The following is a 46,106-nucleotide window of genomic DNA, read 5'->3' as shown; positions in this document are numbered from 1 at the left end:
CGGGCCAGCCCGAGAGCCTCCATCGACCGACAATCCCCAGTGGGAGCGGGCTTGCTCGCGTAGGCGTCGGATCGGTCGTGACCAGTCTTTGGTCGGCAACGCCTTCATCCGGCCAACATCGCGTCTACGCTGATCCATTCTTTCTATTTGTCCGTGTATTGCCCATCAAAGAGGTAAACCCATGAAAATCGACTTGAGTGGAAAACTGGCCATCGTCAGCGGCAGCACGGGTGGCATTGGTCTGGGCATCAGTCAGTCACTGGCCGAGGCTGGAGCCACGGTGGTGGTGATCGGGCGTGAAACGGCCAAGGTCGAGCAAGCGCTGGCGAGCATTCGCCAGCAGGTGCCGGGTGCGCAACTGCGCGGTCTGACGGCCGACCTGGGCACTGCCGAAGGTGCGGAAAAACTGTTCGCCGCTGAACCGCGCGCAGACATTCTGGTGAACAACCTCGGCATTTTCGACGCCGTGGATTTCTTTGACACCCCGGACAGCGAGTGGACACGTTTCTACGAGGTCAACGTGATTTCCGGCGTGCGCCTGTCGCGGTATTACGTGCCGGCGATGGTCGAGCAGGGCTGGGGGCGGGTGATTTTCCTGTCTTCGGAATCCGGTGTGGCGACCCCGGCCGACATGCTTAATTACGGCGTGACCAAAAGCGCCAACCTTGCGGTGTCCCATGGCCTGGCCAAGCGTCTGGCGGGCACCGGTGTGACGGTCAATGCGATCCTGCCGGGGCCGACCTTTACCGGTGGCGTGGAACACATGCTCAAGGATGCTGCGGCCGAGTCCGGCCGTAATCTGCGTGAAGAGGCTGATGCGTTTGTGCGCAGAGCGCGGCCGACGTCGATCATCCAGCGGGTGGCCGACGTTGCGGAGGTGGCGCATCTGGTCACGTACATCGCTTCGCCGTTTTCCTCCGCCACCACTGGCGCGGCCTTGCGCGTGGATGGCGGTGTAGTCGACAGTATGGCGATCTGAACCGCGAAGACTCTGGAGAAGCGTTTATTTATGGCAACTGCATCAGCAACCATCGACATCCCGGCTTCGGCCGATCAGGTCTGGCAATTGATCGGCGGCTTCAACACGCTGCCGGACTGGCTGCCGTTGATTCCCAAGAGTGAGCTGAGCGAAGGCGGACGCGTGCGCACCCTGCAAACCGCCGACGGCGCGGTGGTGATCGAGCGTCTGCAAGCGTTCGACAACGCTGCCAGGACCTACAGCTACTCGATCGAACAGGCACCGTTCCCGGCGACTGACTATCTGGCGACGATCAAGGTTGAAGCTCAGGGGCAGGGCGCTCGAGTGACGTGGTCGGGACGCTTCAACGCCAAGGGCGTGAGCGATGAGGAAGTGGTGGCGCTGTTCAACGGCATCTATCAGGGTGGCCTTGAGGCGCTGCGGGCCAATTACCCGACCTGACAGGCAAAACGCAAAAACTGTGGGAGCGAGCTTGCTCGCGAAGGCGTCGGATCAGTCAACATCTTCATTGACTGTCACACCGCATTCGCGAGCAAGCTCGCTCCCACAGGGGGATCCATGTCATATCAGGAGTTGGCGATCAAACTCTGCCGACAATCCAGCACCAGCTGCGCACCGCCCAGCTCACTGCTGCCCACCTCAAGATTGAAGCCATGCAGGCTGACAATCGCAGCGACAATCGATAGACCCAGGCCAAAGCCACTCTGCGGTTGCCCGCCCTCGGCCCGATAGAAACGCTGAAACACCGCCTCACGCTCGGCTTCGGGAATCCCCGGTCCGGAGTCGTGGACTTCAATCCGCGTATGCCCACCGTCATTCACACCACGCAAAATCACCGTGCCGCCTGCCGGAGTGAACTTGATCGAGTTGCTCAACAGATTGGCCAGCGCCTCGAACAACAAAGCCCGGTCGCCATTGAGCGGTGGCAGGGTTTCCGGCATGTTCAGCACGAACAGCAGTTCGCCTTCCTCGGCCAGTGGCAGATAAAACTCATGCAGTTCTTCCAGCAGTCGCACCGGATCGAGCTCGACAAAACCTGAGCGGCGCTGGCGATCTTCCAATTCGGAAATCCGCAGCAACCCGCGAAACCGCGCCATCAGCGTGTCCGCCTCGGCCAGCACCAGGTCCAGTTGCGCCGCCTCCTGTGAGCCTTCACCAGCCTGCTGTTGCATGCGATACAACTGCGCGCGCAAACGCGTCAGCGGCGTGCGCAAATCGTGGGCGATGTTGTCGCACACGCCTTTGACTTCATGCATCAGCCGTTCGATGCGATCGAGCATGGCGTTGACGATGGCGGCGAGCATGTCCAGTTCGTCGCGGCGGTTGGACAGCGGCAAACGGTGGGTCAGGTCGCCAGCGACAATCGCCTGGGCGCTGTCCTGAATCGCGCGGATGCGGCGCATTGGTCGGCGGCGCAGCAAATGCCAACCGGCAATCCCCGGCAGAATCGTCAGTGATACCCCCCAGAACAATGCATGCAGAATGATCCGCGTCACGGCGAACAACGAACCGTTATCGCGCAACAACACCAGCCAGCGACCGTCGCGGGTCTGGGTTGCCACCGCGTCGCAGCTGTCAGCGGGCAGGGTCGGGTCATCGGAATCGGCGCAGTCATCCAGGGTGTGGATCTTGCCATCCAGCGGCAGGCCTTCGGGCAGTTGCTGCAACGCACCGCCGAGGTACACGCCCTGGGCGTCGAACAGGCCGTAGGCGTCGATGCCGCGGATGTCAAAGGTCATGCTGGCGGCGAGCGCTTCTTCCAGTTGTTCACCGCGAAAGTGCGAAAACAGATGCTGACGTTGCATCAGCGAATGCTTGGCGAGGTTATCGAGATAGCTGGAGACCTCGAAATACATGACCCCCATGAGGATCGCGCTCCAGGCCACGAACAGCGAACTGTACAGCGCCAGCAGTCGACTGCTGGAGGAACGCCAGCCGTCAGACGGGTTCGGCAATGACATAACCCGAGCCCCGTACCGTGCGAATCAGCGGAACATTGCCCGCCGCGTCGATCTTCTTGCGCAGACGACCGATGTGTACGTCGATCAGGTTGGTGCCCGGGTCGAAGTGATAACCCCAGACCTCTTCGAAAATCATCATCCGCGACAGGATCTGCCCGCTGTTGCGCATGAGGAATTCCAGCAGCTTGTATTCGGTGGGCAGCAGCGTCAGCACCTGCCCGGCGCGGCGTGCTTCGTGGCTGATCAAGTCCAGTTCGAGGTCGGCAACCTGCAACGTGGTGGCCTGGGTGGCAACGCTGTTCTGGCGGCGCAGCAGCACTTCCACACGTGCGGCCATCTCGTCGGTGGCGAACGGTTTGGTCAGGTAATCATCGCCGCCGGCGCGCAAGCCGCGCACGCGCTCATCGACATCGGAGAGGGCGCTGATCATCAGAATCGGCGTGGCCACGCCCATGGTGCGCAGGGTGGTGACTATCGCCAGGCCATCGAGTTCCGGCAGCATGCGGTCGAGGGTGATCAGGTCGTAGTTGCCGCTGACGGCGCGGTCGAGGCCTTCGCGGCCATTGTCGACCCAATCTACTTGCAGGCCGTGGCTGCTGAGTTCGGCAACGATTTCACGAGCAGTCACGGCGTCGTCTTCGATGGTCAAAATACGCGTCATAGGGCAGGCCTTGATCGGTTCAAACGGAATGGCAGCATTTTGCCAAGTATTTCGCGTCGCGCTTTAAATTAACTTTCATGTATAGCCTGTCACAAACGTCAATCCGGGGCGCTTTGCGGCGTTGGCGTCAATGCATAAAACCCGCTGCTTTCCGTCCATTGTTGCAAATTGCAATGAATGTAGAAGTTCAGTCTTTTTAAATCATTGAAATTAAAGGATTTATTTCGGGCTCTCGACTGGCACGGTCGCTGCAATTCATCTCGTGACGAGTTGTAACACCATTTTTCATGCCTGGAGCACTACAACAATGAATAGATCCTCTGATGGGTTTTATCCTGCCTTCGAAGGAGAGTCGAGCAACGTGTCAGGCGTGTCCTGGGGCGCGATTTTCGCGGGCGCAGCGGCGGCCGCAGCACTGTCGATGATTTTAGTGCTGCTTGGCTTCGGTTTGGGATTCTCTGCCGTTTCACCTTGGGCCGGGGAGGGCATCAGCGCCAAGGGTCTGGGGATTTCGACGATTGTCTGGCTGGCGGCGACGCAAATCATCGCCTCCGGTCTGGGTGGCTACATCGCCGGTCGGCTGCGGGTGAAGTGGGCCAACATGCACGGGGATGAAGTGTATTTTCGTGATACTGCCCATGGCTTCCTTGCCTGGTGTGTGGCCACGCTGGTCACCGCAGTATTGGTAGTCGGCTCGGTCAGCAGTGTGATCAGTGGCGGTGTGCAGGCCGGTGCCAGTGTCGCCGGTGGCGCAGCGGCAGCCGCGACTCAGGCTGCCGGTAGCGCAGCGGCCAACACCGACAGCAATCAGTACGGTTACTACATCGACAATCTGTTCCGCGATGACCGTCCAGCGTCGGTCAGTGATGATGCCGCCCATGGCGCCGTAGCGCGGATCTTCGCCCAGAGCCTGGCCAACGGCCAACTCAGTCCGGAAGACCGTACCTACCTCGCGCAACTGGTCGCACAACGAACCAATCTGAGTCAGGCCGACGCCGAGAAGCGTGTCGATGAAGTGTATGCCCGCACTCAGAAGGCCATCGCCGACGCCAAAGTCAAAGCCCAACAGGCTGCCGACACCGCTGCGAAAGTTGCTGCCTGGACCTCGCTGTGGATGTTCATCGCGTTGCTGGCCGGTGCGTTCTTCGCCAGTCTCGCAGCCACCTTCGGCGGTCGTCGCCGGGATGCGGTCGAGTACGTTGAAGTCGAGACCTACGCCACCACGACCACTCTGCCTCCAGTCCGTTAACAAGGAGAATCACCATGCGCTCTCTATTACTGTTTTTCCTCGGTGTGCCAATCCCGATCATCATCCTGATCGCCCTGTTCGTACACTGATTCCAATGCTCCATTGAGGCCCATGCATCGGCCGCTTTCACTTCACGGTGAAAGCGGCTTTTTGCTTTCTGGCGTGCACCATTCGTCTTCTTCAACCGAATCGTTGAACAATCCGACCGCTTTCACTGGCCTGGATCAATATTCGCGTTTGTAACTTCCCCTAACGTAAATGTTCCAGGCCTTCGCTGAGGTTTGAACTACAGTGCTTCACGCGCACTTTGCTGCGCTGACGAAGTACCCGCGAGCCCGCCTGTAATCGAACAATTAAACGGGCCGCACGGTGTAGAGCAGCAAGGAGCTGACGCAATACCTTCCCCCTGAACCTTTTCACGGATGAACTTCGTAATGCACTGCCTAGAACGCACTTTCGATATCCAGCCCCTGACCCAGGCGGATATGACCGTCCACATCAATGGTCAACCGGTGACGGCGGCCATTGGCGAAACCGTCCTGAGCGTTATCCAGTCCCTTGGCGTGCGCCAGGTCGCACGCAACGACCATGGCCAGATCAGCGGCGCCTACTGCGGCATGGGTGTGTGCCAGTGCTGCCTGGTGAAGATCAACGGCCGCCACAAGCGCCGTGCCTGTCAGACCGTGGTGCGCGATGGCATGCAGATCGAAACCCAGGTCAACCGCATCAACGAGCAGGAGGTCGTATGAGCCTGCAACCGGTGATCGTCGGCGGTGGTCCGGCGGGGATGGCGGCGGCCATCGAGCTGGCGCGTCATGGGGTGCGCTGCACCTTGCTCGAAGAGGCCTCGCGTCTTGGTGGCGTGGTCTATCGCGGGCCGCTGCGCGACGGCGTGCAACTGGATTATCTGGGGCCGCGCTATTCCGAAGCCCTGAGCAAACTGCACGGTGATTTCCAGGAACAGTCCGGGTTGATCGACGTGCGCCTCAATCATCGCGTGGTCGGCGCCGAAGGCACCCGCGCGCTGGTGGTGCTCGACGGCGACGAGCAACTGCACGAGATCGAATATCCGCAATTGCTGCTGGCCGCCGGCTGCCACGAACGCAGCGTGCCGTTTCCCGGCTGGACCCTGCCGGGGGTGATCATGCTCGGCGGCCTGCAACTGCAAATCAAAAGTGGCGTGGTCAAGCCGCAGGGGCCGGTGGTCATCGCCGGTACCGGGCCGTTGCTGCCATTGGTGGCAACGCAGCTGCACGCGTCCGGCGTCAAGGTCGCGGGCGTGTACGAAGCATGCGCCTTCGGCAAGATCGCCCGCGAAAGCCTGGCGTTGCTGAACAAGCCACAGCTGTTCCTCGACGGTTTGAGCATGCTTGCTTACCTTAAACTGCACGGCATCCCGATGAACTACGGCTGGGGCGTGGTCGAAGCCCACGGCGACGGCGAGCTGAAAAGTGTCACCGTGGCACCTTACTCGGCCACCTGGGAGCCGGACCTGACGCGCATCGAGCGCTTCGAAGCGCAGACCCTGGCGGTCGGTTACGGCTTCATTCCGCGCACCCAGCTCAGTCAGCAGATGGGCCTCGATCACGGTTTCAGCGACGACGGTTACCTGCGCGCCAATTCGAACAACTGGCAGCAAAGCAACGAGCCGCACGTGCATCTGGCCGGTGACATGGGCGGGATTCGCGGTGGTGAAGCGGCGATGCTCGCCGGCAAGATCGCCGCCACCTCGATCCTCCTGCAACGCGGGGTGATCGAAGAAGAGCTGGCGCGGGTTCGCCGCGATCGTTATCTGGGCAAACTCAAATCCATCGTGCGCTTCCGCGCGGCTGTTGATCGCTACACCGAACGCGGTGTCGGCCAGACCGCTTTGCCGGCCGCCGACACCGTGATCTGCCGCTGCGAACACGCCACCCGCGCGGACATCGATCTGGCACTGGAGCAGGGTGTGCAAGACATCGCCAGCCTGAAAATGCGCACCCGCGTCAGCATGGGCGATTGTCAGGGGCGGATGTGTGTCGGCTACTGCAGCGACCGTCTGCGTCAGGCCACCGGGCGCAAGGACGTCGGCTGGCTGCGTCCGCGCTTCCCGATTGATCCGATCCCTTTTTCCGCGTTCCAGTCCGTCGGCACGGAGGCCGCATCCCATGAGTAAGTTCTATGACGTGATCATTGCCGGTGGCGGCGTGATCGGGGCGTCCTGCGCCTATCAATTGTCCAAGCGCCAGGGCCTCAAGGTGGCGGTGATCGACGCCAAGCGCCCGGGCAACGCGACCCGCGCTTCGGCCGGAGGCTTGTGGGCCATCGGCGAGTCGGTGGGGCTGGGCTGCGGGGTGATTTTCTTCCGCATGATGTCGGCCAACCGCAAGCGCGAAACCCAGGGCGCGGCGGTCGCGGTGGACGCCAGCACGCCGCACATCCTGCCGGAGTCCTTCTTCGATTTCGCCTTGCAGTCCAACGCGCTGTACCCGGCGTTGCACCGCGAGCTTAAAGACAAGCACGGCATGGATTTCAAGTTAGAAAAGACCGGGCTGAAGTTCGTCATCTATGACGACGAAGACCGCCTCTACGCCGAGCACATCGTCAGTTGCATTCCGCATCTGGCCGATCAGGTACGCTGGCTCGATCAGGCGGCGCTGCGTGAAGCGGAACCGAGCGTCAGCCATGAGGCCCGTGGCGCGCTGGAGTTTCTTTGCGATCACCAGGTCAGCCCGTTCCGTCTGGCCGATGCCTACATGGAAGGCGCGCGGCAGAATGGCGTCGACATCTTCGTCAACACCAACGTCACCGGTGTGTTGCACCACGGCAGCCGCGTGACTGGCGTGCAGACGGCCGAGGAGGGCGTGTTCCACTGCAAGACCCTGATCAACGCCGCTGGTGCCTGGGCGGCGGACTTGAGTGAGTGGGCGACGGGGATTCGTATCCCGGTGAAACCGGTCAAGGGCCAGATTCTGCTGACCGAACGCATGCCGAAGATCCTCAACGGCTGCCTGACCACCAGCGACTGCTATGTGGCACAGAAGGACAACGGCGAGATCCTGATCGGCAGCACCACCGAAGACAAAGGCTTCGACGTCACCACCACCTACCCGGAAATCGCCGGACTGGTGCAGGGCGCGGTGCGGTGCCTGCCGGAACTCAAGGACGTCAATCTAAAGCGCACCTGGGCCGGATTGCGTCCGGGCTCGCCGGATGAGCTGCCGATCCTCGGGCCGATGCGTGGGGTGGAGGGTTACCTGAATGCCTGCGGACACTTCCGCACCGGTATTCTGACCTCAGCGATCACCGGCGTGCTGCTGGACAAACTGGTCAATCAGGAGGCGCTGCCGCTGGATATCACACCGTTCCTGGCGGATCGGTTTGAGACTGTACCGGTCAAGCAAGAGCGTGAATTGGAAATGGCCTGAGCCCATCCACAATCCCTGTAGGAGTGAGCCTGCTCGCGATGGCGGTGTGTCAGTAACAGAGATGGCTACTGATAGATTGCAATCGCGAGCAGGCTCACTCCTACAATTGGAATTGTGGTGAATTCAGGCCTTGCGCGCTTCTTCTTCCAGTTGATCCGACTCGAACAACCGCGCCAGTTCCGCTCGGGCTTCCTGGGCGGTTTGCAGGACTTTGGCCGCGTCGTCGTAGACCGCGTGCTGGGCTTCCAGCACCTGTTCGTCATGGTGTTTGAAACGCTTGATCCGCGCATCGGCCTGGGCCTGGGTCAGACCGAGGCCGACCAGGGTGCGGCGGCTCATTTCCAGGCTGGAGTAATAGGTCTCGCGAATCGCTTCGGCGCCGACATCGACCAAGCGGTGCACGTGCTGACGGTTACGTGCGCGAGCGATGATCTTCATGTGCGGATACAGCTTGCGCACGATCTCGGCGGTCTTGATGTTGGTCTCCGGATCATCCGTGGCAATCACGAAATACTCCGCCTCGCCAACCTTCGCCGCATTGAGGATTTCCGGGCGCATCGGGTCGCCGTAGAACACCGGCACACCGCCAAAACTGCGCGACAGTTCGATGGTTTCCACCGACGTGTCCAGCGCCACGAACTTGATGTTCTGCGCCCGTAGAATCCGCGCCACGATCTGGCCCATCCGGCCCATGCCGGCAATCACCACGCGCGGTGCCTCGGTGTCGATTTCGCGGAATTTCTCCGGCACCTCCACTGGCTGCACTTTCGGGCTGACCAATCGTGCACAGATCAACAGCAGCAACGGCGTCAAGGCCATCGACAGAGTGATGGTCAGTACCAACAGGTCATACAGGCGCGGTTCGAACAGGCCCTGATCGCGCCCGATCTTGAACACCACAAAGGCAAATTCACCGCCGGCGGCGAGCACGATACCCAAGCGAATCGCACTGACTTTGGTCAGCCCACCGGCCAGACGCCCGACCACAAACAGCAGCGGCAACTTCAAGCCGATCAGCAGCAGCGTCAGGCCCAGCACGGTGATCGGCGCACTCAGCAGCAGACTCAGGTTGGCGCCCATGCCGACGCTGATGAAAAACAGCCCGAGCAGCAGGCCTTTGAACGGCTCGATCTGCGCTTCCAGTTCATGGCGATACTCCGAGTCCGCCAGCAGCAGGCCGGCGAGGAAAGCCCCGAGCGCCATCGACACGCCGACCAGATCCATCAGCCACGCCGTACCGATCACCACCAGCAATGCGGTGGCGGTGGAGACCTCCGGCAGACCGGTTTTCGCCACTACGCGAAATACCGGGCGTAGCAGATAACGTCCACCGACTACCACCACGGCGATCCCGCCGAGCACTTGCAAACCGTGGTTCAGGCTTTCCGCGTTGCTGCTGGCGTGGGCGCTGCCGGCGAGCATCGGCACCAGCGCGATCAACGGGATCGCGGCGATGTCCTGAAACAGCAGAATCGCAAACGCCAGTCGCCCGTGGGGGCTGGTCAGCTCCTTGCGCTCGGCCAGGCTTTGCAGGCCGAATGCGGTGGACGACAGCGCCAGGCCAAGACCGAGCACAATCGCACTGTTCAGCGGCTGACCGAACACGTACAACGCCAGCACGCCGATCACCGCCGCCGTCAGCAGTACCTGTGCCAGACCTACGCCAAACACCGACTTGCGCATCACCCACAAGCGACGGGGTGACAGCTCAAGGCCGATGATGAACAACAGCAATACCACGCCCAGTTCGGAAATATGCGCAACGCTTTGCGGATTGCCAATCAGGCCGAGCACCGACGGGCCGATGATCACCCCCGCCAACAGATAACCGAGCACCGCGCCCAGTTGCAGACGCTTGGCCAGTGGCACGGTGAGCACGGCTGCGAAGAGAAACACGACAGCGGCTTGTAACAGGTTGCCTTCATGGGGCATGGGTTGACTCCTGACAGCGGTACGGCGGGGGGTGACAAGGATAAGGGCTGCGCCGCTCGTCAATCCACCACAAAACCCTGTGGGAGCGGGCTTGCTCGCGAAAGCGCTGGTTCAGTCGATGTTGATGGCGACTGTGACACCGCATTCGCGAGCAAGCCCGCTCCCACAAGGGCGATATCATCAAATCTGTAATAAATTGCATCATTTGGTTACATTGATAGCCTTCACGAATCAATCTTTTCGAGTCCGCCATGGCCATCAACTTCGACCTCAACGACCTGCAAGCCTTTCGCGCCGTGGTCGAGCAGGGCAGTTTCCGCAAGGCCGCCGACACCGTGCGCCTGTCGCAACCGGCCCTGAGCCGACGCATCGAGAAGCTTGAAGACGCCCTCGGCGTAAAGCTGTTCGAGCGCACCACGCGCAAGGTCAGCCTGACCCAGGCCGGGCGTGGCTTCATGCCCAGCGTCGAGCGTTTGCTCGATGATCTGGACGTGGCGCTGCTGGGCATCAGTGAAGTCGCATCGACCCGACTCGGTCATGTCACCGTGGCTTGCGTACCCTCGGCGGCGTACTACTTCATGCCGCGGGTGGTCGCTCGCTATCACCAGCAGTTTCCGCGGATCAAGGTCAAAGTCCTCGACTCCAGCGCCCACGACGTGTTGAGCGCAGTGGTCAACGGCGAGGCGGATTTCGGGTTAAGTTTTCTGGGCACGCAGGATGCCAAAGTCGATTTCGAACCGCTTGTGCAGGAGTGCTATGTCGTCGCTTGCCGGCGCGATCACCCGTTGGCCGGACGCAGCAGCGTGACCTGGGACGAGTTCTATCAGCAGGATTACATCTCGCTGGACAAGACGTCCGGCAACCGTTTCCTGCTCGATCAGGCCTTGAGCAGCGTGGTGCCGCAGCGCCCGAGCATCTGCGAGACGCGGCATGTGACGACCATGATTGGTCTGGTGGAGGCGGGGCTGGGGGTGGCGGCGGTGCCGCTGATGGCGATGCCCGGGCCGGATCATCCGATCCTGACGCGGGTGCCGCTGACCGATCCGCAAGTGATGCGCAGTGTCGGCATCCTCAAGCGCCGGGGTCGGACGTTGACCCCGGCGGCATTGGAACTGGAGCGGCTGGTAGTGGAAATGAAAGTCCAGCCGCCAACGCTTAGCGCTTGACCGAATCCAGCCCGGTGGCTTGCACGTCAGCCTGGGCGGCAGGCGCGGCAAGATAGTCGAGCAGGGCCTTGGCCTCTTTTGGATGCTGTGCGCCGACCGGGATGCCGGCGGCGAAGCGCGTCACCGACTGCACCGACTCCGGAATCTTGCCGACAAACGTCACCCCCGGCACCGGCAGCAATTCGCTGACCTGCTGGAAGCCCAGTTGGTAATCGCCGGTGGCAACCACCGAGCCGACCGGGACTTTCGGGACCATTTTCGCTTTCGGTTTCAGTTGATCCTCGACACCGAGTTTGTTGAACAACTCCTTCTCGATGTACACGCCGCTGGCGCTGTCGGAGTAGGCCACCGATTTTGCGTCGAGCAGGGTTTTCTTCAGGCTTTCGACGCTGCTGATGTCCGGCTTCGGCGCGCCTTCACGCACCACCAGACCGATCCGCGAATCCGCCAGTTCGACCCGCGAGGCCGGGTCGACCTTGCCCTGTTTGATCAGGTCATCGAGGGCGTAGCCGACCATGATCACCACGTCGGCGTGCTCACCGCGAGCGAGGCGATTAGGGATGGCTTCCGGCGCCTTGCCCATCGACGGGCCGAGTTGGGTGTCGAGGGTGTTGCCGGTGGCGGCCGCGAATTTCGGGCCGAGGATTTTGTAGGCGGCGGTGAAGCCGCCCGACGTCATCACATTCAGCTGTTCAGCATGGGCCAGGGCGCTGAAAGCGAAGAGGGCGATGGCGCTGAGATTGATCAGTTTTTTCAAGGTGATTGCTCCTTATGCGGCAACCGGTTGCAAACGGCCGCCTGCGCGGCGATAGAGGTACAACGTGGCGCACAACGCGCACAGTGCGCCGACGCTCATCCAGTAACCCGGCGCCGCTTTGTCGCCGGTGTACTGGATCAGGAAGGTCGACATCGCCGGGGTGAAACCGCCAAAAATCGCGGTCGCCAGGCTGTAGGCGAGGGAGAAACCGGCCACCCTCACTTCCACCGGCATGATCTCGGTCAGCGCCGGAATCATCGCGCCGTTGTACATGCCGTAGATGAACGACAGCCACAGCAGCGACAGCAACATGTGACTGAAGCTCGGCGCCTGCACCAGGTACGACAGGGCCGGATAGGTGGTGGCCAGTGCCAGCAGCGCCATGGCGATCAGCACCGGGCGCCGGCCGACACGGTCGGACAACATGCCGCCAATCGGCAGCCAGAAGAAGTTCGACACGCCCACCAGCAAGGTCACCAGCAACGCATCGGAAGTGCTCAGGTGCAGCACGGTCTTGCCGAAGGTCGGCGCGTACACGGTGATCAGGTAGAACGCAGTGGTGGTCAGCGCGACCATCAACATGCCGCCCAGCACCACGCCCCAGTTCTGACCAAGCGTGCGAAACACTTCCTTCATGCTCGGGCGGTGTTTGCGTGCGGCAAACTCTTCGGTTTCTGCCAGGTTACGGCGCAGGAAAAAGATGAAGGGCACGATCATGCAACCGACGAAAAACGGAATGCGCCAGCCCCAATCGGCAATCACGTCTGGCGCCATCCACGCGTTCAACGCATAGCCCAAGGCTGCCGCGACGATGATCGCCACTTGCTGACTGGCCGACTGCCAGGCAGTGAAAAAGCCCTTGCGGCCAGGGGTGGCGATTTCCGACAAGTACACCGAAACACCGCCCAGTTCCGCACCGGCGGAGAAGCCTTGCAATAGCCGTCCGACCAGCACCAGCGCTGGCGCAAACAGACCAATGGTCTCGTATCCGGGCACCAGCACAATCAGGATCGTGCCGCTGGCCATGATCGACAGGGTGACGATCAACCCTTTGCGCCGACCGACGTCATCGATGTACGCACCCAGCACGATGGCGCCCAGCGGACGCATCAGAAAGCCTGCGCCGAATACGGCAAAGGTCATCATCAGGGAAGCGAACTCACTGCTCGCCGGGAAGAACACCGCCGCGATCTGCGTGGCGTAGAAGCCGAACAGAAAGAAGTCGAACTGTTCGAGGAAGTTGCCCGAGGTGACCCGGAAAATGGCGCCGGCCCGCGAGCCGCCGTGTGGGATTGAGGCTGTCATAGAAAAATCTCCACCGCTTTTATGACGTGCGCGGCGTGGAAGCGGCGCACGGTTGTTATTGCGGCGGATGGTCGCGCAGCTGTAACAGGATGTTAATTGCATTGTTGGCATGGATTGATGCGCAAAGCGGATCAATCCTGAAAACACCGTCTAACCTGTGGGAGCGGGCTTGCTCGCGAAAGCGGTGGTTCAGGCGGAAAAGTGTTGAATGTGCCGGCCTCTTCGCGAGCAAGCTCGCTCCCACAGTTTTGCGGGGCGATCACACATCCTGTTTCATCAGCGGACCCTGTGGGAGCTGAATTGCCAGCGATGACGATCTGCCTGCCAACGACAATTCCCCAGCCAGCTCAGGCAAAAAAACAAGGAATGATTCCAGTCCTCCGCAGTCGGAGTTCAGGTATCACACATCTGAAGGAGGTTCACCGATGAACAGCAAAACCCTAATCGCCAGCCTGGCCCTGGTCGCCGGCATTGCCGGGATCAGCCCACTTGTTCAAGCGGCGCAAACCTCAAGCGAACCCACGGTCCAGTCGCCGACCAGCGACCGCGAATTGAAGGTCAACGACCGGGCTCCAGACATTTATCAGCGCAGCGACAAAGCGTTGAAAAACTGGAAACAGAAAGGCTTGAAAGCGCCGGTCGATCAGGCGCAGTGGGTGCAGATCAATGACAAGTACGTGATGGTCATGATCACCAACGGCACCATTGTCGAGATGCAACCTGTCGAACGTTAATCCCCGGACTCAAACGCCCTGCGCATGCACTCGTGCAGGGCTTCCCACCTCGAAATCCTGCTGTGTCTGACCTCCTGCATCGCCAGGTCCACAATCCGCGGAGTAATAGCGTTGCTCTGCGCAATCGGCTTGCCAATCACTGGCAATTCTGGGAAAACGGCCGCCAGTTAAGCGATTGAGTGAATGTCATGAATGATGAACTGCAGGTAATCGATCTCCAGGTGGGCGAGGGCAAGGTTGCCGTCAAAGGCGCGCTGATCACCACCCATTACACTGGCTGGCTGGAAGACGGCAGCGAGTTCGATTCTTCCCACAGCCGTGGCAAACCTTTCCAGTGCGTGATTGGCACGGGCCGGGTGATCAAGGGCTGGGATCAGGGGCTGATGGGCATGCAAGTGGGCGGCAAGCGCAAACTGCTGGTGCCGGCGCATTTGGGCTATGGCGAGCGGACGATGGGCAAGATTCCGCCGCATTCGAATCTGGTGTTCGAGATTGAATTGCTGGAGGTTTTGACGCGGGAGGATTGAAGGTGGCGATTGTCGAAGCTGTTCGGATGAGGGCCGGGGACCCTCATCCCAATGTCATTAGCTTGAGCGTTCGTTCGGCGGGTCAGGTGAATGTGTCGATATCGTCAAGCGTGTCCTCAATGATGCCCTTCAGAGCAGGGAACTTCCTCTGAACGGTTTCGAGCGCGGGCAGGACGGTTTCAGTATTCATTTCGCCATGACGGCGAGCGATATGGCCAAGAGCGGTGACCGCAGACGCCACAATCGCTTCAGTTTTGTTGGTGAGATATTTCAGGCAGGTGTCTTGAGCCCAGGCTCTGTCGGTATCATTCAGACCGATAGACAACAGAGCGGAAACGACATTTTCATCTAGGTCGCTGGCGAGACGTCTTATGGCTTCATCATGGCTGAGCGATGGGTCTTGATAAATGAGGCTCATTTTTTTGCTCCGAGGATATTGCCTTTGTTATCTACTTTTTTGGCTTTGATCAGTGCATTTTTCATATCTTGATGAAGTTTATCCCATGCCCGTACGTGGCCGTGGTAGACATCTCCGCCCGTGCGGTCAAATACAACTAGCTCATTTGTGTCCGGATCGACACCAATGCGGCGTGGCGATGTGGGTTTTACCTGAACAGAGTTTTCCAGCGTTTCCTGGCCATTAGTGGGCCCCTTACTTTTGACGGGTGTATCTTTTTTTCCGTGGTAACTGGCCGCGTCGAATTCAAGCGCCAGGACAATATAGAGCGGTTTGATGCCTGAATTGGCTGGGAACACCAGAATGAAGTCCTGATATTCCGGTGGATAAACCGGATTAACGATGATTTTGTCCGCCTGTTCTGTCGGCGGATAAATCCATATCTGTGGCGCTTGCGGCGCGCTTTCCAGTGGCGGGATCCCCGTGGTACTGGAAGGGTCAACAACGGGAGTCCAGATCAGTGCTGCCCCATTACCGAAGTCCGCAACTTGTTGGGTTCCTTGCTCGACGAACTTTACGACAGGAATCATCTCCCAATCACTGCGCGTTTGGGTATTGTATCCGTACCCTTTCAGAGTGCCGTCTGGCTGTTGTGCTACGTGTAGTCGTACACGAGTTCGGCCTTTGTCGAGTGATTTGAGTTGTTCTTCTGTGTACAGAGAACTGTCGCCCAAACTCGATGGCCAAAGCAGTGCGACTATTCCGAGTAGTACTCCAGCGCCAACACCTCCCGTCGCCACGGCTGCACCGCTCACTGCGCTACCACTTGTGCTTGCTACGGCAGTCAGACCAAGAGCAAGAGTTCCTGCTGAGTTGGGCAAGTGGCTGCCGTAGATTTTTTTCAGCGGTATGTTTCCGACGGCATCTCGTTCGCGGCCGCCTAGCAGGGAAAACTCTCCAAAGTCGGCCAGCCTCTCTACCGGTATAAACCCGGCGGTGCTTGTGTGATTAATGACACCATCCGGAAGTTTGCAGCTTTTGGTAAACACACAACCTTTAACATCGCGCTGATACTTTAGCGGTTGTTCGATCAATCGATTCTCATACGCCTGCTGCCTAGCCAGCATATCGTCATAAGCAGTCTGTCTTGCCTCCCTCTCCGCCAGTTCGCTGGTTGTCATGTAGCGGCTGGTAATGTGGTGACCGTCACCGGCCGGTGGGTTTTGAACCCGGGGTATATCCTTTTTACTGGCCATCAGCGTCCTTGTTACATCGATTCTGAAAACGATGCGGACGCTATATCAAGGGGCTTTTGATAGCTGTAGGACGGGTCTGAAACTTTAGCGATTGTTACAAGTGTAAAAAAATCAGGCTAGGGACATCGCTAGGTTGGCTAATTCACCCAGAGTGGAATTATCGATCTTGCCGTTAAGTAAATTGTTGAGGCGTGGCTGAGTAATTCCCAAGCGCTTGGCGGCATCCTTCTGGGGAAGCTCCCAGGCACGGATTGTCTCGCAAAGCCTGCGCATTAGTTTGGCCCGCAGGCGCATGTTGGCCGCGTCCCGCGGCGTGTCTTCCAGTGCGTCCCAGACGCTTGTAAAGCGCCCGGATTCGGGTGGGTGATGTTTCATGATTAGTTTCTCTTCCTTGGCTTTGTTATTAGAAATTCGTTAGCAGAAAGGGCGCCTTCGCGAACAGGCTCACTCCGACAGATGATTGCAGGCTTTTGGAATTCGAGTACACCGCCGATCCAATGCAGGAGCGCGCCTGCTCGCGAAGAACGATGACACGGTTAATCAGGCAACCATCGCAATCTCGCCCAACGTTTCTGCCACCGTCCGTTCCAGTGCAGGAAAACGGCGTTTCACCCGCTGCAGCGCGGGCAGCACAGCCTCCATTTCAAGCCCATCAAGTTTCCCTAGAGCGTTCACGGCCGAGGCCACAATTGTTTCCCGCTCGCTTTCAAACAACACCAGGCATGCGTTCTGCGCCCAGCGGCGATCCCGTTCGTTGAGGCCCATGGCGACTAATGCGGCGACGACGTGGGCATCTGGTTTATTGGCCATGTGAAATTCTCCGTTGCGCCGTTTTCCTTGTGGCGAGGGAGCTTGCTCCCGCTGGGTTGCGAAGCGACCCCAAGCCCCATCGATCCGGTTTGGATCCGGATTTTCGACTGCTATGCAGTCGAGCGGGAGCAAGCTTCCTCGTCACAGGGACGCTTTTTCAATTGCTGATAGGGGACTCGAGGTTGTCGAGGGCGCGGTTGACGGCGAGTTCGCCGAGCATGACTACTTGCTGGATGCCGAGCAGGGTGTTGCGGTAGGGCGTGTCGAGCAGGCTGGCGAAGTCGCTGAGCATGATGCTGGCCGAGGCCATGGATTCGCAGGCGTGGGCCAGCAGTTCTTCGTTGTCCATGTTCGGGGCGACGACAAACATGTGGCTGGGTTTGCGCTCGGGCGGGGCTTGCGGTTTCAGGTAGTGATCGAGGGCGCGTTCGGCGGCTTCGTGGAGTTTTCTGGAATTGGGGTCGGAGTAGGGGGACGTTGATTCCGGGTCAGGTATTGCGTCCGCTTCAGGCGGATTTGGTGTGACTTTGAACATTTGCGAGACCTTTATATAGAGGCTGCCCACCATCGCGACTAAACGAAGAGAGAGGCAGCTATGCGCAGGTTAGTCGACCGGTGGTCTCACAATTTCCGGCGCGCCCGAAGGCGCCCTGCGCACAGCCACCATTGAGTTCAGGCGTACGAGCGGCCTGAATGTATGGATGCTTTACGAAATGTGAGACAACCGAGCGACTAAACCCGATCACTGACCATTCAGTGACGCGAACCAAGTTACCGATGCCCCCCAAACCGCACAAGCCGGCGGATTCTGGCGCAGTTGTAGGCAAAGGCGCAAGGCGATGTAGCCTCTTGGATGATGCTGAAATGATGCTGCGTTTTTCAGGCTGCGATCGCCAGCAGGCTGGCTCCTACAGGGGAATCTGCGTACGGCGCGGAACCCGAGCACCCCCCGGAAAAATGTAGGAGTGAGCCTGCTCGCGAAGGGGCCGGTACATCCAGCATCTTTGTTTCCAGACACACCGCTATCGCGAGCAGGCTCACTCCTACAACGGGATTGAGGCCGCTTTCAGCATCCCGTTCATCCCCTGAATGCTCACCGAACTTGCGATTGCCCAAGCCATAGGCGACCATGCGCGCCATATAGGGGTAGGGGGTATAGGTATGTCGCACATTCACGAACACAAAGACGAGCTGCTCAACCGCGTCCGACGCATTGCCGGCCAGGTACAGGCCGTCGAGAAAGCGCTCGAGGGCGATGCCGATTGCGCCAAGACCTTGCATCTGGTGGCGGCGATTCGCGGGGCGGTCAACGGGTTGATGGAGCAGTTCATCGAGGCCCATACCCGTGAGCACGTGGCGCATCCGGATCTGACTGACGAACAGCGCGCTCAGGGCGCCGAAGATCTGCTGCAAGCCATCCGCCGTTATTCCAAATAGAGCATCCGTATCATGAGCCTGACCCCAAGCGCTGAGCGTTTCAGCCACGATCACCAATTCCTCGGCGCGTCTCACGACGAAAACGCCCGCCGCACCTTGTGGGTGGTGGCGCTAACCTTTGTGATGATGATCGGCGAGATCGCCGCCGGTTATCTCACCGGCTCCATGGCCCTGCTGGCCGACGGTTTCCACATGGCGACCCATGCCGGGGCGTTGGGCATTGCTGCTGCGGCCTATGGTTTCGCCCGGCGCAACGCCAACAACCGTCGCTACAGTTTCGGCACCGGCAAGGTCGGCGATCTGGCCGGTTTTGCTTCAGCCATGGTGCTGGGGCTGGTGTCGCTGGGCATTGCCGGCGAGTCGATTTTTCGCTTGTTTGAACCAACTACCGTGGCGTTCGGCGAAGCGACCGTGATTGCGATCGTCGGGCTGGGCGTGAACATCCTCAGCGCCTTCCTGCTGATGGGCCATCACGGCCACGACCATGGCCATCAGCATGATCACGCGCACGGCCACGATCATTATCACCATCACGACAACAATCTTCGCTCGGCCTACGTCCACGTGCTGGCCGATGCCCTGACCTCGGTGCTGGCAATTGCCGCGTTGCTGGCCGGCCGCTATTTGGGTTGGGTGTGGCTGGACCCGGCGATGGGGATTGTCGGCTCGATTGTCATCGCGAAATGGGCTTACAACCTGATGCGCGACAGCGCTGCGGTGCTGCTCGACACCACCGACGAACCGGTGGCGGCGGAGATCCGCGAGCTGCTGGAAACCTCGGACGACGTGCGCATCAGCGACCTGCACGTCTGGCAGGTCGGCCCGCAGGCGCGGGCGGCGATTGTCAGTGTGGTCGCGGCGGCGGGCGTGACGGCGGAGGCGATCCGCGAGCGGCTGGCGCCGGTGCATGAGCTGTCGCACCTGACCATTGAGCTGCGCAGCGCTTAAGGCTGCATTGCGCTGAACAGTGGAATCCGCCCATTGAGCGATGGGCGGTAATGCCACGTCAGTTGTTGCAGATTCATACCCTGATCAAGGATTTCTCTGACAGTCGCAGCGGCAATGTTCAACGCCAGCGTCTGCCCCGGACACTGATGCCGGCCGCTGCCAAAGCTGAAACTGCCCCGGTCAGGACGATCCAGCAGAAACCGCTCGGGCTCTGCATTCAACAAAGGATCGCGGTTGGCCGAAGCCAGCAGCACCAGAATCACCTCACCGGCCTCAAGCCGCACGCCATCGATCTCGCAAGTCCGCGCGACAAAGCGCCGAGTGTTCTGCACTGGCGGATCAAAGCGCTGAACCTCGGCCAACAGTGCGTCCACTGAGGCATGGCGCAATTCGGGCTGACGTCGCAGCGCAATCAGTGCATTGCCGATCAGTCCCGCACTGGCCTCGAACGTCTGCGAACAGAGACCGATCAGGTTGGCGATCAGGGTTTCTTCGTCTCCTGCAAATCGCTGCTCGATAGCCTTGAGCAACTCGCTATCGGCTTCGGCCGCAACTCGATGAAATAGCCGTGCAATTGCTCCGCCGCCGCATGCGCCGCCGCCAGCTGCAGGTCATTGCTCAGCGGCGACAGGCAGGCGACGAAATCCGCGGTCAGTTCACTGATCGCCCGGCCTTGCGCCGGGGTGAAGCCGAGCAGCGCCGCGACCACGCACACCGGACCGCGAAACATCGCCTTATATAAGCCGTCGGCGTCCGCTGTAATCAAACGCGCGGCCACCAGTGCGCGTACTTGCTCGTCATCTATCAACTGCAGTGACGGCTCGATTGCCGCACGCGGACAGCGCTGACGTTCGCCATCGTTCATCCGCATCAACTGCCCGAACACCTTGCCGGCCAGCCCCGAGGCAATCGCGTTGGGCACCGGCTCCTGCAGCGGTCGCACCCGACAATCGGCATGCGTCAGCACCGCACACACTGCTCGGGCGCTGCTGGCGACCCACAGCTTCAAGCCATGATCAAAGGTCAGTCCGCCCTCGGCGCGTTGTTTGGCGTAGTAGGGGTAGGGATCGGCATGCGTCGCAGCGATGATCGGGTCCATGGTGCACAGCCTTGTGGTCGGGAAAGTGATGCGAGTATCTTCAGTTCGCAGCGGCGACGATTCGTCGGGGAGCGAAATATGCACGCAGAACATCAAGACATCGGCGTTTCGCAGGTGGCGGCCGCCATCGCCGAACCGGCACGCACGAAAATTCTCTGCTCGCTGATGGACGGCCACGCCCGCACCAGCACTGAATTAGCGGCCGTGGCGCAAGTCAGCGCCTCCACCGCCAGTGCACATCTGGCCAAGCTCAAGGATCTGGCACTGGTGCGCCTGCACGTGCAGGGCCGCCATCGTTATTACAGCCTCGCCGATCAGCGGGTGGCTCAGGCGCTGGAAGCGTTGATGGTGATCGGACAGAACGCCGCGCCGGGCTTCAAGCCGCACACCCCGGATCGCCTGCAATTCGCCCGCACCTGCTACGACCACATGGCTGGGACGCTCGCGGTGTTGCTCCACGACCGTTTGCTCGAGGCGGGGTGGCTGGTGGAAACCGACGAGCGGCTTTATCGCTTGAGCGGCACCGGCGACGCGTTGTTTGCGAGCTTGGGAATTGAGGTGCAGGAGTTGAGTACCTTGCGCCGCAAGTTTGCTTGCCCGTGCCTGGACTGGAGCATGCGCCGGCCGCATCTGGGCGGTTCGCTGGGCGCGGCGTTGTTGCAGATGGCGTTGAAACGCAAGTGGGTGACGCAGGATCTTGATAGTCGGGCGTTGGCGCTCACCGTGGCGGGGCGAAAGGAAATGGGTAAGCGGTTTGGTCTTGAGTTGCCTTTAGACGCGAAGATCAAAAGATCGCAGCCTGCGGCAGCTCCTACAGTAAGTCCGTACACCCGATAAATCTCGACCCTGCCCAATCCATGTAGGAGCTGCCGCAGGCTGCGATCCTTTGATCTTGAGCTTCTGCCCGACGAGGTGCGCTTCTACCACCTTGTAACCCCGTGCTCGGACCTATACTGTATATCCACACAGTAAAGAGCCCGCGCCATGCAAATCATCGACAAGCTCAGCATTCTCGCCGACGCCGCCAAGTACGACGCCTCCTGCGCCAGCAGCGGTGCGCCCAAGCGCAGCTCCGAAGGCAAGAGCGGGTTGGGCTCGACTGATGGCATGGGCATCTGCCACAGCTACACGCCGGACGGCCGTTGCGTGTCGCTGCTGAAAATCCTCCTGACCAATTTCTGTCTCTACGACTGCCAGTATTGCGTCAACCGCCGCTCCAGCGATGTGCCGCGCGCACGCTTCACCCCCGAGGAAGTGGTCACGCTGACCCTGGATTTCTATCGGCGCAACTGCGTCAGCGGGCTGTTTCTCAGTTCGGGGATCATCCGTTCGGCGGACTACACCATGGAACAACTGGTGCGCGTGGCGAAGCTGTTGCGCGAGCAGCACGAGTTTCGCGGCTACATTCACCTCAAGACCATTCCCGAGGCCGATCCGGCATTGATCGAGGAGGCGGGCCGTTACGCCGATCGCCTCAGCGTCAATATCGAACTGCCCACCGACGCCAGCCTGCAAACCCTGGCGCCGGAGAAGCAGATCGGTTCGATCAAGCAGGCAATGAACACCATTTACACCGGCGTACAAACGGTGCTCAACGAACCGCGTTCGGCAAAATTCGCTCCGGCCGGGCAGAGCACGCAGATGATCGTCGGCGCCGATGACACCGACGACAGCACGATCCTGCATGGCGCCCAGGCCTTGTACGGCAATTTCCGCCTGCGCCGGGTCTACTATTCGGCATTCAGCCCGATTCCCGACAGCCCGAAAAGCGTGCCACTGGCCGCGCCACCGCTGATGCGCGAACACCGTCTGTATCAAGCCGATTTCCTCTTGCGCAGCTACGGCTACAGCGCCGATGAGTTGCTCAAGGGCCCTGGTAATCTGGCGCTGGATATCGATCCGAAACTGGCTTGGGCGCTGCAGAATCGCGAGGTGTTTCCGCTGGACCTGAACCGCGCCGAACCGGCGCTGATCGCGCGCATCCCGGGCATCGGCCTGCGTACCACCGAACGTCTGGTGCAATTGCGCCAGCAACGGCGCATTCGCTACGAAGATGTGGCGCGCATGCGTTGTGTGTTGGCCAAGGCCAAGCCGTTCATCATCACCAGCGACTACCACCCGCAACAGGCCGAAGTCACCAGCCACATGCTCTATCAGCAACTGCGCGACCGGCCGCAGCCGCAGCAGATGGGGTTGTGGGGATGATCAATCTCGATTGCGACGACCTGTTCGACACCTGGCGCCAGCAGGCACGCTGGCTGCTCAGCCATGAAGTCGACCCGAGTCTGGTGAGCTGGGCGTCGGAAGGGGTGAGCGATCTGTTTGCCAGTGACGTTTCGGTGCCCGAGGGACAGGGGCCGTTTCAGGCACGCATCCCCCGTGCACTGCTCGATACCCTGGAGCAAGCCGCGCGCTACCGGGGCGACCAGCGCTGGAGTCTGTTGTATGAAGTGCTGTGGCGAGTCAGCCATGGCGATCGCACGGCGATGATGGCCGGCGACCAACTCGGCAGCGAGTTGCAGCGGCGGATCAAGCAGGTGCAGCGCGAAGCCCACCATTTGCATGCGTTCGTGCGTTTCATCGAACGCCCGCAGGATCAGCCAGGCCCGCAATACGTCGCGTGGCACGAACCGGCCCACGACATCCTGCACAGCGCCAGCGAACATTTCGTCAGGCGCATGGGTCGCCACCGCTGGTTGATCGCCACGCCGCGTGACGGAGTTTATTACGATGGCGAACAGTTGATTCATCAGCGCCAGTGCCCGGTGGAATGGCAGCAGCTGGCGCAGAACGTCGATGACCCGCACGGCGAGTTATGGCTGACGTACTACAGCCACATCTTCAACCCGGCGCGATTGAACGAGAAGGTCATGCAAGGGCATTTGCCGGTGCGGTTCTGGAAGAATCTGCCGGAAGGGGAATTGATCCCCGGGTTGATCACCCAGGCGCGGATGGGCAAACAGCAAAATGGTCAGGCCAGCGGAATAGCCGCGCGAGCCGGCAAGCGAATTGCCTTGAAACAGAATGAGCCTGAGCAGGTCGATCAGCGGGTTGCCGACGCCATCAGCAGACCAAAACCGGCAAAGGTCACCCCCGAGACTTTTGCCGCCAGCCAGGATCCTTTCGGGCTCGACAGCCAGCCTTTGGCCGTATTGGCGAGCAGGGCGTAGCTGCCGTGCACCAGAATTACCAGCACCGCGTAAGAGGCCACCAGTTTGAAGAACTGCGGGTAAAAAACCTGTTCAGTGTCGATGAACTGCGGGAATACGGCCAGAAAGAAGAAGATCGCTTTCGGATTGAGAAACTGCAGGGACGCGGCTTCGAGAAAACGGTAGCCCGGACGAGAAGGGCGAACCTGCTGCAGGCTACGGAAACGATCTGAACGCCAGCTCTTGAAGCCCAAGTACAACAGGTATGCAGCTCCGGCGTATTTCAGCACGGTAAACGCCTCGGCCGAGGCGCTGAGGATCAAGCCGACGCTGGTGGCGCTGAGGGCAGCCACCACGAAAGCGCCCGAGGCGATGCCCAGAATGCCGGGTACTGCGCCGGTCCAGCCCAGGCGCACGGCGTTTGACAGGGTCAGCACCACGCCCGGGCCGGGGCTCAAAATGGTCAGGGCGGCGAACAATACAAAGAGTCCGTAGCTGTGCATGATGTTGCTCCGTCGAATCGCGTATCTGCGTGCGGGCAGATTGGCGTGGCGACAACGCGCTGACAAACGCTTTAAATGCAGTGCATATGTGACTAAATTAGACCCATGAAAAATTCACTTCCCCCGCTCAATGCGGTTCGCGCCTTCGCTGTGGCTGCTCGTCATCAGAGTTTCAGCCTGGCGGCCGACGAGCTGCATGTCAGCCATAGTGCGGTCAGCCGCCACGTCAAATTGCTTGAAGAACATCTGGGCGTTTTGTTGTTTGAACGGCGCATCAGGCAGTCGCTGCTGACGCCGGCGGGTGAGCTTTTTTATCAACAAGTCAGCGCCGGTCTGGCGCAGATTGCCGACGCCGCTGCCGACTTGAGGCGACAGGCAGCGCGGCCGACGATCACGATCAATGTCCGGCCGTCCTTCGCCCTGTTATGGCTGACGCCTCGTTTGGCGGACTTTTCGGTGCAGCATCCGCACATCGACACCCAGGTCGTCACGCAGACCCAGTCGCCGGATCCGGCCCGCGACGATTTCGACATTGTCATCCGCCGGGGCCGCGACGATTGGGCGCCGACGCTGGAGGCGCACGCGTTGTTCGAGGATGAATTGGTCATGGTCGCGGCGCCGGCATTGATTGAGCGACTGCCGCTGACAAATCTCGCCGGCCTCAGTGCGCATACCTTGCTGACCGTCAGGGCGCGGCGTGAAGACTGGCACCACTGGGCCATGCATTTTGGCCAGAGCCAGAGCCAGAGCAGTAGCCAGGTGATCCGCCAGTTTGATTACATGCACCGGGTGCTGGAAGCGGCCGTGGCGGGCGAGGGCGTCGCGCTGTGTCCGACTACTTTGCTCGGCACACATTTGTCGAGTGGCCGCCTGATCTGTCCGTTGCCGGATCTGCGCATGCCGCTGCCACGCTATTACTACGGCGTTGCCCCGCAAGCGTCGGCGCATACCAAAGTGTTGATTGAGTGGCTACAGCAACAGCGCCCATGAAAAAGCCCCCATCGATCAGTCGATGGGGGCTTTTGTGCATCAGCAGCCGTCAGATCAAACCTTGACGATCCAGCCTGCTGGCGCTTCGATGTCGCCGGTCTGCACGCCAGTCAGCTCTTTGTAGAGCTTCTGGGTGACCGGGCCGACTTCGGTTTCGCTGTGGAACACGTGCAGGTGGTCGTTGTAACTGATCCCGCCGATCGGGGTGATCACCGCCGCGGTACCGCAGGCGCCGGCTTCCTTGAAGTCCGACAGTTTGTCGATCAGCACGTCGCCTTCAATCACTTCCAGACCCAGACGGGTTTTCGCCAGTTCGATCAGCGACAGACGGGTGATGCCTGGCAGCACGGATGGCGAGTTCGGGGTGATGAACTTGTTGTCGTGGGTGATCCCGAAGAAGTTGGCCGAACCGACTTCCTCGATCTTCTTGTGGGTCAGGGGATCCAGGTAGATGGCGTCAGCGAAGTGCGCTTTCTTGGCCTGGGAGCCCGGCATCAGGCTGGCGGCATAGTTGCCACCGACCTTGGCCGCACCAGTGCCTTGTGGGGCGGCGCGGTCGAAGCTGGAGATCTGGAAGTTGTGCGGCGTCAGGCCGCCCTTGAAGTAGGCGCCGACCGGGATCGCGAATACCGAGAAGATGAACTCCGGCGCGGTACGCACGCCGATGTTGTCACCCACGCCGATCACGAACGGACGCAGGTACAGCGCGCCGCCGGTGCCGTATGGCGGGATGAAGCGCTCGTTGGCGCGAACCACTTCCTTGCACGCTTCGATGAACTGCTCGGTCGACACGTGCGGCATCAGCAGGCGAGCGCAGCTGCGTTGCATGCGCGCGGCGTTCTGGTCAGGACGGAACAGGTTGATCGAGCCGTCCTTGCAACGATAAGCCTTCAGGCCTTCGAAGCACTGCTGGCCATAGTGAAGGGCAGTCGAGCCTTCGCTGATGTGCAGCACGTTGTCTTCGGTCAGGGTGCCTTTGTCCCACTCGCCATTGCGAAAGTACGACAGATAGCGTTTGTCGGTCTTGATGTAGTCAAAACCCAGCTTGTCCCAATTGATGCTTTCGTTACCCATGACACCCTCTATCACTGAACAACCGTCGAAACGGTTCAAGGCTTCTGACGTTTTTTTGGATGGGCACAACAATACTTCATTCTTGCGCGGTTTCGCAGCCCGGACTATCGGATGACAGGCAGATAAATCGAGTCGGCCTCAAGAATTCGCGAGCAAGCCCGCTCCCACATTTTGAAATGCATTCCCATTGTGGGAGCGGGCTTGCTCGCGAAGAGGCCATCACTGCCACCATCCATCACAGATGCAACGCATGCCCCAAAGCACGCAACGCCGCTTCCTGCACCGCTTCACCCAGGGTCGGATGCGCATGGATGGTGCCGCCGATGTCTTCCAGGCGCGCACCCATTTCCAGGCTTTGCGCGAACGCGGTCGACAACTCGGAAACGCTTGCCCCGACCGCTTGCCAGCCGACTATCAGATGATTGTCGCGACGCGCGACCACCCGCACGAAGCCGCTTTTCGATTCCAGGGTCATCGCCCGGCCATTGGCAGCGAACGGGAAGCTGGAAGCGATGCAGTCCAGCCCCGCAGCCTTGGCTTCGTCCGGGGTCTGGCCGACCACCACTAGTTCCGGGTCGGTAAAGCACACGGCGGCGATGGCGGTCGGGTTGAATTCGCGGGATTTGCCGCTGATCAGTTCGGCAACCATTTCGCCCTGAGCCATGGCGCGATGGGCCAGCATCGGCTCGCCGCTGAGGTCGCCGATGGCGTAGACGTTGCGCATGCTGGTCTGGCAGCGGCTGTCGATCTTGATCGCCGAGCCGTTCATGTCCAGGTTCAGCGCTTCAAGGTTCCAGCCCTGCGTATTCGGCTTGCGACCGACCGCCACCAGCACCTGATCGGTTTCCAGATTGAGGGTGTCGCCGTTCGGGTCACGCACCTGCAAGGTGCCGTCGAAACCCAGCACGCTGTGCTTGAGATAGAGCTTCACGCCCAGTTGCTTCAGTGCTTCGTGGACCGGTTGGGTCAGCTCGGCATCGTAGGCCGGCAGGATACGATCCTGCGCCTCGACCACGCTGACCTCGGCGCCGAGCTTGCGGTAGGCAATGCCCAGCTCCAGACCGATGTAACCGCCGCCGACCACCACCAGACGTTTGGGCACGGACTTCGGTGCCAGCGCTTCGGTGGAGGAGATGATCGGCCCGCCGATTGGCAGGATCGGCAGGTTGACGCTGGTCGAACCGGTGGCCAGCACCAGATGTTCGCACTGGATCCGCGTATCGCCGACTTCCACGGTTTTGCCGTCGATGACTTTGGCCCAGCCATTGATGACCTGGACCTTGTTCTTTTTCAGCAGTGCGGCGACGCCGGTGGTCAGGCGATCAACGATGCCGTCCTTCCACTCGACGCTCTTGCTGATGTCGAGGGTTGGCGCCGAAACGCTGATACCCAGCGCAGAATGCTGACTGTGATGTTGTGTCTGGTGAAACTGCTCGGCCACGTGAATCAACGCTTTGGACGGAATGCAGCCGATGTTCAGGCAAGTGCCACCCAGCGATTGGCCTTCGACCAGAATCGTCGAAATGCCCAGTTGCCCGGCGCGAATCGCCGTGACGTAACCGCCGGGGCCGCCGCCGATAATCAGCAGCGTGGTGTTCAAGGTTTGCATTGCATCACTCCACAAACAGGGTCGCGGGTTGTTCGATCAAGCCACGAATGGCCTGGATGAAGAGCGCCGCGTCCATGCCGTCGACCACGCGGTGATCGAAGGAGCTGGAGAGGTTCATCATCTTGCGGATCACCACTTGGCCTTTGACGACCATCGGGCGTTCGACGATTTTGTTCACGCCGACGATCGCCACTTCCGGCAGGTTCAGCACCGGCGTGCTGACGATGCCGCCCAACGCACCGAGGCTGGAGAGGGTGATGGTCGAGCCGGACAATTCGTCACGGCTGGCCTTGCCATTGCGTGCGGCATTGGCCAGACGCGAGATTTCCGCGGCGCTGTCCCACAGGCTGCGCGCTTCGGCGTGACGCACCACCGGCACCATCAGGCCCACATCGCTTTGCGTGGCGACACCGACATGCACTGCGCCGAGGCGGGTGATGACCTGGGCTTCGTCGTCGTAACGGGCGTTCATCTGCGGGAAGTCACGCAGGGCGACGACCAGTGCGCGGACCAGGAACGGCAGCAAGGTCAACTTGCCCCGGCTGGCACCGTGTTTTTCATTCAGATGCGCGCGCAGTTCTTCGATGGCGGTGACGTCGATTTCCTCGACGTAGCTGAAGTGCGCGGCACGCTGAGTGGCGTCCTGCATGCGCTGGGCGATCTTGCGGCGCATGCCGATAACCTGAATCTGTTCTTCATCGTGACGCTGGGCGTACGCGGCGGTTGCCGGTGCCGAAGCGTTTGATTGACCCTGGGCCAAATAAGCGTCGAGGTCTTCGTGCAGCACACGACCGGCCGGGCCGGTGCCGCGTACCAGACGCAGCTGAATGCCCAGATCCAGCGCATGTTTGCGCACGGCCGGCGAAGCCAGCGGACGTTCATCAGCCTCGCGGGCAACCATCGGGCCCTGGCAAACCGGTGCGGAACGCAGTGCAGCAGCGGCGGCAGGTTTGCTCTCGACTGCGGCTTCAACTTTCGGCGCAGCAGGTGCCTCTTTCGTAGCAGCCGGTGCTGGTGCGGCGGATTCCTTCAGGTTTCCGGCGCCTTCAACTTCAATGCTGATCAGCACACTGCCGACCGCCATCACTTCACCCGGCTGACCGCCGAGCGCAATCACCTTGCCGTGGACCGGCGATGGAATATCGACCATTGCCTTGTCGGTCATCACGTCCGCCAACACTTGATCTTCAACCACCAGGTCGCCGACCTTGACGTGCCACTGCGACAGTTCTACTTCTGCGATGCCTTCGCCGATGTCCGGCATCTTGATAACGTGCGTGCCCATTCAGACCTCCATGACCCGTTTCAACGCCGCGCCCACTCGGGACGGCCCTGGGAAATACGCCCACTCTTGCGCGTGCGGGTAGGGGGTGTCCCAACCGGTGACGCGTTCGATCGGCGCTTCCAGGTGATGGAAGCAATGCTCTTGCACCAGCGCCACCAGTTCGGCGCCGAAACCGCAGGTGCGGGTGGCTTCGTGCACCACCACGCAGCGGCCGGTTTTCTTCACCGACTTGACGATGGTTTCCAGGTCCAGCGGCCACAGGCTGCGCAGGTCGATGACTTCAGCGTCAACGCCGGATTCTTCGGCGGCCACTTGCGACACGTACACGGTGGTGCCGTAGGTCAGCACGGTCACGTCCTTGCCCGGACGGGTGATCGCGGCGACGTCCAGCGGCACGGTGTAGTAACCGTCCGGCACCTGGGCTTGCGGGTGTTTCGACCACGGGGTTACGGGGCGGTCGTGGTGGCCGTCGAACGGGCCGTTGTACAGGCGTTTCGGCTCAAGGAAGATCACCGGGTCATCGTTTTCGATCGAGGCGATCAGCAGGCCCTTGGCGTCGTACGGGTTGGACGGCATCACGGTGCGCAGGCCACAGACCTGAGTGAACATCGCCTCGATGCTCTGGCTGTGGGTCTGACCGCCGTAGATCCCGCCGCCACAGGGCATGCGCAGGGTCATCGGCGCGGTGAACTCGCCGGCCGAGCGATAACGCAGGCGCGCGGCTTCGGAAATGATCTGGTCGGAAGCCGGGTAGACGTAGTCGGCGAACTGAATCTCGGCCACCGGGCGCAGGCCGTAAGCGCCCATGCCCACCGCAACACCGACAATGCCGCTTTCAGAGATCGGCGCGTCGAATACCCGCGAGGTGCCGTACTTGGTCTGCAGGCCTTCGGTGCAACGGAACACGCCGCCGAAGTAGCCGACGTCCTGACCGAACACCACCACATTATCGTCACGCTCAAGCATCACATCCATGGCCGAGCGCAGGGCCTGGATCATGGTCATGGTGGTCGTGGTCATGGCGGTTTCCAACTGAATATTGTTGTTGTGATCGTTCATGTCAGATCCCCAACTGCTGACGCTGGCGCTTCAAGTGCTCCGGCATCTCTTTGTAGACGTCTTCGAACATGGTTGCGGCGCTTGGAATCTGCCCGCCGGCGAGGGTGCCGTACTGTTCGGCCTGTTTCTGCGCGGCAATCACTTCGGCTTCGAGCTCGGCGCTGACGGCGGCGTGCTCTTCTTCCGACCAGTGGCCGATCTTGATCAGGTGCTGTTTCAGGCGGGCAATCGGGTCGCCCAGCGGGAAGTGGCTCCAGTCATCGGCAGGACGGTATTTCGACGGATCGTCGGAGGTCGAGTGCGGGCCGGCGCGGTAGGTGACCCATTCGATCATGGTCGGGCCGAGGTTGCGCCGGGCGCGTTCGGCAGCCCAGGCGGAAGCGGCGTAGACCGCGTAGAAGTCGTTGCCATCGACCCGCAGCGAGGCGATGCCGCAACCAACGCCGCGTCCGGCGAAAGTGGTGGCTTCACCCCCGGCGATGGCCTGGAAGGTCGAGATCGCCCACTGGTTGTTGACCACGTTGAGGATCACCGGCGCGCGGTAAACGTGAGCGAAGGTGAGGGCGGTGTGGAAGTCCGATTCGGCGGTGGCGCCGTCACCGATCCAGGCCGAGGCGATTTTCGTGTCGCCCTTGATCGCCGAGGCCATGCCCCAGCCGACGGCCTGAATGAATTGAGTCGCGAGGTTGCCGGAGATGGTGAAGAAACCGGCGTCCTTGACCGAGTACATGATCGGCAACTGCCGGCCCTTGAGTGGATCGCGCTCGTTGGACAGCAGTTGGCAGATCAGGTCAACCAGTGGCACTTCGCGGGCCATCAGAATGCTTTGCTGGCGGTAGGTCGGGAAGCACATGTCGTCGATGTTCAAGGCCAGGGCCTGGGCGCTGCCGATGGCTTCTTCGCCAAGGCTCTGCATGTAGAACGACATTTTTTTCTGGCGCTGGGCGACCACCATGCGGTTGTCGTAGATCCGCGTCTTGAGCATGGCGCGCATGCCCTTGCGCAGGATCTCGACCGGCACATTTTCAGCCCAGGGGCCGAGGGCGTTGCCCTGGTCGTCGAGCACACGAATCAGCCCACGCGCCAGGTCGGCGGTGTCGGCGGGTTCTACGTCAATGGAGGGTTTGCGCACCGTGCCGGCATCGGTCAGATGCAGGTAGGAGAAGTCGGTTTTGCAGCCTGGGCGGCCCGAGGGTTCAGGGACGTGCAGACGCAGCGGTTCATACGCTTGGGTCATGGCTTCTACGCTCGATCTTGTGAATTTCTTGTAGTGAGCTGGCAATCATTCTTGGGTGAAAGAAATCTTGTCCTACAACAATCATAGGCCCGGGCAAGAAGAATATTTCTCTCTGTTTCGTTGCGCTGGAGACGATTTGCAGATAGAAATTCTGCATAAACATAAAAAACAGGTGGTTTTGTCTCATGCGCAAACTGGACCGTACCGACATCGGCATTCTCAACAGCCTTCAGGAGAATGCGCGCATCACCAACGCCGACCTCGCACGCTCGGTGAACCTGTCGCCGACGCCGTGCTTCAACCGGGTCAAGGCGATGGAGGAGTTAGGGCTGATTCGCGAGCAGGTGACGCTGCTGGATGCCGATCTGCTGGGCCTGCATGTGAACGTGTTCATTCACGTCAGCCTGGAGAAACAGGTCGAGGAGGCGTTGCAGCATTTCGAAGAGGCGATCTCCGACCGCCCCGAGGTGATGGAGTGCTACCTGATGGCCGGCGACCCGGACTATCTGATCCGGGTGCTGGTGCCGACGATTCAGGCGCTGGAGCGGTTCATGATGGACTTTCTGACCAAGGTGCCGGGGGTGGCGAACATTCGGTCGAGTTTTGCCTTGAAGCAGGTGCGCTACAAGACGGCGCTGCCGTTGCCGGCCAATGGTTTGACGCTGGGCACTTAAAGCTTGTTGATCGGCACCTTCAGATACACGACACCATTGTCTTCGGCCGCCGGAAAATTCCCCGCCCGCACATTCACCTGAATCGCCGGCAGCAACAGCGTCGGCATGCCCAACCCGGCATCGCGCTTGGTACGCATCTCGACAAACGCCGCTTCATCAATCCCGTCATGCACATGAATATTGCTCTTGCGCTGTTCACCGACGGTGGTCTGGCACTGCGCGGCGCGGCCTTCCGGCGGGTAGTCGTGGCAGACGTAGAGTTTGACGCTGGCGGGGAAGGCCAGCAGTTTGTGGATCGAGTTGAACAGTTGATGGGCGTTGCCGCCGGGGAAGTCGCAGCGGGCGGTGCCGACATCGGGCATGAACAGCGTGTCGCCGACCAGAATCTGTTCGCCGTCGATCAGGTAGGCCATGTCTGCCGGAGTGTGGCCGGGAACGTGCAGGGCGGTGGCCTTGAGGTTGCCGATCTTGAACGACTCGTTCGGCGCGAACAGGTGATCGAACTGCGAGCCGTCAACGCAGAATTCCGGTTCCAGGTTGAACAGCGCCTTGAACACGTTCTGCACCTTGCTGATGGACTGGCCGATCGCAATCTTGCCGCCCAGTTCGCGGCGCAGGTACGGCGCAGCGGACAGGTGGTCGGCGTGAGCGTGGGTTTCCAGTAGCCATTGCACCTGCAAGTGGTGTTCACGGACGAAGGCGATGATCTTGTCGGCCTGCACAGTGCAGGTGCGACCGGCGGCGCCGTCGTAATCGAGTACCGGATCGACGATTGCACACTGCCCGCCATCGGCTTCATAGACCACGTAGCTGTAGGTCGAGGAGGCGGGGTCGAGGAAAGCTTCAATCTGCGCGGGCATGGACACCAACCTGAATCAGGGAAATGGGTTGCAACACTTTATCTAAAAACATAATGTTCGCAGCTTAAGTGACGTTGAAGGCATCGTGCAAATGCAATCCAGTCTGACCGAATGTGAAGTCGCCCAGTTGCGGGCGTCCGCCTCCAAGGCCTGCGCGCTGCTCAAGGCGCTGGCCAATGAGGATCGCCTGTTGATCCTGTGCCAGCTGACCCAGGGCGAGCGCAACGTCGGCGAGCTGGAAAAAATGACCGGCGTGCGCCAGCCGACGCTGTCCCAGCAGCTGGGCATCCTGCGCGATGAAGGGCTGGTGGCGACTCGTCGTGAAGGAAAATACATCTTTTACGGTCTGGCCAGTCCTGAAGTGATTCAGGTGATGAAGACCCTGTCCGGGTTGTATTGCGGAGCGGTGCTCAAGAGCTGGGGTCACCCATAAATGTCAGCCAACACCTCCATCCCCTGTGGGAGCGGGCTTGCTCGCGAAGGCGTCGTATCAGTCGACATTAATGTTGAATGATCTACCGTTTTCGCGAGCAAGCCCGCTCCCACATTGGTTTTATGTGAAGGCCAAGAAATCCTTGCATGCAGCAATAAGGAACAAGCAATGAACGATCAACACTGGGGCCCATCCATCAGTGCCGATATCGTGGTCATCGGCGGCGGCACCGCCGGCATCGGCTTCGTCGCCAGTCTGCTCAAGCGTGATCCCACTCTAAAAGTCACCGTGATCGAGCCAAGCGCCCAGCACTACTACCAACCGGCGTGGACGCTGGTCGGCGGTGGCGCCTACGACGTCAAGGACACCGTGCGGCCGACGAGCAAAGTGATGCCGCGTCAGGCCACCTGGATTCAGGCGGCGGTGACCGGTATCGATCCCGATCTGCGCCAGTTGACCCTCAACGATCAGCGCACCGTCACTTACCAGAACCTGATCGTCTGCCCCGGCCTGCGGCTGGCCTGGGAGAAGATCGAAGGCCTGCAGGAAAGCCTCGGCCAGCATGGCGTGACCTCCAACTACAGCTATCAGCACTCGCAGTACACCTGGGATCAGGTGCAGAAACTGCGCGGCGGCAAGGCGTTGTTCACCCAGCCGGCGATGCCGATCAAATGCGCCGGCGCGCCGCAGAAGGCGTTGTACCTGTCGTGCGATCACTGGCGTAAAACCGGCGTCCTGAACAAGGTCGAGGTTGAATTCAACCTGGCCGGCGCCGCGTTGTTCGGTGTCGCGACCTTCGTCCCACCGCTGATGAAGTACATCGAAAAGTACAACGCGCAACTGGCCTTCAACTCCAACCTGGTCAAGGTCGACGGCCCGGCGAAAACCGCGTGGTTCGAGATCAAGGACGCCGACGGCAACCTCACCACACAGGCGAAAACCTTCGATCTGCTGCACGTGGTGCCGCCGCAAGTCTCGCCGGATTTCATCGCCCAGAGCCCGCTGGCCGACGCTGCCGGCTGGTGCGAAGTCAATCCGCATAGCCTGCAACATCCGCGTTACCCCGAGGTGTTCGGCCTCGGTGATATCTGCGGCACCAGCAATGCGAAAACCGCTGCCGCCGTGCGCAAGCAGGTCGTCGTAGTCGCCGAAAACCTCTTGGCCCTGCGCAAGCAACAACCGCTGCCACTGAAGTACGACGGCTACGGTTCGTGCCCGCTGACGGTGGAGAAGGGCAAGGTGATCCTCGCCGAGTTCGGTTACGGCGGGAAGTTGCTGCCGACCTTCGTCCTCGATGCGACCGTGCCGCGCCGCTCGGCGTGGTTCCTCAAGGCGACGCTGCTGCCGTGGTTCTACTGGAACGGCATGCTCAAGGGCCGCGAGTGGCTGACCGGTTTGTCCAAAGTCGACTGAGAACTCCCTATGTTGCTGGCAAGTCTGTTTGGCGTGTTGATGGGGCTGATTCTCGGGCTGACCGGGGCGGGCGGCGGGATTCTCGCGGTGCCGGCGCTGGTGCTTGGCCTCGGCTGGAGCATGACCCAGGCCGCGCCCGTGGCGTTGTTCGCCGTCGGCAGTGCGGCGGCAGTTGGCGCGATCGACGGTTTGCGCCATGGGCTGGTGCGCTATCGCGCGGCGCTGCTGATTGCCGCGCTCGGTGCGGTGTTTTCGCCGCTGGGCATCTATTTCGCGCACCAGTTGCCGGAGAAGATCCTGATGATCCTCTTCAGCCTGCTGATGGTCATGGTGGCCTGGCGCATGCTGCGCCGCGAGCGTGCGCAAACGGGGCCGAGCGACCACGGCCACGCCAGTTGGGGGCAGAAAAACTGCATGCTCAATGAGCAGACCGGGCGTTTCGACTGGACCGCCAAATGCACCGCGACCCTCGCGGCGCTGGGTGCGGTGACCGGTGTGGTTTCGGGCTTGCTCGGCGTTGGCGGTGGCTTCCTGATCGTGCCGGCGTTCAAGCAACTGACCGATGTGCAGATGCGCGGGATTGTCGCGACGTCGCTGATGGTGATCAGCCTGATTTCGGCGATTGGCGTGATCGGCTCGTTTCACGCGGGCGTGCGGATTGATGCTCAGGGCGCGGCGTTTATCGTGGCCAGCATCGTCGGCATGATCATCGGCCGCAAACTGTGCGCGCGGGTGCCAGCGCGGACGTTGCAGGTGGGGTTTGCCAGCGTGTGTCTGGTGGTGGCGGGGTATATGTTGTTGCGTGCCTGAATGTTGGCAGATCAAAAGATCGCAGCCTTCGGCAGCTCCTACAGGAATCGCATTCCCATGTAGGAGCTGTGGAGTGAAACGAGGCTGCGATCTTTCAGGCTGTTACAACACCAGATGCGGTAGCCACAGGGAAATGCCGGGGATGTAAGTGACCAGCATCAACACCAGAAACAGCACCGCATAAAACGGCAGCAGCGCCTTCACGGTGCTCTCGATACTGACCTTGCCCACCGCCGAACCGACAAACAGCACCGCGCCCACCGGCGGTGTTATCAGCCCGATCCCGAGGTTGACCAGCATGATCATGCCGAACTGCACTGGATCGACACCGATGCCGAGAATCACCGGCATCAGGATCGGCGTCAGGATCAGGATCAGCGGCGCCATGTCCATCACCGTGCCGAGCAACAGCAGCATGACGTTGATGCACATCAGGATCACGTAACGGTTGTCCGACAGGGTCAGAAACAGCGTGGTGATTTTCGCCGGAATCTGCATCAGGGTCATGATGTAGCCGAAGCTCGCGGCGAAACCGATCAGGATCATCACGATGGAAATGGTGCGTACCGTGCGGTGCATCAGCTTCGGCAGTTCACGCCACTTGTAGTCACGGTAGATGAACATGGTCACGAAGAACGACCACAACACGGCGATGGCCGCCGATTCCGTGGCGGTGAAGATCCCCGAGAGGATGCCGCCGAGGATGATCACCATCGCCATCATGCCCCAGAGGGCTTCGCCGACGATTTTCAGCGCCTGGCGCATCGGGATCACTTCACCCTTGGGGTAGTTGCGCTTTTTCGCGAAGATCAGGCACAGCACCATCAGGCAGGCGCTCATCATCAAGCCCGGCACGATGCCGGCCATGAACAGCGAGGCAATCGAAACCGTACCACCGGCGGCCAGGGAGTAGAGCACCGAGTTATGGCTGGGTGGCGTGAGCAGGGCTTGCACCGAGCCGCTGACGGTCACTGCGGTGGAGAAATCCCGTGGATAGCCCTTGCGTTCCATTTCCGGAATCAGCACCGAGCCCACCGACGCGGTGTCGGCCACCGAGGAACCGGAGATCGCGCCGAAGAAGGTCGAGGCGACGATGTTGACCAGCGACAGGCCACCGCGCACAAAACCCACCAGCACCCCGGCACACGCCACCAAACGCCGGGACATGCCGCCCTCGGCCATGATCGCGCCGGCCAGGACGAAGAACGGAATGGCCAGCAGCGAGAATTTGTTCACCCCCGACGCGACCTGGATCATCACCGCCTGGAACGGGATGTCGATCCACCACGCACCGATCAGCGCGGCGGCGCCCAGCGCATAGGCGACCGGCATGCCGATCAGGATCAACAGGATAAAACTGCCCAGCAGAATCAGAGCGTCCATTAAGCGCCACCTTCACTTTCTTCAACCAGATCGAACTGCACGACCCGCCGTTTGCTCTGGTCACCGAGCAAGAGTTTTTCCAGGACGAAAACCAGCGTCAGCAAGCCGCCCACGGGAATCGGCAGATAGGTCACGCCAACCCGCAGATCGGGCAGGGCCGCCATGAACTGGTTCCAGGTGGACATGCACAACTTGGCGCCCCAGATGGTCATGAAAATGCAGATCGACGCCATGAGCAGTTGCGAGAATATCGCCGCCGCAGCTCTCAGTTCCGGTGGCATGCGGTCGGTGAGCATGGCCACAGCCATGTGCGCACCGGCGCGGTAACTGGCGGCGGCACCGATGAAGGTGAACACCATCATCAGCAGGATCGCCGTGGGCTCTGGCCAGCTCGAACCGGTGCCCAGCACGTAGCGGGCGAAGACGCCCCAGGGAATCATCAGGGAAATCGCCAGGACGGAAAGGCCGGCGACCCAGATGCACGTCATGTAGATCTTGTCGTTGATACGCAGCAGCAGATTCTTCATCGGGTTCCACCGTAACCGGGCGCGCCTGAGTGATCAGGTGCGCCGGGCCTGGTTAATGAGGACGGAGCGGGAGACGTTACTGAACGGCTTCGATTTTCTTGATCAGGTCGGCGTACTTCGCACCGTACTTTTCCCGCACCGGTGCGGTGGCGTCGTAGAAGGGTTTCTTGTCGACCTGGATGAACTCGACGCCAGCGGCCTTGAGTTTTTCTTCGCTGGCAGCGGACTTCTTGTCCCACAGCACGCGCTCTTCAGCCTGGGCAGCCTTGGCGGCGGTCTTGACCAGCGCCTGTTGATCCGGGGTGAGTTTTTCCCAGGTGATTTTCGACATCACAATCGGCTCTGGCAGGATCAAGTGACCGGTCAGGCTGTAGAACTTGGCGTTCTGGAAGTGGTTGTGTTCGAGCAGGGTCGGCGGGTTGTTTTCCGCGCCGTCGATCACGCCGGTTTGCCAGGCGCTGAAGATTTCCCCGGTGTCCATGGCGATACCGTTACCGCCCATGGCGTTCATCATGTCGATGAACATCGGGTTGCCTTGTACGCGAATCTTCATGCCCTTGAGGTCTTCGAGCTTGCGCACCGGTTTCTTGGTGTAGACGTTGCGCGTGCCGCCGTCCATCCAGGCCAGGGCCACGAGGCCGAATTCGGAGTTGGTGATTTTGTCGAGGATCTCATCGCCCACTGCGCCGTCGATGACGTTACGCATGTGTTGATGGTCGCGGAAGATGAACGGCATGTTGAACACGTTCACATCCGGCACTACCGGGCCGACGATACCCAGGCTGACGCGAGACAGTTGTACCGCGCCGACTTGCATCTGCTCGATGACTTCCTTTTCTGAGCCCAGCACACCCCCGGGAAAGTATTGGAAGGTCAGCTCGCCGTTGGTTTCCCGGGTCAGGGTCTTGCCCATGTTTTCTTCGGCTACCACGGTGGGATAACCGGCGGGATGGATGTCAGCGAATTTGAGTTGCAGGGCCTGGGCGGCGCCAGTGAAGGTGAACATCAGCGGGAGTGCAGCGGCCAGCAAGGTGCGTTTGAAGTTCATGGGGGTGAGTCTCCAGTCTTGTTATTGTTGTGTTCAAGGCGCAGCGGTGCAGCAGAGGCGGGTGTTACAGGGAATCGTCGAACAGCGGTTCTTCCAGGCCTTTGACCCCGGGGTTGAGGGCGAACACGCCGCCGGCCAGGGATTGCGGATCGCGGTCGTCGCCGGCGCGAATCGAGGTCACGAAGAGGGTGTCCAGGCGGCTGCCGCCGAAGGCACACATCGTCGGTTTCTTCACCGGCACTTGCAGCGAGAAATCGAGGCGGCCGTCCGGGGCAAAACGGTGAATCAGTCCGGCGTCGTTGGCGCAGATCCAGTAGCAGCCTTCGGCATCCACGGCAGCGCCATCCGGTCGGCCGGGGAAGTGGTTCATGTCAACAAAGATCCGCCGATTCGACGGTGTGCCGGTCTCGGTGTCGTAATCGAAGGCCCAGATCAATTGCACGTGCGGATGTGAATCGGACAGGTACATCGTCTTGCCGTCAGGGCTGAAGCCGAGGCCGTTCGGCACGATGAACCCGTCGAGCTGCGCTTCGATCACACCAGACTGCCCGGCGCCGTAGCGGTAGAGCCGGCCTTCGGATGCGTTCAGGCCCATGTTCAGCACCATGCTGCCGGCCCAGAAACGGCCCTGGCGGTCGCAGCGACCATCGTTGAGGCGCATGTCACGTCGGCTGTGCTCGACGGCGGCGAGCAATTCGCTGTCGAGGCTGCCATCGCTGTGCGGGTGCAGATGAAAAAAGCCGCTCTCCATGCCGGCAACCCAGCCGCCACCGCTGTGACGGGCGATGCAGGCGAGCATTTGCGGGGTTTTCCAGGCATGCACATGGCCGGTGTCAGCGTTCCAGCGTTGCAGTCCGCCGTTGGCAATATCGACCCAATACAGCGCGCTTTCCTGCGGCACCCAGACCGGGCTTTCGCCCACGGCGTTGCGCGCATCGACGATCAATTCGGCTTGCATACTCATTCCTTTGCGTCGTTGGCAGAGTGTTCAGTCGCCGAAGGGGCCGGCCGCGACGAACGCGCCGCCCTGATAGACCCGCGCCGGGTCATCGGCGGCGGGCATAGGCTGCGCTTCGACTTTTTCGCGGAACACTTCGGAGCTGTCCCTGGCCTCAAAACCGAGGTGACTGGCGAAGCGGTTGTCCCACCAGACCTCCTTGTTGGCGGACATGCCGTAGACCACGGTATGGCCCACGTTTGGCGTGTACAGCGCGCGTTCGAGCAATTGCGTGAGGTCGTCGAAACTCAGCCAGGTGTGCATCATTCGGCGGTTCTGCGGCTCGGGGAACGAGGAGCCGATGCGGATGCTGACGGTCTCGATGCCGTAGCGATCAAAGTAGAAACTGGCCATGTCTTCGCCGTAGGACTTGGACAAGCCGTAGTAGCCGTCGGGGCGGCGGGCGCAGCTGGCGTCGAGCGGCTCGTCCTGTTTGTAGAAGCCGATGACGTGGTTGGAACTGGCGAAGATCACTCGCTTTACACCATGGCGGCGTGCAGCTTCGTAGATGTGAAACACGCCGCAGATGTTGGCGCCGAGGATTTCTTCGAAGGGCCGCTCAACGGAGACACCGCCGAAATGCAGGATCGCGTCGACGCCTTCGACCAGTTGGTGCACCGCCTGTTTGTCGGCAAGGTCGCAGAGGACGATTTCTTCGCGATCATCAATGGCTGGGGCGAGGGCGGCGATGTCCGACAGGCGCAGGACATGGGCATAAGGGCGCATACGTTCGCGCAGGACTTTGCCCAGGCCACCGGCTGCGCCGGTCAGCAGCAGACGGTTGAACGGGGCGCGGGAAATAGAGGTAGACGTCATGGCAATCCCTTACACGTTGTTATTAGGTTTGTTGTAGGTTGTCGTATGACTGCGCTGAAGTATCGGTAGGGTTTCCGGAACTTGTCAACGCGACTTTTGGGGTAAATGACGGAAGGGGCTCATTCACTTTTCAATCACCGCGACGCCTTCGTTGCAATGCAATCCCCCTGTGGGAGCGGGCTTGCTCGCGAAAGCGGTGTGTCATTAAAAGGTAAATTGACTGACCCGACGCATTCGCGAGCAAGCTCGCTCCCACAGGGAAACACGGTGTTGCGACTGGCTTTACAACAACGAAATCGGATAGCTGATAAAGACCCGGTTCTCGTCGAACTCATTGGTGCTGAAGTCCCGGCGGATCGTCGCGTTGCGCCATCTCACGTTGAGGTTTTTCAGCGGCCCGCTCTGCACGGTGTATCCCAGTTCCGACTCGCGACCCCATTCCTTGCCGTCGGTAATCGTCCCGGTATGCACGTTATCGCCGCTGATGTAGCGGTTCATCAGGGTCAGGCCGGGAATGCCGAGGGCGACGAAGTTGTAGTCATGCCGCAACTGCCAGGAGCGCTCTTTGGCGTTGTCATAACTGGCGTTGTAGCTGTCGTTGGCCAGGGTGCCGCCGCTGGTGCCGTTGACCCGCATCCACGCGTCGTCGCCGCTGAGTTTTTGCAGGCCGACATAGAAGGTGTTGCCGCCGTAGCGGGCCGACAGCATGGCGAACGCGGTCTTGTTATCGAGGTCGCCGGCCTGGGCGCTGCCGTCTTCCTTGCCGGTGAAGAAACCGAGGTTGGCGCCCAGCGTCCAGTCGCCCAGCGGCTGGCTGTGGCTGAGGTTGAAATACTGCTGCTGGTAGATGTCGCTGAGTTCGGCGTACCACACGCCGACCAGGGTGCGCTTGTCGTTGAAGGTGTATTCGCCGCCGCCGAAGTTGAAACGGTCGGAGGTGAAGGCGCCGCGGCCGTTCATCGACATGTCTTCCATGCTGGCGTCGTTGCGCGGGCTGTTGCCACGGAACTGCCCACCGTAGAGGGTCAGGCCGTTGATTTCGGTGGAGGTGATCTGGCCACCGCGAAAGGTCTGCGGCAACGAGCGGCCATCGTCCGAGCGCAGGATCGGCAGCACCGGCATCCATTCGCCAACCTTCAATTCGGTCTTCGACACCTTGGCCTTCAGCGCCACGCCGAGGCGACCGAAGTTGTCCGCCGGACGCCCGTCATCGTGAATCGGCAACAGTTGCGTACCGCCGGTGCCCTTGCCGCCATCGAGTTTTTGCGAATACATCCCCAGCACATCGAGACCGAAGCCGACGGTGCCTTGGGTGAAGCCGGATTTGGCATCAAGGATGAAGTTTTGCGTCCACTCTTCAGCCTTGCCCTGCGGGTAGTTCGGGTTGACGAAGTTGCGATTGAAGTAGGCGTTGCGCAGGTTCAGCGTGGCTTTGCTGTCTTCGAGGAAGCCTTCGGCGTCGGCGCTCATGGGCAAAACCAGGGCGAGGCTGCTGCAGCCGATCAAACTCAGGGTGGAACACGGGCGGGGGAAGGAAATACGGGACGTGCGAACGGAATTGCAGACGAGTGTGCTCACTGTGACGCTCCCTGTTGTTTTTATTATTTGTCATACGTCGTCGTACAACATAGTTGCGGATAGTTGCGAGGTTTTCCGCAAAAGTCAACAGGGCTTGTTACGATTGTTTTGCGCGATTTGGCAGCCCTCCAAATACTGCGAAGAGGGCTGTTTTCGGCGGGTTTACCGGTTATAGAGCGCCTCTGTGTTGTCGATCAGCGGGTTTTTCTCGGTCAGGACAATCCGGGCGATCTGGTCCTTGCGCATGAATGTCACTTTCGGATGGGACTGCGCATAGCGGATAAAACGTTCCATCGCCTCGACCATCGCCGGGGTGCCGCCGATGCGGTCGTGCAGACTCACCGACATCATCCGCCGCTTGCTCGCGCCTTCCGCGTACAGGCGATCAAATTCCAGCACCAATTGCTGATAGAACTGCTCGGCGGAGAAATGCCGACCCTCTATCAACACGATGTCGTTGTTGCGCAAGGTATACGGCACCACGGCGAATTTGCGCCCACGGACCATGGTCACGAACGGTTCGTCGCGGCTGACATCATCGATGTGGTAGCTGAAGTTCAGGTCTTGCAGGACCTTCAGCGTGTTTGGACTGCGCCGCAGCCAATTGGCGTTGTAGCCCACCGAGCGCTGGCCGGTAAGTCTCTCGACCGCGTTGACACCGTCGCCGATGAACTGTTTTTCCTGGTCGTAACTCATGTTGTAGGAATCGGCCCAGCGCATGCCGTGGGCTGCCAGTTCGTGGCCGCGCTCGGCAATCGCTTTCGCCAGTTCCGGGTGCTTGAGCGCCGCTTCGCCGACCACATGCGAGGTGACCTTGATCCCGGTGCGATCCCACAGGTCGAGCATCCGCCACAAGCCTTCCTTGTAGCCATAATCAAACCAGGTCTGCGCCGGCAGATCAGGGTAGCCCTTGGGCAATGGGCTGCCGGAAAACGGACTTTCCGCACCCTCGGGCTGGCCGCCGGTTTCGAACTGCATCGACACCGAGATCACCAGTTGCGAGCCGTCCGGCCACGGGCGTTCCTGGGCAAAGGCGAGGGCGGGCAGCAACAGGGCGGCGGCCAAAAGGTTTTTCAGCAGGCGTGGGGAGCGTTGCCAGTGGGGCGTGGTCATAACGGGCACCTTGCAGGTTGAGAAGGGCTGCAAGGGTGGCAGTTGCCCGGCGCGGGAAAAATCCGTTGCGGGCGAGAGGACCTTTAAACAGAATTTACGAATCCACCACGAACCCTCTGGGGGCGGGCGTGCCCGCGATAACGGTCTGCCAGTCAGCCTGTTGCCGAGCCGACTGCCGTCATCGCCGGCAAGCCAGCTCCCACAGGATTGTGGGTTTGCCGCAAGATTTGCGGCAAACTCCCGGCAACACAAGCACAAGGCCTTTCAATGGATCGATACGCCCCGCGCGACTGGCAGCCTCACGAGAAGCCCAGTCTGCCCGGTTCCCCCTCGACGCCGCTGCACTCCAACCCCAAGCGCCTGGCCTATGCGCTGGTCGGGCTGCTGGTGGCGGTGACCGGTGGTTTGGGTAACTCGCTGGTGGTCGCCAACCTGCCTTACCTGCAAGGCGCGCTGGGCGCGACCACGGCGGAGATGGCTTGGCTGCCAGCTGCTTACGTGATGACCAACGTGTCGATGAACCTGCTGCTGGTGAAGTTTCGCCAGCAGTTTGGCCTGCGTGCATTCACCGAAGTGTTTCTGGTGCTGTATGCGCTAGTGACGTTCGGTCATCTGTTCGTCAACGACTTGAGCTCGGCCATCGCGGTGCGGGCGGCGCACGGCATGGTCGGTGCGGCGCTGAGTTCGCTGGGCCTGTATTACATGGTTCAGGCGTTTCCGGCCAAATGGCGGTTGAAGGCGCTGGTGCTGGGTCTCGGTGCCTCGCAACTGGCGCTGCCGCTGGCGCGCCTGTTCTCCGAAGACTTGCTGCAGATTGCCGAATGGCGCGGCTTGTACCTGTTCGAACTGGGCATGGCTTTGCTGTCGCTGGGCTGCGTGCTGCTGCTCAAGTTACCGCCCGGTGACCGCTTCAAAACCTTCGAGCCGCTGGACTTTCTGACCTTCGCCATTCTCGCCAGCGGCGTGGCACTGCTTTGCGCGGTGCTCTCGCTGGGGCGCATCGACTGGTGGCTGGAGGCCAACTGGATCGGCTATGCACTGGCGGCCTCGATTGCCCTGATCCTCGCCGGCCTGGCGATTGAACACAATCGCAGCAACCCGATGCTGATGACCCGCTGGCTCGGCAGCGGCACGATGATCCGTCTGGCGCTGGCGGTGACCCTGATTCGCATGGTCACTTCGGAGCAATCCACCGGCGCCGTCGGTTTCATGCAGAACCTCAACATGGGTTATGAGCAGTTGCACAGCCTCTACGTGGTGATGCTGATCGGCAGCGTCGCCGGGCTGGCGACCAGCGCACTGACCATCGATCCCAAGCACCTGCTGATGCCGCTGATCATCTCGCTGGCGCTGATGGCGACCGGCTCGGTGATGGACAGTTTTTCCAACAACCTGACCCGCCCGCAAAACCTGTATTTCAGCCAGTTTCTGCTGGCCTTCGGCAGCACGTTTTTTCTGGGACCGACCATGGTGTTCGGCACCCGCAACGTGCTGACCAATCCGCGCAATCTGGTGAGTTTTTCGGTGTTGTTCGGGATCTGCAACAACCTTGGCGGCCTGCTTGGCGCGGCGTTGTTGGGCACGTTCCAGATCGTGCGCGAGAAATTCCATTCCAGTCATCTGGTCGAGCACCTGACGCTGTCCGATCCGCTGGTGGCCGCCCGTGTGCAGAGCGGCGGGTCGGCTTACGGTTCCTTGCTGGCCGACCCGAGCCTGCGCAATCTGGCCGGGATTCGCAGTCTGTCCAACGCGGCCACTCGCGAAGCCAACGTGCTGGCCTATAACGATGTATTCATGCTGATCGCCGTGATTGCGGTGTTGACCATGATCTGGCTGTCCATTCGTGCGCTGTGGCTGATGAGCACCACCAAAGCCGTCGACCCCGCGCCTTCCGTACCTCCTAGCGGTGCTTCCAATTCATGACCGAACCGACCACCACAACCACCAATGCCATCGCCGCCACCCCGGAAGGCGTGGCACCGCCGTCCTCGCCGAACACCGAGCCGCGCTCGTTGCGGGTGCGGATCATCTCGTCACTGGGCTTTGCCGCGATTGCCATCGTCGGTGTGCTGATCGTGCTCTACGCCTGGCAGTTGCCGCCGTTCAGCAGTGCGGTCGAAACCACTGAAAACGCCCTGGTGCGTGGCCAGGTGACGATCATCGGCCCGCAGCTCAGCGGTTACGTGTTCGAGGTGCCGGTGCAGGATTTCCAGTACGTGAAGGCCGGCGACCTGCTGGTGCGCCTGGATGACCGGATTTATCAGCAGCGCCTCGACCAGTCGCTGGCGCAACTGGCGGTGCAGAAGGCCGCGCTGGCCAACGTGGTGCAGCAACGCAACAGCGCCGAAGCGACGATCAAACTGCGTCAGGCGGTGGTGGCCGACAGCGAGGCGCAGTTGCGCAAAAGCGAGGCGGATCTGCGGCGTAACAAGGAGCTGGTGAGTGACGGCTCGGTGTCGAAACGCGAGATGGACGTGACGCTCGCGGCCAATGCGCAGAGCATTGCGGCGGTGGCGCAGGCCAAGGCCAATCTGGAAATCGCCCGGCAGGATCTGCAGACGGTGATCGTCAATCGCGGTTCGCTGGAAGCCTCGGTGGCCAGCGCTGAAGCAGCGGTGCAACTGGCGCGGATCGACTTGTCGAATACGCGCATCGTCGCCCCGCGTGACGGCCAGCTCGGACAGATTGGCGTGCGCCTGGGCGCTTACGTCAACTCCGGGGCGCAACTGATGGCGTTGGTGCCGAACCAGAAATGGGTGATCGCCAACATGAAGGAAACCCAGATGAACAATGTGCGCGTCGGGCAGCCGGTGCGCTTCACCGTTGATGCGCTGAACCACCGCAAGTTCACCGGCCATGTGCAGCACATTTCACCCGGTACCGGCTCGGAATTCGCCCTGTTGCAGGCCGACAACGCCACCGG

General features: G+C 60.8%; 44 protein-coding genes and 3 pseudogenes (1 of these 47 cut by a window edge). 22 read left to right on the top strand and 25 right to left on the bottom strand.

Annotated features, from left to right (window positions below):
* Nucleotides 1-181 precede the first annotated feature (181 nt).
* The 3 genes and pseudogenes from M0808_RS15090 to M0808_RS28580 form a co-directional block, all read left to right on the top strand.
* On the top strand, nt 182-979 hold the full coding sequence (locus M0808_RS15090) for an SDR family oxidoreductase (protein ID WP_247841712.1): 798 nt from the start codon (nt 182-184) through the stop codon (nt 977-979).
* A gap of 30 nt (nt 980-1,009) precedes the next feature.
* The gene (locus M0808_RS15085; protein ID WP_247841711.1) at nt 1,010-1,420 is read left to right on the top strand and encodes an SRPBCC family protein; all 411 of its coding nucleotides are present in this window, start codon (nt 1,010-1,012) and stop codon (nt 1,418-1,420) included.
* Nucleotides 1,407-1,529 (top strand): annotated as a pseudogene (locus M0808_RS28580) (metal ABC transporter ATP-binding protein); the annotation flags it as partial. The gene M0808_RS15085 and the pseudogene M0808_RS28580, both read left to right, overlap by 14 nt.
* Before the next feature lie 16 nt (nt 1,530-1,545).
* Here the strand turns inward: M0808_RS28580 and M0808_RS15080 are convergent.
* Both M0808_RS15080 and M0808_RS15075 read right to left on the bottom strand, forming a co-directional pair.
* Nucleotides 1,546-2,940 carry a HAMP domain-containing sensor histidine kinase gene (locus M0808_RS15080; RefSeq protein ID WP_247841710.1) on the bottom strand — a complete coding sequence of 465 codons (1,395 nt, stop codon included), beginning with the start codon at nt 2,938-2,940 and terminating at the stop codon, nt 1,546-1,548.
* A complete protein-coding gene (locus M0808_RS15075; RefSeq protein ID WP_027613239.1) occupies nt 2,918-3,601 on the bottom strand; it encodes a response regulator transcription factor in 684 nt (227 codons plus the stop codon). Before M0808_RS15075 ends, M0808_RS15080 begins: the two co-directional genes overlap by 23 nt.
* A 307-nt stretch (nt 3,602-3,908) precedes the next feature.
* Here M0808_RS15075 and M0808_RS15070 point away from each other — a divergent pair, with 307 nt between their 5' ends.
* The 4 genes from M0808_RS15070 to hcnC all read left to right on the top strand — a co-directional run bounded on the left by M0808_RS15070 (nt 3,909) and on the right by hcnC (nt 8,257).
* The gene (locus M0808_RS15070) at nt 3,909-4,850 is read left to right on the top strand and encodes a hypothetical protein (protein WP_027613238.1); all 942 of its coding nucleotides are present in this window, start codon (nt 3,909-3,911) and stop codon (nt 4,848-4,850) included.
* A 434-nt stretch (nt 4,851-5,284) separates the two neighbouring features.
* On the top strand, nt 5,285-5,599 hold the full coding sequence (gene hcnA, locus M0808_RS15065; RefSeq protein ID WP_027613237.1) for a cyanide-forming glycine dehydrogenase subunit HcnA: 315 nt from the start codon (nt 5,285-5,287) through the stop codon (nt 5,597-5,599).
* Nucleotides 5,596-7,005, top strand: a complete 1,410-nt coding sequence (gene hcnB / locus M0808_RS15060; protein ID WP_115990141.1) for a cyanide-forming glycine dehydrogenase subunit HcnB — start codon at nt 5,596-5,598, stop codon at nt 7,003-7,005. Before hcnA ends, hcnB begins: the two co-directional genes overlap by 4 nt.
* Nucleotides 6,998-8,257, top strand: a complete 1,260-nt coding sequence (gene hcnC / locus M0808_RS15055) for a cyanide-forming glycine dehydrogenase subunit HcnC (RefSeq protein WP_247841709.1) — start codon at nt 6,998-7,000, stop codon at nt 8,255-8,257. The genes hcnB and hcnC overlap by 8 nt, the downstream gene beginning before the upstream one ends.
* A 123-nt stretch (nt 8,258-8,380) precedes the next feature.
* Here hcnC and M0808_RS15050 read toward each other — a convergent pair whose 3' ends face one another.
* Nucleotides 8,381-10,189, bottom strand: a complete 1,809-nt coding sequence (locus tag M0808_RS15050) for a monovalent cation:proton antiporter-2 (CPA2) family protein (RefSeq protein ID WP_134786040.1) — start codon at nt 10,187-10,189, stop codon at nt 8,381-8,383.
* A gap of 251 nt (nt 10,190-10,440) precedes the next feature.
* Between M0808_RS15050 and M0808_RS15045 the strand changes: the two genes are divergently transcribed.
* Nucleotides 10,441-11,355 (top strand): LysR family transcriptional regulator, encoded by a 915-nt coding sequence (locus M0808_RS15045; RefSeq protein ID WP_097088034.1) that lies wholly within the window; start codon nt 10,441-10,443, stop codon nt 11,353-11,355.
* On the opposite strand, the gene M0808_RS15040 is transcribed toward M0808_RS15045, so the two are convergent.
* Both M0808_RS15040 and M0808_RS15035 read right to left on the bottom strand, forming a co-directional pair.
* Nucleotides 11,345-12,112 carry a substrate-binding domain-containing protein gene (locus M0808_RS15040; protein WP_098968203.1) on the bottom strand — a complete coding sequence of 256 codons (768 nt, stop codon included), beginning with the start codon at nt 12,110-12,112 and terminating at the stop codon, nt 11,345-11,347. The two genes, M0808_RS15045 and M0808_RS15040, sit on opposite strands and share 11 nt — an antisense overlap.
* Before the next feature lie 12 nt (nt 12,113-12,124).
* Nucleotides 12,125-13,417 carry an MFS transporter gene (locus M0808_RS15035; RefSeq protein WP_247841708.1) on the bottom strand — a complete coding sequence of 431 codons (1,293 nt, stop codon included), beginning with the start codon at nt 13,415-13,417 and terminating at the stop codon, nt 12,125-12,127.
* 425 nt (nt 13,418-13,842) lie between these two features.
* Between M0808_RS15035 and M0808_RS15030 the strand changes: the two genes are divergently transcribed.
* The gene (locus M0808_RS15030; protein WP_027613230.1) at nt 13,843-14,151 is read left to right on the top strand and encodes an RcnB family protein; all 309 of its coding nucleotides are present in this window, start codon (nt 13,843-13,845) and stop codon (nt 14,149-14,151) included.
* Between the two features lie 188 nt (nt 14,152-14,339).
* Nucleotides 14,340-14,678: an FKBP-type peptidyl-prolyl cis-trans isomerase gene (locus M0808_RS15025; RefSeq protein WP_247841707.1), complete on the top strand. Its 339-nt coding sequence runs from the start codon at nt 14,340-14,342 to the stop codon at nt 14,676-14,678.
* Nucleotides 14,679-14,760: 82 nt separating this feature from the next.
* Here M0808_RS15025 and M0808_RS15020 read toward each other — a convergent pair whose 3' ends face one another.
* From M0808_RS15020 to M0808_RS15000, 5 genes are all read right to left on the bottom strand, one after another.
* The gene (locus tag M0808_RS15020) at nt 14,761-15,096 is read right to left on the bottom strand and encodes a hypothetical protein (protein ID WP_098968207.1); all 336 of its coding nucleotides are present in this window, start codon (nt 15,094-15,096) and stop codon (nt 14,761-14,763) included.
* Nucleotides 15,093-16,331, bottom strand: coding sequence for an S-type pyocin domain-containing protein (locus tag M0808_RS15015; protein ID WP_098968208.1), 1,239 nt, complete (start codon nt 16,329-16,331; stop codon nt 15,093-15,095). Before M0808_RS15015 ends, M0808_RS15020 begins: the two co-directional genes overlap by 4 nt.
* Before the next feature lie 111 nt (nt 16,332-16,442).
* Entirely contained in the window at nt 16,443-16,706 is a 264-nt protein-coding gene (locus tag M0808_RS15010; RefSeq protein ID WP_247841706.1) for an XRE family transcriptional regulator, read from the bottom strand.
* Between the two features lie 165 nt (nt 16,707-16,871).
* Nucleotides 16,872-17,141, bottom strand: a complete 270-nt coding sequence (locus M0808_RS15005) for a hypothetical protein (RefSeq protein ID WP_247841705.1) — start codon at nt 17,139-17,141, stop codon at nt 16,872-16,874.
* A gap of 157 nt (nt 17,142-17,298) precedes the next feature.
* On the bottom strand, nt 17,299-17,676 hold the full coding sequence (locus M0808_RS15000; RefSeq protein ID WP_247841704.1) for a DUF6124 family protein: 378 nt from the start codon (nt 17,674-17,676) through the stop codon (nt 17,299-17,301).
* Nucleotides 17,677-18,302: 626 nt separating this feature from the next.
* Between M0808_RS15000 and M0808_RS14995 the strand changes: the two genes are divergently transcribed.
* Nucleotides 18,303-18,578, top strand: a complete 276-nt coding sequence (locus tag M0808_RS14995) for a metal/formaldehyde-sensitive transcriptional repressor (RefSeq protein WP_003223990.1) — start codon at nt 18,303-18,305, stop codon at nt 18,576-18,578.
* A 12-nt stretch (nt 18,579-18,590) separates the two neighbouring features.
* On the top strand, nt 18,591-19,526 hold the full coding sequence (gene dmeF, locus M0808_RS14990; protein ID WP_247841703.1) for a CDF family Co(II)/Ni(II) efflux transporter DmeF: 936 nt from the start codon (nt 18,591-18,593) through the stop codon (nt 19,524-19,526).
* Here the strand turns inward: dmeF and M0808_RS14985 are convergent.
* A pseudogene (locus M0808_RS14985) lies at nt 19,523-20,625 on the bottom strand (cytochrome P450). The gene dmeF and the pseudogene M0808_RS14985 overlap by 4 nt on opposite strands.
* A 78-nt stretch (nt 20,626-20,703) precedes the next feature.
* Here M0808_RS14985 and M0808_RS14980 point away from each other — a divergent pair.
* The 3 genes and pseudogenes from M0808_RS14980 to M0808_RS14970 all read left to right on the top strand — a co-directional run.
* Nucleotides 20,704-21,462 carry a helix-turn-helix transcriptional regulator gene (locus M0808_RS14980; RefSeq protein WP_247841702.1) on the top strand — a complete coding sequence of 253 codons (759 nt, stop codon included), beginning with the start codon at nt 20,704-20,706 and terminating at the stop codon, nt 21,460-21,462.
* A 147-nt stretch (nt 21,463-21,609) separates the two neighbouring features.
* A complete protein-coding gene (locus tag M0808_RS14975; RefSeq protein WP_247841701.1) occupies nt 21,610-22,830 on the top strand; it encodes a putative DNA modification/repair radical SAM protein in 1,221 nt (406 codons plus the stop codon).
* Nucleotides 22,827-23,645 (top strand): annotated as a pseudogene (locus M0808_RS14970) (TIGR03915 family putative DNA repair protein); the annotation flags it as partial. The gene M0808_RS14975 and the pseudogene M0808_RS14970, both read left to right, overlap by 4 nt.
* A gap of 23 nt (nt 23,646-23,668) precedes the next feature.
* Here M0808_RS14970 and M0808_RS14965 read toward each other — a convergent pair.
* Nucleotides 23,669-24,277 (bottom strand): LysE family translocator, encoded by a 609-nt coding sequence (locus M0808_RS14965; protein WP_247841700.1) that lies wholly within the window; start codon nt 24,275-24,277, stop codon nt 23,669-23,671.
* A gap of 105 nt (nt 24,278-24,382) precedes the next feature.
* Between M0808_RS14965 and M0808_RS14960 the strand changes: the two genes are divergently transcribed.
* Nucleotides 24,383-25,267 carry a LysR substrate-binding domain-containing protein gene (locus M0808_RS14960; protein WP_247841699.1) on the top strand — a complete coding sequence of 295 codons (885 nt, stop codon included), beginning with the start codon at nt 24,383-24,385 and terminating at the stop codon, nt 25,265-25,267.
* 54 nt (nt 25,268-25,321) lie between these two features.
* Here the strand turns inward: M0808_RS14960 and M0808_RS14955 are convergent, their stop codons facing one another.
* From M0808_RS14955 to M0808_RS14935, 5 genes are all read right to left on the bottom strand, one after another.
* Entirely contained in the window at nt 25,322-26,341 is a 1,020-nt protein-coding gene (locus tag M0808_RS14955) for a branched-chain amino acid aminotransferase (protein ID WP_027613221.1), read from the bottom strand.
* A 235-nt stretch (nt 26,342-26,576) separates the two neighbouring features.
* Nucleotides 26,577-27,950: a dihydrolipoyl dehydrogenase gene (lpdA, locus tag M0808_RS14950; protein WP_247841698.1), complete on the bottom strand. Its 1,374-nt coding sequence runs from the start codon at nt 27,948-27,950 to the stop codon at nt 26,577-26,579.
* Between the two features lie 4 nt (nt 27,951-27,954).
* A complete protein-coding gene (locus M0808_RS14945) occupies nt 27,955-29,235 on the bottom strand; it encodes a dihydrolipoamide acetyltransferase family protein (RefSeq protein ID WP_247841697.1) in 1,281 nt (426 codons plus the stop codon).
* Nucleotides 29,236-30,294, bottom strand: coding sequence for an alpha-ketoacid dehydrogenase subunit beta (locus tag M0808_RS14940; protein ID WP_123462612.1), 1,059 nt, complete (start codon nt 30,292-30,294; stop codon nt 29,236-29,238).
* A gap of 1 nt (nt 30,295) precedes the next feature.
* Nucleotides 30,296-31,531, bottom strand: a complete 1,236-nt coding sequence (locus M0808_RS14935; RefSeq protein ID WP_247841696.1) for a 3-methyl-2-oxobutanoate dehydrogenase (2-methylpropanoyl-transferring) subunit alpha — start codon at nt 31,529-31,531, stop codon at nt 30,296-30,298.
* 185 nt (nt 31,532-31,716) lie between these two features.
* Between M0808_RS14935 and bkdR the strand changes: the two genes are divergently transcribed.
* A complete protein-coding gene (gene bkdR / locus M0808_RS14930; RefSeq protein ID WP_007965286.1) occupies nt 31,717-32,205 on the top strand; it encodes a Bkd operon transcriptional regulator BkdR in 489 nt (162 codons plus the stop codon).
* On the opposite strand, the gene M0808_RS14925 is transcribed toward bkdR, so the two are convergent.
* Nucleotides 32,202-33,065 (bottom strand): MBL fold metallo-hydrolase, encoded by an 864-nt coding sequence (locus M0808_RS14925; RefSeq protein ID WP_247841695.1) that lies wholly within the window; start codon nt 33,063-33,065, stop codon nt 32,202-32,204. The two genes, bkdR and M0808_RS14925, sit on opposite strands and share 4 nt — an antisense overlap.
* Before the next feature lie 91 nt (nt 33,066-33,156).
* Here M0808_RS14925 and M0808_RS14920 point away from each other — a divergent pair, with 91 nt between their 5' ends.
* The 3 genes from M0808_RS14920 to M0808_RS14910 all read left to right on the top strand — a co-directional run bounded on the left by M0808_RS14920 (nt 33,157) and on the right by M0808_RS14910 (nt 35,721).
* Nucleotides 33,157-33,498 carry a metalloregulator ArsR/SmtB family transcription factor gene (locus M0808_RS14920; protein WP_003224002.1) on the top strand — a complete coding sequence of 114 codons (342 nt, stop codon included), beginning with the start codon at nt 33,157-33,159 and terminating at the stop codon, nt 33,496-33,498.
* 168 nt (nt 33,499-33,666) lie between these two features.
* Nucleotides 33,667-34,911 carry an FAD/NAD(P)-binding oxidoreductase gene (locus M0808_RS14915; protein WP_247841694.1) on the top strand — a complete coding sequence of 415 codons (1,245 nt, stop codon included), beginning with the start codon at nt 33,667-33,669 and terminating at the stop codon, nt 34,909-34,911.
* A gap of 9 nt (nt 34,912-34,920) precedes the next feature.
* Entirely contained in the window at nt 34,921-35,721 is an 801-nt protein-coding gene (locus M0808_RS14910) for a sulfite exporter TauE/SafE family protein (RefSeq protein WP_098968223.1), read from the top strand.
* A gap of 102 nt (nt 35,722-35,823) precedes the next feature.
* Here the strand turns inward: M0808_RS14910 and M0808_RS14905 are convergent, their stop codons facing one another.
* The 7 genes from M0808_RS14905 to M0808_RS14875 form a co-directional block, all read right to left on the bottom strand.
* Nucleotides 35,824-37,104, bottom strand: a complete 1,281-nt coding sequence (locus tag M0808_RS14905) for a TRAP transporter large permease (protein WP_247841693.1) — start codon at nt 37,102-37,104, stop codon at nt 35,824-35,826.
* Nucleotides 37,104-37,631, bottom strand: coding sequence for a TRAP transporter small permease (locus M0808_RS14900; RefSeq protein ID WP_247841692.1), 528 nt, complete (start codon nt 37,629-37,631; stop codon nt 37,104-37,106). Before M0808_RS14900 ends, M0808_RS14905 begins: the two co-directional genes overlap by 1 nt.
* A gap of 76 nt (nt 37,632-37,707) precedes the next feature.
* Nucleotides 37,708-38,679: a TRAP transporter substrate-binding protein gene (locus M0808_RS14895; RefSeq protein WP_247841691.1), complete on the bottom strand. Its 972-nt coding sequence runs from the start codon at nt 38,677-38,679 to the stop codon at nt 37,708-37,710.
* A gap of 64 nt (nt 38,680-38,743) precedes the next feature.
* Entirely contained in the window at nt 38,744-39,637 is an 894-nt protein-coding gene (locus tag M0808_RS14890; RefSeq protein ID WP_247841690.1) for an SMP-30/gluconolactonase/LRE family protein, read from the bottom strand.
* A 30-nt stretch (nt 39,638-39,667) separates the two neighbouring features.
* Nucleotides 39,668-40,492, bottom strand: a complete 825-nt coding sequence (locus tag M0808_RS14885) for an NAD(P)-dependent oxidoreductase (RefSeq protein WP_247841689.1) — start codon at nt 40,490-40,492, stop codon at nt 39,668-39,670.
* A gap of 282 nt (nt 40,493-40,774) precedes the next feature.
* A complete protein-coding gene (locus tag M0808_RS14880; protein ID WP_098968228.1) occupies nt 40,775-42,070 on the bottom strand; it encodes an OprD family porin in 1,296 nt (431 codons plus the stop codon).
* Nucleotides 42,071-42,232: 162 nt separating this feature from the next.
* Complete coding sequence (locus M0808_RS14875) at nt 42,233-43,183, bottom strand: polysaccharide deacetylase family protein (RefSeq protein ID WP_223007974.1); 951 nt, start codon at nt 43,181-43,183, stop codon at nt 42,233-42,235.
* 267 nt (nt 43,184-43,450) lie between these two features.
* Here M0808_RS14875 and M0808_RS14870 point away from each other — a divergent pair, with 267 nt between their 5' ends.
* Together M0808_RS14870 and M0808_RS14865 are read left to right on the top strand one after the other, a co-directional pair.
* On the top strand, nt 43,451-45,106 hold the full coding sequence (locus tag M0808_RS14870) for an MFS transporter (RefSeq protein WP_097088000.1): 1,656 nt from the start codon (nt 43,451-43,453) through the stop codon (nt 45,104-45,106).
* Nucleotides 45,103-46,106, top strand: partial view of an HlyD family secretion protein gene (locus M0808_RS14865; protein WP_027613204.1) — the 5' portion only. It continues 139 nt past the right edge of the window; only the first 1,004 of its 1,143 coding nucleotides appear in the window; the start codon lies at nt 45,103-45,105; its stop codon lies off the right edge, out of view. The genes M0808_RS14870 and M0808_RS14865 overlap by 4 nt, the downstream gene beginning before the upstream one ends.

The sequence above is a fragment of the Pseudomonas sp. MWU12-3103b genome, from assembly GCF_023100615.1.
In the GTDB taxonomy this organism is placed as follows: domain Bacteria; phylum Pseudomonadota; class Gammaproteobacteria; order Pseudomonadales; family Pseudomonadaceae; genus Aquipseudomonas; species Aquipseudomonas putida_A.
The sequence above is the reverse complement of the archived record's forward strand: the minus strand, read 5'-3'. Positions and strand labels throughout refer to the sequence as shown.

Coding starts and splice junctions, on each gene's coding strand:
- M0808_RS14980 (WP_247841702.1), top strand. CDS start 20,704: ATGCACGCAGAACATCAAGACATCGGCGTTTCGCAGGTGGCGGCCGCC.
- M0808_RS14875 (WP_223007974.1), bottom strand. CDS start 43,183: ATGACCACGCCCCACTGGCAACGCTCCCCACGCCTGCTGAAAAACCTT.
- M0808_RS14915 (WP_247841694.1), top strand. CDS start 33,667: ATGAACGATCAACACTGGGGCCCATCCATCAGTGCCGATATCGTGGTC.
- M0808_RS14920 (WP_003224002.1), top strand. CDS start 33,157: ATGCAATCCAGTCTGACCGAATGTGAAGTCGCCCAGTTGCGGGCGTCC.
- M0808_RS14925 (WP_247841695.1), bottom strand. CDS start 33,065: ATGCCCGCGCAGATTGAAGCTTTCCTCGACCCCGCCTCCTCGACCTAC.
- M0808_RS14905 (WP_247841693.1), bottom strand. CDS start 37,104: ATGGACGCTCTGATTCTGCTGGGCAGTTTTATCCTGTTGATCCTGATC.
- M0808_RS14975 (WP_247841701.1), top strand. CDS start 21,610: ATGCAAATCATCGACAAGCTCAGCATTCTCGCCGACGCCGCCAAGTAC.
- M0808_RS15090 (WP_247841712.1), top strand. CDS start 182: ATGAAAATCGACTTGAGTGGAAAACTGGCCATCGTCAGCGGCAGCACG.
- lpdA (WP_247841698.1), bottom strand. CDS start 27,950: ATGCAAACCTTGAACACCACGCTGCTGATTATCGGCGGCGGCCCCGGC.
- M0808_RS14895 (WP_247841691.1), bottom strand. CDS start 38,679: ATGAACTTCAAACGCACCTTGCTGGCCGCTGCACTCCCGCTGATGTTC.
- M0808_RS14965 (WP_247841700.1), bottom strand. CDS start 24,277: ATGCACAGCTACGGACTCTTTGTATTGTTCGCCGCCCTGACCATTTTG.
- M0808_RS14935 (WP_247841696.1), bottom strand. CDS start 31,531: ATGACCCAAGCGTATGAACCGCTGCGTCTGCACGTCCCTGAACCCTCG.
- M0808_RS14910 (WP_098968223.1), top strand. CDS start 34,921: ATGTTGCTGGCAAGTCTGTTTGGCGTGTTGATGGGGCTGATTCTCGGG.
- M0808_RS15070 (WP_027613238.1), top strand. CDS start 3,909: ATGAATAGATCCTCTGATGGGTTTTATCCTGCCTTCGAAGGAGAGTCG.
- M0808_RS15085 (WP_247841711.1), top strand. CDS start 1,010: ATGGCAACTGCATCAGCAACCATCGACATCCCGGCTTCGGCCGATCAG.
- M0808_RS15035 (WP_247841708.1), bottom strand. CDS start 13,417: ATGACAGCCTCAATCCCACACGGCGGCTCGCGGGCCGGCGCCATTTTC.
- M0808_RS15025 (WP_247841707.1), top strand. CDS start 14,340: ATGAATGATGAACTGCAGGTAATCGATCTCCAGGTGGGCGAGGGCAAG.
- M0808_RS15015 (WP_098968208.1), bottom strand. CDS start 16,331: ATGGCCAGTAAAAAGGATATACCCCGGGTTCAAAACCCACCGGCCGGT.
- M0808_RS15005 (WP_247841705.1), bottom strand. CDS start 17,141: ATGGCCAATAAACCAGATGCCCACGTCGTCGCCGCATTAGTCGCCATG.
- M0808_RS15050 (WP_134786040.1), bottom strand. CDS start 10,189: ATGCCCCATGAAGGCAACCTGTTACAAGCCGCTGTCGTGTTTCTCTTC.
- M0808_RS15080 (WP_247841710.1), bottom strand. CDS start 2,940: ATGTCATTGCCGAACCCGTCTGACGGCTGGCGTTCCTCCAGCAGTCGA.
- M0808_RS14940 (WP_123462612.1), bottom strand. CDS start 30,294: ATGAACGATCACAACAACAATATTCAGTTGGAAACCGCCATGACCACG.
- M0808_RS15075 (WP_027613239.1), bottom strand. CDS start 3,601: ATGACGCGTATTTTGACCATCGAAGACGACGCCGTGACTGCTCGTGAA.
- M0808_RS15010 (WP_247841706.1), bottom strand. CDS start 16,706: ATGAAACATCACCCACCCGAATCCGGGCGCTTTACAAGCGTCTGGGAC.
- hcnC (WP_247841709.1), top strand. CDS start 6,998: ATGAGTAAGTTCTATGACGTGATCATTGCCGGTGGCGGCGTGATCGGG.
- M0808_RS14870 (WP_097088000.1), top strand. CDS start 43,451: ATGGATCGATACGCCCCGCGCGACTGGCAGCCTCACGAGAAGCCCAGT.
- M0808_RS15045 (WP_097088034.1), top strand. CDS start 10,441: ATGGCCATCAACTTCGACCTCAACGACCTGCAAGCCTTTCGCGCCGTG.
- dmeF (WP_247841703.1), top strand. CDS start 18,591: ATGAGCCTGACCCCAAGCGCTGAGCGTTTCAGCCACGATCACCAATTC.
- M0808_RS14955 (WP_027613221.1), bottom strand. CDS start 26,341: ATGGGTAACGAAAGCATCAATTGGGACAAGCTGGGTTTTGACTACATC.
- hcnA (WP_027613237.1), top strand. CDS start 5,285: ATGCACTGCCTAGAACGCACTTTCGATATCCAGCCCCTGACCCAGGCG.
- M0808_RS14890 (WP_247841690.1), bottom strand. CDS start 39,637: ATGCAAGCCGAATTGATCGTCGATGCGCGCAACGCCGTGGGCGAAAGC.
- M0808_RS15030 (WP_027613230.1), top strand. CDS start 13,843: ATGAACAGCAAAACCCTAATCGCCAGCCTGGCCCTGGTCGCCGGCATT.
- M0808_RS14900 (WP_247841692.1), bottom strand. CDS start 37,631: ATGAAGAATCTGCTGCTGCGTATCAACGACAAGATCTACATGACGTGC.
- M0808_RS15020 (WP_098968207.1), bottom strand. CDS start 15,096: ATGAGCCTCATTTATCAAGACCCATCGCTCAGCCATGATGAAGCCATA.
- M0808_RS14945 (WP_247841697.1), bottom strand. CDS start 29,235: ATGGGCACGCACGTTATCAAGATGCCGGACATCGGCGAAGGCATCGCA.
- M0808_RS14995 (WP_003223990.1), top strand. CDS start 18,303: ATGTCGCACATTCACGAACACAAAGACGAGCTGCTCAACCGCGTCCGA.
- M0808_RS14885 (WP_247841689.1), bottom strand. CDS start 40,492: ATGACGTCTACCTCTATTTCCCGCGCCCCGTTCAACCGTCTGCTGCTG.
- hcnB (WP_115990141.1), top strand. CDS start 5,596: ATGAGCCTGCAACCGGTGATCGTCGGCGGTGGTCCGGCGGGGATGGCG.
- M0808_RS15000 (WP_247841704.1), bottom strand. CDS start 17,676: ATGTTCAAAGTCACACCAAATCCGCCTGAAGCGGACGCAATACCTGAC.
- M0808_RS14960 (WP_247841699.1), top strand. CDS start 24,383: ATGAAAAATTCACTTCCCCCGCTCAATGCGGTTCGCGCCTTCGCTGTG.
- bkdR (WP_007965286.1), top strand. CDS start 31,717: ATGCGCAAACTGGACCGTACCGACATCGGCATTCTCAACAGCCTTCAG.